Annotated in this window: 53 protein-coding genes, 1 tRNA gene and 2 pseudogenes (1 of these 56 running past the window's edge); 37 read left to right on the top strand and 19 right to left on the bottom strand. The window is 40.6% G+C overall.

From position 1 onward, the window contains the following. Both RR876_RS00280 and RR876_RS00275 read left to right on the top strand, forming a co-directional pair. Nucleotides 1–887, top strand: the end of a protein-coding gene (locus RR876_RS00280) for a type I secretion system permease/ATPase (protein WP_332477126.1). The gene continues 1249 nt to the left of window position 1, outside the view; only the last 887 of its 2136 coding nucleotides appear in the window; the start codon falls outside the window, past its left edge; the stop codon is at nt 885–887. Beyond that, the gene (locus RR876_RS00275; RefSeq protein ID WP_332477127.1) at nt 884–2071 is read left to right on the top strand and encodes an HlyD family efflux transporter periplasmic adaptor subunit; all 1188 of its coding nucleotides are present in this window, start codon (nt 884–886) and stop codon (nt 2069–2071) included. Before RR876_RS00280 ends, RR876_RS00275 begins: the two co-directional genes overlap by 4 nt. A 73-nt stretch (nt 2072–2144) precedes the next feature. On the opposite strand, the gene yddG is transcribed toward RR876_RS00275, so the two are convergent. Together yddG and RR876_RS00265 are read right to left on the bottom strand one after the other, a co-directional pair. Next, the gene (gene yddG / locus RR876_RS00270; RefSeq protein ID WP_332477128.1) at nt 2145–3029 is read right to left on the bottom strand and encodes an aromatic amino acid DMT transporter YddG; all 885 of its coding nucleotides are present in this window, start codon (nt 3027–3029) and stop codon (nt 2145–2147) included. A 172-nt stretch (nt 3030–3201) separates the two neighbouring features. Next, nucleotides 3202–4704: a PLP-dependent aminotransferase family protein gene (locus RR876_RS00265; protein ID WP_332477129.1), complete on the bottom strand. Its 1503-nt coding sequence runs from the start codon at nt 4702–4704 to the stop codon at nt 3202–3204. Nucleotides 4705–4813: 109 nt separating this feature from the next. On the opposite strand from RR876_RS00265, the gene RR876_RS00260 reads away from it, so the two are divergent. Both RR876_RS00260 and RR876_RS00255 read left to right on the top strand, forming a co-directional pair. Next, entirely contained in the window at nt 4814–5458 is a 645-nt protein-coding gene (locus RR876_RS00260; RefSeq protein WP_332477130.1) for an FMN-binding negative transcriptional regulator, read from the top strand. A gap of 45 nt (nt 5459–5503) precedes the next feature. Beyond that, nucleotides 5504–6091 (top strand): GNAT family protein, encoded by a 588-nt coding sequence (locus RR876_RS00255; RefSeq protein WP_332477131.1) that lies wholly within the window; start codon nt 5504–5506, stop codon nt 6089–6091. Between the two features lie 124 nt (nt 6092–6215). Here RR876_RS00255 and RR876_RS00250 read toward each other — a convergent pair whose 3' ends face one another. The 3 genes from RR876_RS00250 to RR876_RS00240 form a co-directional block, all read right to left on the bottom strand. Beyond that, complete coding sequence (locus RR876_RS00250) at nt 6216–8729, bottom strand: TonB-dependent siderophore receptor (protein ID WP_332477132.1); 2514 nt, start codon at nt 8727–8729, stop codon at nt 6216–6218. A gap of 66 nt (nt 8730–8795) precedes the next feature. After that, entirely contained in the window at nt 8796–9752 is a 957-nt protein-coding gene (locus RR876_RS00245; RefSeq protein ID WP_332477133.1) for a FecR family protein, read from the bottom strand. Between the two features lie 18 nt (nt 9753–9770). Continuing rightward, nucleotides 9771–10286, bottom strand: coding sequence for a sigma-70 family RNA polymerase sigma factor (locus tag RR876_RS00240; RefSeq protein ID WP_087014265.1), 516 nt, complete (start codon nt 10284–10286; stop codon nt 9771–9773). Between the two features lie 296 nt (nt 10287–10582). On the opposite strand from RR876_RS00240, the gene RR876_RS00235 reads away from it, so the two are divergent. The 4 genes from RR876_RS00235 to RR876_RS00220 are packed head-to-tail and all read left to right on the top strand — an operon-like array spanning nt 10583 to nt 19431. Continuing rightward, nucleotides 10583–11791 (top strand): efflux RND transporter periplasmic adaptor subunit, encoded by a 1209-nt coding sequence (locus RR876_RS00235; protein WP_332477134.1) that lies wholly within the window; start codon nt 10583–10585, stop codon nt 11789–11791. A 3-nt stretch (nt 11792–11794) separates the two neighbouring features. Then, entirely contained in the window at nt 11795–14908 is a 3114-nt protein-coding gene (locus tag RR876_RS00230) for a multidrug efflux RND transporter permease subunit (RefSeq protein WP_332477135.1), read from the top strand. Then, nucleotides 14905–18012 carry an efflux RND transporter permease subunit gene (locus RR876_RS00225; protein WP_332477136.1) on the top strand — a complete coding sequence of 1036 codons (3108 nt, stop codon included), beginning with the start codon at nt 14905–14907 and terminating at the stop codon, nt 18010–18012. The genes RR876_RS00230 and RR876_RS00225 overlap by 4 nt, the downstream gene beginning before the upstream one ends. A 21-nt stretch (nt 18013–18033) precedes the next feature. Beyond that, nucleotides 18034–19431 carry an efflux transporter outer membrane subunit gene (locus tag RR876_RS00220; RefSeq protein ID WP_332477137.1) on the top strand — a complete coding sequence of 466 codons (1398 nt, stop codon included), beginning with the start codon at nt 18034–18036 and terminating at the stop codon, nt 19429–19431. A 150-nt stretch (nt 19432–19581) separates the two neighbouring features. On the opposite strand, the gene RR876_RS00215 is transcribed toward RR876_RS00220, so the two are convergent. Then, nucleotides 19582–20097: a chromate transporter gene (locus RR876_RS00215; RefSeq protein WP_332477138.1), complete on the bottom strand. Its 516-nt coding sequence runs from the start codon at nt 20095–20097 to the stop codon at nt 19582–19584. Next, entirely contained in the window at nt 20094–20669 is a 576-nt protein-coding gene (locus RR876_RS00210) for a chromate transporter (protein WP_332477139.1), read from the bottom strand. Before RR876_RS00210 ends, RR876_RS00215 begins: the two co-directional genes overlap by 4 nt. A 108-nt stretch (nt 20670–20777) precedes the next feature. Between RR876_RS00210 and RR876_RS00205 the strand changes: the two genes are divergently transcribed. Continuing rightward, complete coding sequence (locus tag RR876_RS00205; RefSeq protein WP_218287558.1) at nt 20778–21662, top strand: LysR family transcriptional regulator; 885 nt, start codon at nt 20778–20780, stop codon at nt 21660–21662. Nucleotides 21663–21815: 153 nt separating this feature from the next. Next, nucleotides 21816–23567, top strand: a complete 1752-nt coding sequence (locus tag RR876_RS00200) for an amidohydrolase (RefSeq protein WP_332481835.1) — start codon at nt 21816–21818, stop codon at nt 23565–23567. Here the strand turns inward: RR876_RS00200 and RR876_RS00195 are convergent. After that, nucleotides 23558–24193, bottom strand: coding sequence for a CerR family C-terminal domain-containing protein (locus RR876_RS00195; RefSeq protein ID WP_004693547.1), 636 nt, complete (start codon nt 24191–24193; stop codon nt 23558–23560). The two genes, RR876_RS00200 and RR876_RS00195, sit on opposite strands and share 10 nt — an antisense overlap. 110 nt (nt 24194–24303) lie before the next feature. On the opposite strand from RR876_RS00195, the gene RR876_RS00190 reads away from it, so the two are divergent. The 8 genes from RR876_RS00190 to RR876_RS00155 all read left to right on the top strand — a co-directional run bounded on the left by RR876_RS00190 (nt 24304) and on the right by RR876_RS00155 (nt 34606). Further along, nucleotides 24304–25326, top strand: coding sequence for an HlyD family efflux transporter periplasmic adaptor subunit (locus RR876_RS00190; RefSeq protein WP_332477141.1), 1023 nt, complete (start codon nt 24304–24306; stop codon nt 25324–25326). A 17-nt stretch (nt 25327–25343) separates the two neighbouring features. After that, nucleotides 25344–27155 carry an ATP-binding cassette domain-containing protein gene (locus RR876_RS00185; protein WP_332477142.1) on the top strand — a complete coding sequence of 604 codons (1812 nt, stop codon included), beginning with the start codon at nt 25344–25346 and terminating at the stop codon, nt 27153–27155. Nucleotides 27156–27165: 10 nt separating this feature from the next. Next, the gene (locus tag RR876_RS00180) at nt 27166–28296 is read left to right on the top strand and encodes an ABC transporter permease (protein WP_332477143.1); all 1131 of its coding nucleotides are present in this window, start codon (nt 27166–27168) and stop codon (nt 28294–28296) included. A gap of 19 nt (nt 28297–28315) precedes the next feature. Further along, nucleotides 28316–29431 (top strand): ABC transporter permease, encoded by a 1116-nt coding sequence (locus RR876_RS00175; RefSeq protein ID WP_332477144.1) that lies wholly within the window; start codon nt 28316–28318, stop codon nt 29429–29431. A 174-nt stretch (nt 29432–29605) separates the two neighbouring features. Further along, entirely contained in the window at nt 29606–30250 is a 645-nt protein-coding gene (locus RR876_RS00170) for an RluA family pseudouridine synthase (RefSeq protein WP_062034726.1), read from the top strand. A 136-nt stretch (nt 30251–30386) separates the two neighbouring features. Then, entirely contained in the window at nt 30387–33224 is a 2838-nt protein-coding gene (gene rapA / locus RR876_RS00165) for an RNA polymerase-associated protein RapA (protein WP_126036216.1), read from the top strand. Between the two features lie 161 nt (nt 33225–33385). Continuing rightward, entirely contained in the window at nt 33386–33652 is a 267-nt protein-coding gene (locus RR876_RS00160) for a PAAR domain-containing protein (RefSeq protein ID WP_332477145.1), read from the top strand. A 138-nt stretch (nt 33653–33790) separates the two neighbouring features. After that, nucleotides 33791–34606 carry an alpha/beta hydrolase gene (locus RR876_RS00155; RefSeq protein WP_332477146.1) on the top strand — a complete coding sequence of 272 codons (816 nt, stop codon included), beginning with the start codon at nt 33791–33793 and terminating at the stop codon, nt 34604–34606. A 38-nt stretch (nt 34607–34644) separates the two neighbouring features. Here the strand turns inward: RR876_RS00155 and fabR are convergent, their stop codons facing one another. After that, entirely contained in the window at nt 34645–35340 is a 696-nt protein-coding gene (gene fabR / locus RR876_RS00150) for an HTH-type transcriptional repressor FabR (RefSeq protein WP_004693528.1), read from the bottom strand. 139 nt (nt 35341–35479) lie between these two features. On the opposite strand from fabR, the gene RR876_RS00145 reads away from it, so the two are divergent. Then, the gene (locus RR876_RS00145; protein WP_332477147.1) at nt 35480–36547 is read left to right on the top strand and encodes a ferredoxin reductase; all 1068 of its coding nucleotides are present in this window, start codon (nt 35480–35482) and stop codon (nt 36545–36547) included. Between the two features lie 14 nt (nt 36548–36561). Further along, nucleotides 36562–37656, top strand: coding sequence for an acyl-CoA desaturase (locus tag RR876_RS00140; protein ID WP_332477148.1), 1095 nt, complete (start codon nt 36562–36564; stop codon nt 37654–37656). 36 nt (nt 37657–37692) lie between these two features. Here the strand turns inward: RR876_RS00140 and RR876_RS00135 are convergent, their stop codons facing one another. The 3 genes from RR876_RS00135 to RR876_RS00125 form a co-directional block, all read right to left on the bottom strand. After that, complete coding sequence (locus RR876_RS00135; RefSeq protein ID WP_010326552.1) at nt 37693–37893, bottom strand: hypothetical protein; 201 nt, start codon at nt 37891–37893, stop codon at nt 37693–37695. A gap of 160 nt (nt 37894–38053) precedes the next feature. Beyond that, nucleotides 38054–38710, bottom strand: a complete 657-nt coding sequence (locus RR876_RS00130) for an HAD-IB family hydrolase (protein WP_332477149.1) — start codon at nt 38708–38710, stop codon at nt 38054–38056. Next, nucleotides 38677–39882: a DUF1615 family protein gene (locus RR876_RS00125; RefSeq protein WP_004980175.1), complete on the bottom strand. Its 1206-nt coding sequence runs from the start codon at nt 39880–39882 to the stop codon at nt 38677–38679. Before RR876_RS00125 ends, RR876_RS00130 begins: the two co-directional genes overlap by 34 nt. A gap of 408 nt (nt 39883–40290) precedes the next feature. Between RR876_RS00125 and RR876_RS00120 the strand changes: the two are divergent. The 9 genes and pseudogenes from RR876_RS00120 (at nt 40291) to RR876_RS00080 (ending at nt 44884) form a co-directional block, all read left to right on the top strand. Further along, nucleotides 40291–41459, top strand: a pseudogene (locus RR876_RS00120) (type I restriction endonuclease). 264 nt (nt 41460–41723) lie between these two features. Next, the gene (locus RR876_RS00115) at nt 41724–41939 is read left to right on the top strand and encodes a hypothetical protein (protein ID WP_332477150.1); all 216 of its coding nucleotides are present in this window, start codon (nt 41724–41726) and stop codon (nt 41937–41939) included. A gap of 276 nt (nt 41940–42215) precedes the next feature. Next, nucleotides 42216–42425 carry a cold-shock protein gene (locus tag RR876_RS00110; RefSeq protein ID WP_004693516.1) on the top strand — a complete coding sequence of 70 codons (210 nt, stop codon included), beginning with the start codon at nt 42216–42218 and terminating at the stop codon, nt 42423–42425. Nucleotides 42426–42567: 142 nt separating this feature from the next. Beyond that, nucleotides 42568–43056, top strand: coding sequence for a GNAT family N-acetyltransferase (locus RR876_RS00105; RefSeq protein ID WP_332477151.1), 489 nt, complete (start codon nt 42568–42570; stop codon nt 43054–43056). Nucleotides 43057–43292: 236 nt separating this feature from the next. After that, entirely contained in the window at nt 43293–43586 is a 294-nt protein-coding gene (locus RR876_RS00100; RefSeq protein WP_183174464.1) for a head-tail connector protein, read from the top strand. Between the two features lie 259 nt (nt 43587–43845). Then, complete coding sequence (locus RR876_RS00095; protein WP_332477152.1) at nt 43846–44130, top strand: hypothetical protein; 285 nt, start codon at nt 43846–43848, stop codon at nt 44128–44130. Nucleotides 44131–44219: 89 nt separating this feature from the next. Further along, nucleotides 44220–44345 (top strand): hypothetical protein, encoded by a 126-nt coding sequence (locus RR876_RS00090; protein ID WP_017397253.1) that lies wholly within the window; start codon nt 44220–44222, stop codon nt 44343–44345. A 77-nt stretch (nt 44346–44422) separates the two neighbouring features. Beyond that, nucleotides 44423–44710 (top strand): hypothetical protein, encoded by a 288-nt coding sequence (locus RR876_RS00085; protein ID WP_332477153.1) that lies wholly within the window; start codon nt 44423–44425, stop codon nt 44708–44710. 97 nt (nt 44711–44807) lie between these two features. Then, nucleotides 44808–44884: transfer RNA gene (locus RR876_RS00080), tRNA-Met, on the top strand. A gap of 191 nt (nt 44885–45075) precedes the next feature. Here RR876_RS00080 and RR876_RS00075 read toward each other — a convergent pair. Continuing rightward, nucleotides 45076–45447 carry a helix-turn-helix domain-containing protein gene (locus tag RR876_RS00075; protein WP_332478454.1) on the bottom strand — a complete coding sequence of 124 codons (372 nt, stop codon included), beginning with the start codon at nt 45445–45447 and terminating at the stop codon, nt 45076–45078. Between the two features lie 99 nt (nt 45448–45546). On the opposite strand from RR876_RS00075, the gene RR876_RS00070 reads away from it, so the two are divergent. Beyond that, nucleotides 45547–46548 carry a zinc-binding alcohol dehydrogenase family protein gene (locus RR876_RS00070; RefSeq protein WP_332478453.1) on the top strand — a complete coding sequence of 334 codons (1002 nt, stop codon included), beginning with the start codon at nt 45547–45549 and terminating at the stop codon, nt 46546–46548. Nucleotides 46549–46931: 383 nt separating this feature from the next. Here RR876_RS00070 and RR876_RS00065 read toward each other — a convergent pair whose 3' ends face one another. Then, nucleotides 46932–47513: a hypothetical protein gene (locus RR876_RS00065; RefSeq protein WP_332478452.1), complete on the bottom strand. Its 582-nt coding sequence runs from the start codon at nt 47511–47513 to the stop codon at nt 46932–46934. 432 nt (nt 47514–47945) lie between these two features. On the opposite strand from RR876_RS00065, the gene RR876_RS00060 reads away from it, so the two are divergent. The 3 genes and pseudogenes from RR876_RS00060 (at nt 47946) to RR876_RS00050 (ending at nt 48740) form a co-directional block, all read left to right on the top strand. Then, complete coding sequence (locus tag RR876_RS00060; RefSeq protein ID WP_004980161.1) at nt 47946–48155, top strand: cold-shock protein; 210 nt, start codon at nt 47946–47948, stop codon at nt 48153–48155. Nucleotides 48156–48261: 106 nt separating this feature from the next. Beyond that, nucleotides 48262–48489 carry a hypothetical protein gene (locus tag RR876_RS00055; RefSeq protein WP_004980159.1) on the top strand — a complete coding sequence of 76 codons (228 nt, stop codon included), beginning with the start codon at nt 48262–48264 and terminating at the stop codon, nt 48487–48489. 54 nt (nt 48490–48543) lie between these two features. Beyond that, a pseudogene (locus RR876_RS00050) lies at nt 48544–48740 on the top strand (hypothetical protein). 239 nt (nt 48741–48979) lie between these two features. Here RR876_RS00050 and RR876_RS00045 read toward each other — a convergent pair. Beyond that, nucleotides 48980–50242, bottom strand: coding sequence for a diguanylate cyclase (locus RR876_RS00045; RefSeq protein WP_332478451.1), 1263 nt, complete (start codon nt 50240–50242; stop codon nt 48980–48982). 522 nt (nt 50243–50764) lie between these two features. On the opposite strand from RR876_RS00045, the gene RR876_RS00040 reads away from it, so the two are divergent. Then, nucleotides 50765–51271, top strand: a complete 507-nt coding sequence (locus RR876_RS00040; RefSeq protein WP_332478450.1) for a cytochrome b/b6 domain-containing protein — start codon at nt 50765–50767, stop codon at nt 51269–51271. A 150-nt stretch (nt 51272–51421) separates the two neighbouring features. Continuing rightward, a complete protein-coding gene (dusB, locus tag RR876_RS00035) occupies nt 51422–52447 on the top strand; it encodes a tRNA dihydrouridine synthase DusB (RefSeq protein WP_332478449.1) in 1026 nt (341 codons plus the stop codon). Nucleotides 52448–52487: 40 nt separating this feature from the next. Here the strand turns inward: dusB and RR876_RS00030 are convergent, their stop codons facing one another. Beyond that, complete coding sequence (locus RR876_RS00030) at nt 52488–53540, bottom strand: nitronate monooxygenase (protein ID WP_332478448.1); 1053 nt, start codon at nt 53538–53540, stop codon at nt 52488–52490. A 206-nt stretch (nt 53541–53746) separates the two neighbouring features. Here RR876_RS00030 and RR876_RS00025 point away from each other — a divergent pair, with 206 nt between their 5' ends. Further along, the gene (locus RR876_RS00025; RefSeq protein WP_332478447.1) at nt 53747–55006 is read left to right on the top strand and encodes a putative DNA modification/repair radical SAM protein; all 1260 of its coding nucleotides are present in this window, start codon (nt 53747–53749) and stop codon (nt 55004–55006) included. Nucleotide 55007: 1 nt separating this feature from the next. Beyond that, a complete protein-coding gene (locus RR876_RS00020; protein WP_332478446.1) occupies nt 55008–55784 on the top strand; it encodes a TIGR03915 family putative DNA repair protein in 777 nt (258 codons plus the stop codon). 288 nt (nt 55785–56072) lie between these two features. On the opposite strand, the gene RR876_RS00015 is transcribed toward RR876_RS00020, so the two are convergent. The 3 genes from RR876_RS00015 to RR876_RS00005 all read right to left on the bottom strand — a co-directional run. Then, a complete protein-coding gene (locus tag RR876_RS00015; protein ID WP_259234486.1) occupies nt 56073–56771 on the bottom strand; it encodes a VIT family protein in 699 nt (232 codons plus the stop codon). A gap of 120 nt (nt 56772–56891) precedes the next feature. Further along, the gene (locus tag RR876_RS00010) at nt 56892–57233 is read right to left on the bottom strand and encodes a hypothetical protein (protein ID WP_058869489.1); all 342 of its coding nucleotides are present in this window, start codon (nt 57231–57233) and stop codon (nt 56892–56894) included. Nucleotides 57234–57413: 180 nt separating this feature from the next. Continuing rightward, a partial coding sequence (locus RR876_RS00005; RefSeq protein ID WP_332637057.1) for an FAD-dependent oxidoreductase occupies nt 57414–57671 on the bottom strand: 258 nt, incomplete at its 5' end.

The following is a 57671-nucleotide window of genomic DNA, read 5'->3' as shown; positions in this document are numbered from 1 at the left end:
CAATGTTGTCTTCTCGCATGCTTGGACCTATAGCCCAAATCACAGGTGTACTGGGACGTTTCCAACAGGCAAAAGTTGCAAAAACAGGTCTAGATGAACTGATGAAACGTACGGTTGATCAACCCGATCGGGCGCATTTAATTCATCGTCCTGTGATCAATGGTAGCTATGAGTTAACAGATGTAGGCTTTAAATATAGCGATGAAGATGCAAAACCAAACTTACACATTGCTAAATTGGTCATTAAACATAGTGAGAAAATTGCAATTCTTGGACGAAATGGTGCAGGTAAATCGACCCTTTTGCAGTTGTTATCGGGGATGCAAGAACCTACACAAGGCAAAATTAAACTTGATGGGCTTGAATTAAGACTGATTGATCCTGCAGATGTAAGACGAGATATGGGTTTGCTCAATCAAAATGCGCATCTCTTTTTTGGCACAGTGAGAGAGAATTTGACGCTGGGTGCACCCTTGGCCAGTGATCAAGAAATTTTAAATGTCTTAAAAATTACAGGCGCACTCGATTTTATCCAAGCTAAAAAGGAAGGGCTCGATTTTCAAATTTTAGAAGGCGGTACTGGGTTTTCAGGTGGACAACGTCAGGCCTTGTTAATGGCACGCTTGTTGATTTGTCAGCCGAATATTTTACTGCTCGATGAACCGACGTCATTTTTAGATGAAGTCACAGAAAAACAATTAATTGATCATTTGAAACAATGGTTAAGACCAAAAACTATGATTATTGCGACTCATCGTCGTGCGGTTTTAGAACTTGTCGATCGAATTATTGTGGTGAACGACGGAAAGATTGTAATGGATGGGCCACGAGATCAGATTTTAAATCAATCAAAACAACAAAAAACTGCTGAGGTGCTGAAGTCATGAGTCAAAGGGAGTCTGTTAAAAAAAGCGTTTCTGCTCTCAACTTTCAACCGCCTTTACCGAGTGTTAGCAAGTTCATCTGGATGATTTGCATTGGATTACTCGTTTTGCTGGCTTGGGCATGGTTTTTTGAATTAGAAGAAGTCTCTACGGGTACAGGTAAGGTCATTCCATCCTCCAAAGAACAATCGATTCAGTCTTTAGAAGGCGGCATATTAACCAAGCTGTATGTCAGTGAAGGGGAAATTGTAAAGCAAGGGCAAGTTCTAGCACAGTTGGATCCAACGCGTTTTGCTTCAAATGTAGGTGAGTCAGAGTCACTCTTAATTGCGTCAAAAGCGACTGCGGCACGACTTCGTGCGGAGGTCAACGCTACTCCCTTGGTGTTTCCAGAAGATGTGCTAAAAATACCTAAGTTAGTCAGTGAAGAAACTGCATTATATCAATCTCGCCGTTCAAATTTAAATGATTCGGTATCTGGTTTAAGTCAGGCTTTGGTTTTGGTGGAACAGGAGCTTGCGATGACAGAACCCCTTGTCGCAAAAGGGGCAGCCAGTGAAGTAGAGGTGCTTCGTTTGAAACGAGAGGCCAATGACCTTCGAAATCAGATGAATGATATTCGCAATCAATATTATGTGAAAGCACGGGAAGAATTGGCCAAAGCCAATATTGATATTGAAACTCAAGCACAGGTGATCAAAGGCAAAACGGATACCTTACAGCGCACTGTTTTTAAGTCACCTGTACGGGGCATTGTCAAAGAAATTGATGTCATGACCATTGGTGGGGTCATTCCACAAAATGGAAAGTTGATGACCATCGTTCCTTTAGATGAACAGCTTTTAATTGAGGCCCGCATATCGCCACGCGATATTGCTTTTATTCGACCAGATCAAGATGCTTTGGTGAAAGTGACTGCCTATGATTATTCAATTTATGGCGGTTTGCATGGAAAAGTGACGGTCATTTCACCAGATACAATACGAGATGAAGTCAAACAAGATCAGTTCTATTACCGTGCTTATATCCGTACAGACTCTGACAAACTCATCAATAAGCAGGGTAAACAATTTAACATTACACCAGGTATGGTGGCAGTCGTGGATATTAAAACGGGGCATAAGACTGTGTTGGACTATTTAATAAAACCGTTTAACAAAGCCAAAGAAGCACTGCGTGAACGCTAATATCCGTCCACTGGTTTTAAAAATAAGAATCAGCGCTGAAAATTTGCCTGAAATAGACTCTGTTTTGAATCATTTAAGCTTTGGTTTTGGTCGAAACCCAACATAATAAAGCGCCGAGACAGACCATCAATGCACCTTGCCAAAAACTGAAAGTTAAATGCGTACTTAAAATGAAGGCGGAAACTACAGCAGAAAGCACAGGAATAAAGTACGATGCTGCAGCCAATAGCGTGACATTGCCATGCAATATACCAATATTCCATGCGCCATAGCCCATACCCATTGCAAAGGCTGCAAGGACTAAATAAATGGTGGGTTGCAGTTCAAAACTCAAAGTGCTTTCACCTAACAACAACCATTTAACCCAAAGCACAATTGAAACTAAAATGAAAAATAGCGTTACTCCATTTTTACCATTCGCCATTTTTGCGGTGAGGGTGCAATAAGACGCCCAAAGTACAGTGCCGAGCAATGCTAAGCCGTAGCTTAAAGGGTTATTTTGCACATTGCTGAGCATGCTTTTAAAGCTTAATCCTTGATCACCGCCCAGCACCCAACAAATACCGATCAGTGAGATTAAAAAGCCAGGTACGATGAGAAAATTGGCTTTTTGTTTATTAAATACAATCGCAAAAATGATGGTAAAGGTCGGCCACAGGTAGTTCACCATACCAACCTCGATGGCTTGTCGGCTACTGGTTGAGTAACCAATGGACAGGGCAAGGCAAATTTCATAAGAAACAAACAGCAAGCTACCCCAAACTAGATAGGGAAGAGGAAATTCTTTTAACCGAGGCCAACCAAATAAGAGCAACAAAAAAACAGAGGCCAACGAGTAAATAAGGGCGGCTCCACCAATCGCTCCAAAGCTGTTACTCACTTCTTTAATCAGAGCAATAATTAAACTCCATAATACAATGGCAGCCAAACCAATCCATGTTGCTTTCGTCGAGTTCATTTTGTTTGGAGTCTTTAACATATTCATTTAATTTGTAAATTCTGTTTAGCATTTCCATTGTCTGGTTGAAAACAGATTTACAGTGCAATTTTTAAGGCTACTGAGCGCTGCCGACATTATACGGAAAAATGGTGGTCAGTCGCTTATATACCTGATCATGAATCACGTGAATTTACTCCACCTCAAGGGGCTGCTCATGCTGCTTGAGAATATTTGCCAAACTTTGTACAGCACACTCCATTTGTATCAACTCAAAATCTCCTAAACCAAGAACTAAACCAGAGCGTTTACGTTCTAAGGAAAAGGTTGGCGAAACCGCTTTAATCGCGATACCAGCATCTAGTACAGCTTGAGCGATTTTCCGATCATCCATGTAATGTGCAAGCCATAGCACCATATGCATGCCTTGATCTCCAGCTTGTAAATAGCCTAAGTGTTTTGGAATATAACGTTCAATCATGTCAATCAAATATCGACGGTTCTCTGCATAGACATTACGAATCCGTCGAATATGACGTTCTAAATAACCTTCTTGAATAAAGGCAGCCAAAACATGCTGATCAGCAGAGGGAGGATGACGGTCGATCAAAACACGCAATCCACAAAAAGGAGCGACCAACGCTTTGGGAAGTACGGCATAGCCGAGTCGCAGTGATGGGAACAGTACTTTGCTAAATGTCCCCAAATAGATGACTTGTTCAGGTGCTAACCCTTGCAAGGCTGGAAAAGGCTGGCCACTGTAGCGCAGTTCACTGTCATAATCGTCTTCAATAATCCAAGCGCTTTGCTGTTTGGCCCATGTAAGCAATGCTGTGCGTCTAGATAAACTCATCGGCATGCCAATTGGGTATTGATGAGAAGGAGTTACAAAGGCAGCACGGGCATTGGACGCGAGGTTTATACCTGTATCGACTTGAATTCCTTCTTCATCCACGGGAACACGAACAATGTGTAAGGGTTGTATTGAGTTTTCTAGTAGAGCAGTTGTACCTCGGTAGGCAGGGTCTTCGATCCAAACTTGATCTTGTGCTTTAAATAGAATCTGACTACAGATATATAGAGCCTGTTGGATGCCACTGGTAATGACTATTTGCTCAGGTTCACAGTGTACAGAGCGAGAGCGTCGTACATAGTCAGCAATTGCAACACGTAAGGAAAATACACCTTGTGGGTCATCATAACCAGAGGGTGCACCTATTCCTCGAGCACGATAGCGGTTGCCAAATTTTCTCCAAATATCATTTGGTTGGGTGCGCCCAACAGGTACAGAGACTGCAAAAGGAAGATGGGGAAGCGGTTTAAATTCTTTCAATACTTCAGTATAGGCCTGAGCTGCGGGTGTCAGCTGAATGTGAGTAGGATGAGTATTTCTCTGCTCCTGAGTTTGCTGATGCTTTGAATGCGATAAGGCATCTGAAACGAAAGTGCCTTGACGCGCATGTGCCTCTAAAACCCCTTCAGCTAAGAGTTGATCATACGCTTCAATGATGGTGCCACGCGAAACACTTAATGTCATCGCCAATTCTCGTGATGAAGGTAAGGGATCACCTGCTTGTAAATCACCATTTTGTACTGCTTGTCGCAAGGCTTGAATCAGTTGGGAGGCTATTTGTCCCTGCACTTTATTGAGTTTTGCGATAGAGGGAAGTTCTACGACTTTTGCTATTCTTGCCATAATTCTGGTCTACTCAAAGTAATACAAACTGGTACTTTTTAATAATCCAATTAAATCTGAAAATTTACAACAACAAATATAGCAACAATAAGTTCAAGGAGCTTGTGCCATGTATATTCCAGCAGATTTTGAAGTGACTCAAATAGCTGAGATGCACCAGTTGATGCGTAATGTTCCATTGGGAATCTTATTTACACATGGGATCAGTGGTTTAGACGCGAATCACTTACCCTTTGAGTTACAAGCCGATAATACTGAATTTGGAACATTGCATGCCCATGTCTCTCGAAATAATCCTGTTTGGCAAGACCTGAAGAATGGCGATGAAGTGTTGGTGGTCTTTCGAGCTGGGGATGCGTATATCTCACCGCAGTGGTATCCCAGCAAACAAGAGCATCATCAGCAAGTACCCACATGGAACTATCGAGTGGTACATGCTTATGGTCGTGTGACTATTCGGGATGATGAACGTTATGTACGCGGTGTGGTGGCGCGTTTGACACGAACCCATGAGGCGACACAACCCGAGCCGTGGAAAATGTCGGATGCTCCGAAGGACTATCTTGAACCCATGCTAAAAGCAATTGTGGGGATCGAAATCGAAATTACTCAGTTGCAAGGCAAGTTGAAACTCGGCCAAAACAAAGAGCATCGAGATGTTCTTGGTGTGGCGAATGCACTGACAAAAACGGGACAGGTTGAGATAGCAGATGCGATGCATCTGATTGCTGCATCAAAAATCAACTCGATCTAGCCGCAGATGATCCAATTTAACGAATTGAAATATAAGGAGTGAGCCATGCAGAGCTTTAAACCTGTGGTTTTACAAAGTGAGAGAATTATATTAAAACCGCTTGAGTCTGAACATGCATCAGCACTGTGTGATGCAGTGCGTGATGGCGAGTTATGGAAGTTGTGGTATACCCGCATTCCTTCACCTGAGCAGATGACTGCTGAAATTCAGCGCCGCCTAGATTTACAGCAGCTGGGCAGTATGTTGCCATTTACGGTGGAAGAACGAGACAGTGGGAGGCTGTTAGGGATGACAACTTTTATGAATATCGAAGCCGAGCACCGCCGTGTTGAAATTGGCTCAACATGGTATAGCCAGTCCGCGCAGCGTAGTTATGTCAATACAGAATGTAAAAATCTTCTGCTTTCGCATGCATTTGATACTTTGAATTGTATTGCAGTTGAGTTCCGTACATCTTCTTTTAATTTTAAAAGTCGGGCTGCGATTGAACGTTTGGGAGCCAAATTAGATGGGGTACTTAGAAGCCATCAAATTGTGCAGAACGATATTTTAAGAGATACATATGTGTACAGTATCTTGAAAAGTGAATGGCCTGCGGTGCAGCAGCATTTGAGAGTGCTCTTGAACAAGTAATTAAGTTTTGTCTATCTGATTCCTTTTAGCCTAGAAAAATAATGTATAAAAAATCGGCATTATTTTCATATGAAAATAATGCCGCAGATGTACAACTAAATGATCAGTGATATTAGCCCCATATTTACCAGTCGTATTTCAGACCCACTCTAAAGTTGGTCGGTGCACCATAATAACTGTTGGTGGTCGATAGATGATATTTCTCATTAAACAGGTTATTTAAATTGAAATTCACTAACAGATTTTCATTGATTTTATAACGTGCCATCAAGTCAACCAATGCGTAGCTATCTTGTGTGAATCGAGTCTTAGTTGGCACATTATCTTGATAAATTTCACTTTGCCAGCGTAGTCCGCCACCTACTGTTAAAGCTTCATCAAGATAAGGCAGGGTATAAGTGGTAAATAATTTAGCAATATTATTTGGAATATTGGTATTTAAATTATTACCATCTTTGTCCTGAGAAAGATTGCGTGCAAAACTCGTAGAGAGCTGCCATGTATCTGTGAGTTTACCTGTGGCTTCTAACTCAAAGCCGCGGCTTTTTGTACCAGATTCGGTACGGTAAACCGTATTTCCATCTAAGTCTGGTTTATCTAAAGCAATGGCTTTATTATCTTCTTGGGTTTGATAGAGTGCTGCACCAATGTTTAATTGGTTATCAAAGAATTCCCCCTTGATACCGAGTTCTGTACTATTTCCGACTAGCGGATCAACATAGCCGCCTGAGACTGATTTCTTGTCTTGTGGTAAGAAAATATTGGTATAACTTGCATAACCTGTCCATTGCTCTGTGAAATCATAAGTAATGCCCACATAAGGAATGACTTTACCTTTTTCTTCACGTTTTGAAGCATCCAGAGTTTGGCTTGAGTACGTGTACTCATTATCTGTACGTTGCCAATTTTCAACACGTGTTCCTAAAATCACTGCTAATGGATCTGCGAGTTTTAGACGTACTGCACCAAATACAGATAGGCTTTTCTCATCATTGCTGTACCAGCCGCCAATTGGCATTTCAGGACGTGTAGGCGTATTTCCGTCCCACTCGAAAATATTATTCAAAGTATTTACACTCCAACCTGAATAGGTTGGGCGTTTATTTTTACTTCTGGCGTAGGTCGTACCTAAAACTACATCATGGGTTTGGTTGAGTAAGTCAAATGAACCATTTAAGGTTAAGTTAAAGAGGTCTTGAGTGGGTTCGTAGTCCCAATGAGATCCATAAAGTAATGCACCGCTGCCAGTCTGTTTATTAATTCCTGAATAGGCGTAAGCATAGCCAACAATTTCATCAGAAGCGGTAATTGTTCGAGATGCAGTGCCTTTGAGTTTCCAACGTTCGTTAAATTGGTGCTCAATATCTGCAAAATAAGCTGTTGTTGTCCGATCAGACTCACTCCAACTGGCAGCATTTGAATCTGAACGTGACCAGTCGATGAGACTACCATCGGTATAAAATGAAGGTAAACCACCACGGGCAATACCTGAAATATCCATTTTTTGATAACTGAGCCCTAAACTGGCTTTGGTTTTTTCTGTGAGGTCTGCCTCAACAACACCATAGGCAATTTTACGTTCTTCACTATAGCGGTCGATATAAGAGTCGCCCGTTTGATAGGCTAAAACGGTACGTCCACGAATCGTTCCTGCTTGGTTTAATGGAGCCGAGACATCGACATCTGTACGATAGGTGTCCCATGAACCTGCGCTAGCGCTGACAGAGGCTTTGAAATCTTGTAAAGGTTTCTTACGTACCATATTAATACTGGCACTGGCAGAGCCTGCACCCGTCATTAAACCATTGGCACCACGCACCACCTCAACACGGTCAAATAAAGCAGTGTCCTGACTTTGGAAAATACTGCTATATGAACTCATCAGCTTTACGCCATCAAGCAAATAGTTATCAACCGTTTGACCACGTGCATAAATAGGCGAATTATCACTGCCAATGTTCCCGCTTTGGCTAATGGTTAATCCTGCGGCCTGTGAAACAACATCGGTCAGTTGCGTCAGGTTTTGGTCTTCCATTTGTTGGCGGGTAATGACACTCACCAACTGTGGCGTCTCTTTGAGTGAAAGTGCCAAACCCGTCGAGGCTGTGGTGGCTTTGGCTGTATAAGAACCGGAGCCTTCAGTCGTTAAGTTATTGCCTGAGTTTGCTTTTAAAGAAATAGTTGCGAGCTGAGTAGTTCCATCTGCACTAGTCACTTGACTACCGTTTGCACGCGAAGCGTTATTGGCTTGACTATGAATAGCTTCGAGTTGAACTTCTCTTGTTTGAGCTTGAACTCGTTGTTTTGCTTGAACACTATAGCCGCCATTGTTGACTTTTACTGCAAGCAAAGCATGAGGTTGTAATAATGCAGCTAACGCTTGATCGACTGCATAATTACCTTTTAGAGACTTCGCTTGAAAATTTGAGAGAGCCTTTGAGTCATAACTGATGGTTGTCCCTGTTTGGATTGCGAGTTGTTTTAGCGCCTCATCTAAAGGGAGTTTAGTAATATTCACAGGATACGTTGTGGCAGCATAAATAGCAGTAGTGGTAAGGCTTCCTGCCATCAGTGGCATGCCCAATAAAACTGCCCGAATAGCCATCGCTAATCTACTTTTTGCCTGATAATCCTTCATGCGGTGTTCTCGACTGGGAGTGTATTTCTGTATAAGTCGAGTCAGCTCAAAAAAAGGGTCATATTTTTATCTTTTTTTTATTTTTAATAGATAAGCACTGTAATAATCCAATTCAAGCTGATGGGTATAGGCCAAATTCTCTAGACTTTGCTTTGGGTTTTTTAATGAAAATACCCCTGAAACACGAACTTTTTCTAACTCAGGATCCATAAAATAAGTTCCATTTTGATAACGATACAATTCATCCAACACTTTTTTAAGTGGCCATTGTTCTACGACCAGTAAATGTTGTGTCCAATAGGGTTGGTCATTTTGAAGCGGGTTGATGACTGAAATTGAATTGGCATCAAAACTGGTACGTTGGCCTTGCTGTAAAAGTTTTCGTGTAGTTGTTTCAGCAGGGTATAAAGCTACTGCATGTTCATAAACTTTGACTTTGGTGCAATGTCGGTCTTCTTGGCGAACGGTAAATTGTGTACCCAGTGCTTCAATTTTGCCATCTTGAGTAGTGACCATAAATGGACGATGCTGCGGATCTTTGGCCGTCTGAATATAAATTTCGCCTTCCACCAATTCAATTTGTCGAGTTTGTTTTGAAAAGTCGACATTCACATAACTGTTACTGGCTAAAATCAGCTTCGTGCCATCTGCCAAAGGCACCGTTTTAATTTCACCCACTTGGGTGTGGTAGTCGGCTTGCCACTTTGCCCACGGCATACTATATGCACTTAAACCAAGGACTAAAAAGCCTGATAGCCCAAACAGCATATTGTGTTTTAAAGAAGTATTAAATTTTTGCTTAGACTCTACTAATGCATCAGGTTGGAAAGAGGAAGGTAAACCCGATAAACCTTGTGTAAAGCGTTCGATCTGCGAAATGGCTAAAGCATGTTCCTTACTTTCAGACTTCCATTGCTCAAATTGCTGTAGTTGTATTTCGGTGATTTCCCCAGAATGAATCAGCACCAGCCAATCAGTTGCTGCATCTAAGATACTTTCAGGTATGGGGGAAGGCTGTGACATAGGGGGTAAGGAAATCGATTAGTCGGTTGGATTATAAAGACTTATACAGGCTAAAAAAGCCTGCTTCATATCTCTTTTTACCGTTGCTTCAGAAATATTCAGCTTTTCACTAATCGCTCGATAGGTCAGACCGTCTAACTGAGACAATAAAAAGACTTGAGATGTACGCGTCGGTAGTTTCTCAAGCATACGATGAACCTGATACAAGGTTTCTCGAATGCACACCTCATGTTCTGCCGAAGGGTAGTAGTTTTCTGGTAGCTGTGCCAACGCATCTAAATACAACCTTTCAACATGCTGATGCCGCCAGTGATCAATGATCACATGTTTAGCAATACCCATGAGCCATGCTTGAGGCTCTTTAATTTTTTCAAAACAATATTCACTTTTCAGAGCACGATAAAATACTTCCTGACTCAGGTCTTCAGACTGATGGTGGTGTTGCAGTTTGTGTTTGAACCATGACAACAAGGTTGTTTGATGGGTGTTGTAGAGATGACTAAACCACAATTTTTTTTGGACATTTAAGTTCATATTTTTAACTCATGACCCTAGAAAAATATCCTGAATCTCAGCAGTAAAAGTGGGATAAAGAAATGAAAGGTTGAATATTAATGATAATCATTATTAAATGCAATTACAAATCACAACATTTAGCGTGAGCTGTTTTTTGTTTTCATCCGTCTTATTAATAGATATGCGTGATTTGGGATAGGAAGTTTCAATTTTTTAAATACTTAATTTGATCAAATTTTAAAAAATTGTATGGATCTTTCGATTTTGAACAGTATGTGTTGGGCGAGAATTTTTTGTAATGAATAGGAAATGTAATGAGTGAGCCATTGAACAATAACAACCCAACAAAACATTTTCTTTATCGTCGAACACTTTGGATTGGATTCATCATTGTCATTTTATTGTTAGGCATGGGAGGGTTGTATTGGAAAAAAGCTATGTCTCAACCTAGCGAAGAATATAGTCAATGGGATAAACCTGTGCCTGTGCGTGTTGTGCCTGTACAACGACAAGATTTGCAGGTGGAAATTAAAGCCATCGGTACAGTTGTTCCGACCCATACAGTGAATGTTCAAACTCAGGTTTCGGGTGTTCTCAAGCAGATTTATTTTAAAGAAGGTCAGACTGTTCAAAAAGGACAACTTCTTGCTCAAGTTGACCCTGCGCCATTTCAGGTAGCTCTGGCACAAGCAGAGGGGACACAACAGCAAAACTTAGCCCAACTACGAAATGCAGAAACTGAGTTAGCACGTTATCAACTGCTGTTTAAGCAAGACTCAATTGCTAAACAACAAGTTGAGCAACAGCTTGCTTTAGTCAATCAGTTGAAAGGGCAAATACAGGCCAATCGTGCACAGGTAGATGCAGCCAAATTACAATTGTCTTATACCAAAATTTATTCACCGATTAATGGACGAGTTGGTTTTCAGCAGAAAGATGCGGGTAATTTAATTCAGGCCAATGACACGACAGGTTTGGTCAGCATCACCCAAATTCATCCCATTTATGTACAGTTTTCAGTTGCTGAACATGATTTGGCTCATTTGCGTAACAACATGAAACAGGGACATCAAGTACCCGTTAAGACATGGGATAAAGCAGAACAAAAGCAACTTGCGGTTGGGCATGTACAGGCTTTGGATAACCAGATTGACGCCAATACAGGTACATTAAAGATCAAGGCCATTTTTGATAATCGTGATGATGCTTTATTTCCCAATCAGTTTGTTAATGTTTGTTTAAATGCACATACCGTTCAAGATGCCATCAGTATTCCGAGTGATGCCGTGCAACATGGGGCTAAAGGCACCTATGTGTATATCGTCAATCCGCAGAAAAAAGCAGAAATTCGTATGCTCACTTTGGGTTTAAGTTCTAATGGTCAGATTCAAGTTTTAACAGGCTTAAACGGAAAGGAGCAGGTGGTTTTAGAAGGGATTGACCGACTTGCAGAAGGCAAAGAAGTTCAAATTGTCTCGGATCAACCTCAAGCCATGGCCACATCAAAACCTGCTGTTGGATAAGACATGAATATTTCAAAATTCTTTATTGTCCGTCCAGTCGCAACTACGTTGTTGATGCTGGCATTGCTGTTTAGTGGACTATTGGTTTGGCGGCTTTTACCAGTGTCGGCTTTACCACAGGTCGACTATCCCATTATTCAGGTCTATACCTTTCAGCCTGGGGCAAACCCCGACACTGTACAACGGACTATCACCGCACCGCTTGAACGGGAAATGGGTAAAATTTCGGGCTTAAAGCAAATGTCTTCGCAGAGTTCTGTCGGAGCATCTGTCATTACTTTACAGTTTGAGTTAAGTGCTGAACTAGGTGTAGTGGAGCAAGAAGTACAATCGGCACTAAGTACTGCCAGCAGTAAATTACCGAGTGATTTGCCAACACCACCTGTATATCGAAAGGTCAATCCAGCCGATGTGCCTGTCATTACATTAGCGATTAGTTCAGAAACTTTAGCTCTCACCACGGTCTATGACATGGTGGATACTCGGGTGGCACAAAAGCTGTCTCAACTCACGGGTGTGGGTATGGTGAGTCTTGCTGGTGGGCAACGACCAGCAATACGGGTGCAAATGAATCCTGCTGCGCTTGCCGCTTATAAAATGAGTGCCGAAGATGTCCGCACCGCAATCAATGCGGCCAATGCCAGTCAACCCAAAGGCAGTTTTGATGGGCCATATCGCAGTACTATGCTGGATGCCAATGATCAAATTCGTTCAATTGGCGACTATGAAAGCCTCATTTTACGCTGGAATAACGGTGCTCCGATTCGATTAAAAGATGTGGCACAAGTGATTGAAGGCAGTGAAGACCGCTATATGGCGGCATGGGCAGACAGTCAAGCTGCCATTTTAGTGAATGTACAGCGTCAACCGAATGCCAACGTGATTCAAGTGGCCGATCAGATTAAGCAGTTGTTGCCTGAGCTGCAAAAGAACCTACCCGAAAACGTCAAAATTCGAGTGCTGACTGACCGTACTGAGAGTATCCGTAGTTCGATCCACGATGTGCAAAAGGAATTGGTTTTTGCGGTCTGTTTGGTGGTGATGGTAACTTTTCTCTTTTTAAGAAATTTATCTGCCACCATTATTCCGAGTATTGCAGTTCCGCTGTCAATCATTGGTACGTTTGTACTGATGTATTTTTTAGGTTTTTCAGTCAATAACCTGACCTTAATGGCGCTGACCATTGCCACAGGTTTTGTGGTGGATGATGCGATTGTGATGTTGGAAAATATTGCACGACATCGTGAAGCTGGTGAAAGCCTGATGCAAGCGGCACTCAAAGGGTCGAAAGAAATAGGTTTTACGCTCATTTCTTTAACCATTTCATTGATTGCTGTTCTCATTCCACTGTTGTTTATGGGCGATGTAGTCGGCCGATTGTTCCATGAGTTTGCAGTGACTTTGGCGGCTGCAATAGCAATTTCTCTAGTGGTCTCTTTAACCTTAACGCCGATGATGTGTGCTTATTTACTCAAAGGCAAAGCGTCATTAAAAGAAGCAGAGCATCAAACTTCAGCGAATAGATGGAGTCTGGATGGCATCATTCAGCAGTATGGAAAAGCTTTGCAATGGGTATTTCAGCATCAAACCCTGACACTGGCCGTTATGCTCAGTACAGTGTTATTCGCAGGTTTTTTGTATTGGATGATTCCGAAAGGCTTTTTCCCTGTGCAGGACAGTGGCGTTATCCAAGTAGTGACCGAAGCTCCAGACGATATTTCATTTCAAGCCATGAGTGAGCGTCAACAAGCACTAGCGGCTGAAATTTTAAAAGATCCAGCAGTTGAAAGCCTATCATCGTTTATTGGTATTGATGCCAATAACCCGAAACTTAGTAATGGCCGAATACTTATTAATTTAAAGTCACATGCAGGACGAGAAGGTGCAGATCAAGTGATGGCACGTCTGCGTGAAGAGTTGGGCCATGTTCAGGGTATTCGTGCTTGGATGCAACCTGTGCAGGAGTTAAGTATTGAAGACAAAATTAGTCGAACTCAATATCAACTCAGTTTAACGGCAACAAACAACTCAGACTTAGCGTTATGGACACCTGTCTTGGTAGAAGCTTTACGCCAACAACCTGAGTTTGCAGAAGTGAGCAGTGAAAACGGTGGGCACGGTTTACAGGCGTATATTGATGTCAATCGAGATGCAGCAGCGAGATTCGGCTTAACGGTAGAAGACATTAGTTTGGCTTTGCAAAATCTATTTGCACAGCGGCAAATTGCGACTCTATATACCCAGTCAAATCAATACCGCATTGTCTTAGAACTTGCGCCAGAGTTAACTCAAGGTATTCGAGCTTTAGAGCAAACCTATATCCATAATGCCAGCGGAGAACCGATTTTACTTAGTTCTGTGGCAAGCATTGTGCAAAAGCGTGTCCCGATTATTTTACAACAGCAAGCTCAGTTTCCTGCCAATGGTATCTCTTTTAACCTTGCAACAGGCGTGGCTTTGGGTGATGCCATCCAAGCCATTCAACGTGTAGAACAGCAGCTCAATTTACCTGCTGAAGTTAAGCTCCAGTTACAAGGAGCTGCTGCTGCATTTGAAAACTCGCAACAGCATACCTTTTGGTTGGTGATTGCCGCGATTGTGACCATGTATATCGTGCTTGGAATGCTGTATGAGAGTTTTATTCATCCGATCACCATTCTTTCAACTTTACCGTCTGCGGCAATCGGGTCTTTATTGGCGTTGTTTATGGTCGGTCGACCACTCGATATGATTGCTTTAATCGGCATTATTTTATTGATTGGTTTGGTGAAAAAAAACGGCATCATGATGGTGGACTTTGCCTTGGCAGCACAGCGCCAAGATGGTCTTTCACCTCAGCAAGCGATTTATCAGGCGGCGTTGATGCGATTTCGCCCCATTTTAATGACGACACTGGCGGCATTGGTCGGTGCTATTCCACTCATGTTGGCATCTGGTTCAGGGGCTGAATTACGCCAGCCTCTGGGAATTGTCATGGTTGGTGGTTTGATTTTAAGTCAGGTGCTGACCTTATTTACCACGCCTGTGGTTTATTTGTTTTTTGATCGTTTACAGCATGCTTTTCAAAAGCCGGAGTTGCCTTTAGTTGAACTTGATGAGTCAAGGAGCGAGTTTTGAAAGTGCTCTCTGCTTTGGTTCATCGTCCTGTTGCCAGTATGTTACTGGGCATCGCAATTGTGTTGCTTGGTGTATTGGCGTATTTCCGCTTACCCGTGGCATCCTTACCTCAGGCAGATATTCCGACCATCGTGGTGCGGGCCAGTTTACCTGGGGCAAGTCCTGAGAGTATGTCGGCGACCGTTGCAACACCTTTAGAACGGGCCATGATGGGCGTTTCTGGGGTAAAAGCGATTAATTCATCTAGTAGTCAAAATGCAACGCAAGTGACTTTGCACTTTGACTTAGAGACCGATATCAATGAAGCAGCGAGAGAAGTACAGGCCGCTATTAATGTTGCAATGTCACAACTTCCATCAGGAATGCCTAGCCCTCCTGAATATTTCAAGGTTAATCCCAGCCAAAGCCCAATTTTTTATTTGGCATTGAGTTCAGAGCATTTATCTGCGGGTAAATTATATGAAATTGCCAGCAATCAACTCCAGCCCAATCTTGCGCAGATGAGTGGAGTTGGTGAGGTTGAAATTGATGGCGCGTCTATGCCTGCGGTGCGGATCACCTTAAATCCGAATGCACTCATTGCACAGGGTGTTTCATTGGAACAAGTCCGTACTGCAATTGAAAAAAGCAATACAGTACAAGCGTTGGGCGTGGTTGAAACCGATCAACTTCGTTGGCAAGTCGCTTTGTCGAACGATTTAAAACAAGCGCAAGATTTTTCAAACTTGGTAATTCATCGTAATGCTCAAGCAATCGTACGTTTAAAAGATGTGGCTGAGGTGCAAGATTCTGTTGAAAACCGCTATGTCAGTGGTTTTCATAATGGTCAACCTGCGGTGATTATCAAAATTAGCCGTCAACCCAATGCCAATACCGTGGCGACCATTGATCAGATCAAAGAAAAACTGCCTGAATTAAAATCACTCATGCCCGCAGACGCTCAACTGACTACGGTGATGGATGGTTCTGAAATCATTCGCGCAGGCTTAGCGGAAGCCCGCGATACGCTGTTGTTTTCCATGCTGTTGGTCATTATTGTCGTTGTTTTAATGTTAGGGCGTATGCAAAGTGCTCTTGTGCCGAGTATTGCCATGTTGGTGACCTTAGTGGGGGCTTGTGGTTTGGTGTATTTGGCAGGCTTTTCGCTCAATAACCTCTCCATTATGGCGGTGATTGTCGCTATAGGATTGGTGGTGGATGATGCGATTGTGGTGCTGGAAAACATTGAGCGTCATATTGAGCAGGGAGACTCTCCTGTACAGGCTGCCATTAAAGGGACTCAGGAGGTGGGGCTGACTTTAGTGGCCATGAATTTGGCTTTGGTGGTGATTTTCATTTCAGTGCTGTTTATGGGCGGTGTGATTGAACGGCTTTTCCGCGAGTTTTCACTGACCTTAGTTTTTATTGTGGTGTTATCGGTTTTTGTTTCCTTGGTACTGACACCAAGCTTATCTGCACGTTGTCTAAAACCGCTAGAGAGCGACCAACATCAGCCTTTATATCAATTTAGCCATCGTTGCATGCAGCAGTTCAATCATGCTTATTTAACATCTTTAAAATGGATGCTAGCACATGGCTATGTCGTAATTTTATTTTGGCTAGGTGCGATTGGGGCTTCATTCTATGTTTATCAGCACCTTCCTAAACGAGTATTGCCTGAGCAAGATACAGGACGGGTTGAGGCTTTCATTCGTGGTGATGACGGGTTTTCCTTTCAAATTATGCAACCCAAAATTGCAGCCTTTAGTGAAAGCTTGTTGAATGACCCTGCTGTAAAAGATGTGGTTGGAACATCAGGCGGAGCAGGTGGAACCACCAATTCGTTTTTCATGGTGAGTTTAAAACCCAAAGCAGAGCGTGAGGGGCAAAGCTCACATGCCATTGTCGAGCGTATGAAACAAAATGCGCCGTGGCAGGCTGGGGCAATTTTCTCAGCACTTGTAGAACAAGAATTAGAACTGGATGATCCTTTTTCAAGTGGTAGTGGGCAAGACTATATGCTGTTGCTACAGTCAGATGATGTTGCACAGCTACGCCAATGGGTGCCGAAAGTCGCGCAGGCCATGCAAAAACTGCCTGAACTTGAGGAAGTGGAAACCATGGGGGATGAAGGTGCGCAGCATGTCACCCTAGATGTAGACCGTGAAGCGGCACGTCGTTTGGGCGTTGATATTGAAAGCATTTCGAGTGTACTGAACAACTCATTTTCACAGCGCCAGATTTCAACCATTTATGATCAAACCCAACAGTTTCATGTGGTCATGGAAGTAGATAAGCACTTCACGGAACATCCTGAATCTTTAGCTAATGTACAGGTTCCTAATAAAGATGGACAAGCTGTGCCGCTGCGTAACTTTGCGACATGGTCTTATGGAATTACCAATGATCGAGTGTATAGACGTAATCAATATGCCGCGATGGGTATTGGTTATGTGGTGAAACAGGGCTATAGCTATGAACAGGCCGATGCCGCGATCCGATCTGTCTTAACTGAAGTGATGTTGCCAAACAACGTTTTTATGACCACAGATAAAGATGTCGAGGCAGAAAGTTTACAAGCGGGCTTAAGTACTCCCTTACTGATTCTTGCAGTGATTTTGTTGATTTATATCGTGCTTGGGGTGACCTATGAAAGTGTGGTTCATCCGTTAACGATTTTATCGACCATACCCGCTGTAGCTTTGGGCGCACTGTTGACCTTATGGATATTTAATTTTGAGTTTACCCTGATTGCATTATTGGGCATGTTTTTACTTATTGGTATCGTTGTGAAAAATGCCATTTTATTGATTGATTTTACCTTATATGAACGGCGGGCAGGAAAGTCAGCATATCAAGCTGTATTGTCTGCGGCGGCTCTGCGTTTTCGCCCGATTTTAATGACCAATACCGCAGCATTATTGGGTGCAATTCCGCTGGCTTGTAGTTGGGGTGAGGGGGCTGAGCTACGTCAGCCTTTGGGTGTGGTCATTGTGGGCGGCTTAGCGCTTGGGCAGCTCTTAACTTTGTACACCACGCCTGTTTTGTATTTGCTCTTTGAAAAATGGGCCGAATCTTGTTCGAGATTTAAACGTAAATTTGTGCTGCAAAGCTTAGGCAAATAGATAAAGAAATAGGAAAATAGAATGTCTGGTTTGGTTTATAAAAATGCCTTCAGCCTAAGTTGTGTATTGTTGTTGACTGCATGTAGTTCTACGGTGGTTGTACGTCCTCCCGAATATAAAACACCATTGATTCAAGCGGATGAGCAATATAAATATGCTGCGCTCAATTGGACAGAAACAGCAGGCTTAAAAAGAGCGACAGTCGCATGGTGGAATATTTATCAAGACCCCGTTTTAAGCCAACTGCTGCAACAGTTAAATGCAGAAAACTTAAATTTGAAACAGGCCGAGGCACGTTATAGACAAGCAAATGCTTTACTTGAACAGCAAAAAGCCAGTCGTTCTGTCAGCCTAAGCTTAGAAGGTGCTGCTAAACGTAATGGAGTAAAGCATACTTCTCCAAATAGTCAGTTTAGTACTGGAGTTCAGGCCAGCTGGATTCCTGATGTGTGGGGACGTGTGGCGAAAGCGATAGAGGGACAACAGGCAAATTTAGAAGCGGTGCAGGCGGACTTAGCCGCAGTGAAACTGAATCAACAGTTATTGGCGACTGAGGCTTATTGGAACATTCGTGTTTTGGATGCGCAACTTGATGTATTGCAGCAAACCCAAAAAAGTTACCTACGTTCAGTGCAAATTTTAAAAAACCAATATACAGCAGGGATGATTGCGCGGGCAGATGTGATACAGGCAGAAACGCAGTTGAAACAAGTGCAAATACAGCAGATCGAAACGCAGCGTGAACGCAATTTACAGGAAAATGTCCTGGCGGTCTTGCAGGGTAAAAGTGTGGCCCAGTTTCAATTGGTAAAACGACAGCAAGGTCTAAGTATTCCTACTGTACCTGCACAGCTACCCAGTCGTTTACTCATGCAACGTCCCGACGTGATTCGTGCAGAGCGGGAGCTTGCGAGTACACATGCACAGTTGGGTTTAGCGCAAACAGCTTGGTTGCCAGATATGAGTATTGGTCTTAATGCGAGTTTAAATAGTCAAGTGTTGGGTCAGTTGTTCCAAGCCCCTGCATATTTATGGTCTACGGGACTAGAAGTGGCTTCGGTTATTTTTGATGGTGGAAAACGGCAAGCTGAAATTGCCCAAGCGCAGGCAAGTTATGATGAAAAGTTAGCAGCCTATAAGCAAGCTGTACTTACGGGCTGGAAGGAAGTTGATGATGCTTTAATGCAAACTTCAAGTTTGAAACAACAACAACTGGAGCAAGCTCAGTTACTGCAACTGGCTAAAGAAAATGAACAAGTGGTGATGCGACGTTATAACGCAGGTTTAGTCAGTTATTTGGAAGTGGTCACGGCGCAGAATTTAAGGCTGCAAGCTGAACAGAGCACATTAGAGTTACAACAAATGCAATTAAAAAATACAGCGCAATTAATGACTGCTTTGGGTGGGAATATTTCCTAAACACTTGCTTTCTTTTCACATGGTTATTGGCCCAAACGAAATTAAGCCTTACATCTTGGGCATCAGATGTAAGGCTTATGCTATTTATTTGAAAGTAACAATAAAAGAGAAAGTATGTGCTATTGAACACGAACTTTTATGACACACCGTTTATAAAAACAGTGCGCCTGACATTGCTCCAAAGAGCATGACCCACAGTGGATGAATTTTTTTAACTAAACTTAAACTAGTAGCGACGATAACGATTGCAATGAGTAACCAGTTCTGAGCAGATGCAGCGGCAATAATATAGGCACTGACCAAAACCAAGCCGACAGTAATTGGTTTCAGTGCTTTTTCAAACATGCTACGTAGCGGGTGATCCTTAAACTGATTCCAAAACTTGAGTGCAAATATAGTCAGTACAGAAGAGGGCCCAAACTTCGCCAATGAAGTCACGAACAGTCCAGCAGGTCCAGCCACATGCCAGCCGACCAAAGGTACAATCATCATATTGGGGCCCGGTGCCGCTTGAGCCATGGCAAACATGGTACTGAACTCTGTGGCAGTAAGCCAACGATGCACTTCGACTACTTGATGTTGCATTTCAGGCAAAATTGCATTGCCGCCACCAAAGGCCAATATAGAAAGCTGGGTAAAAACGATGGCTAAGGTGAGTAAAATCATGCGTTTTTTCCTCTTTTTTTCAAGCTTAAGACTGCGACATTGATGCTGACTAAGATCAGTAACGTTAATGCCAAGGGAATCTTAACAATCAGCATAAAGACAATGGTCAGCGCGATAGTAAAGATCGTGAGGTAACTTTTCAGAATGGGTTTCAACATTTTTAACCCCATCGCAAATAGTAAACCTGCTGCCGCTGCTGCTAGTCCCTGTATCATGTGCTGAATCATGGGGATACTTTGAAATTGGGTATAGAGCTGATACAGCAAAATCACAATCACCGTCGGTGCAAAAATCAACCCGAGAACAGCACTAATAGAACCTTTAACCCCCTGAAACTCATAACCAATCGCAACGGCCATATTAATGATGTTTCCACCGGGGAGGATTTGACAGACACCCAATAAGTGCGTGAACTCTTCCGTGTTGAGCCATTTTTGGTCTTCTACAACCATTTGGTGTGCAAGTGGCAATACGCCACCAAAGCCCATGAGTCCCAGCTTCATAAAGCCTGCAAATAGTTCCCTAGAAGTCGGGTGGGTTATTTGTTCAGCAGGGAGCACTTCAGTGTTCATGTCTTTCGCCTTTTGTGGAATGTGCTCAGTATGAACCTGTAGAGATATGTTGAAAAATGCTATTTTTGACGTTATATATACTGAAAAAGTATGTTTAATGGGGCAGACATGATTGATATCCATAAACTCAGAGCATTTGTTGCAGTTGTAGAAGAAAGTAATATTTCGCATGCTGCGGTACGTTTGAATATGCAACAACCACCGTTGACACGGATTATCAAAAGCTTGGAAGAAGAGTTGAATACACAACTGCTAAAGCGTTTGCCGCGTGGTGTTGAGGTAACAGAAGCAGGCAAGGTTTTGTACAAAGAAGCCCTTGCGATATTGGCGCATGCACAGTTAATTCCTAAACGTGTGCAGGATATTTCTTTGGGGGTCGAAGGTCAGATTAATATTGGCTTCACCAACTCGGTTGGCTTACATCCTTTTTTACCGGCTTTGCTGCGTAACTTTCGGGAAACTTTTCCACGTGTCTCAATTCATTTGGAAGAAGATGGCAGTAGCTCGCTGATAGACTCCATTAGTAATGAAAAAAATGACATTGTGTTCTTACGCAAACCTGCACCCATTGGCCTTGGTTTAACCAGTCTACATGTATTAGATGAACCGCTCATTGTGGCTTTACCCAACAATCATCCTTTGGCTGAACAAGCTGAACCGATTCATTTGCTGGATCTTGAACCGCATGATTTTGTGTTGTACCGACGTTTAGCTGGACAAGATTTATTCGATAATATTTTGGCCAGTTGCTACCAAGCTGGGTTTAGTCCCAAAATTGTACAAGAAGCGCCACGTTTAACCTCGAGTTTAAACTTGATTGCCGCGGGGATTGGTTTATCCATCGTGCCTGAGGCCATCCGTGACTTTTGGAATAAGCAGATTGTTTATAAAGCGCTCAAGGCCAATAACCCGTGTATTGCGCCGATTTATGCAGTGTATAAAGAAAATATAGACAATGTCCGTTTGCAACACATCTTAAAGTTATTGCAATAATCCGTTGAATATTGAGCACCTTATTCTGCCTGACAAGAGCCGGCTTAAAGTGCTAAGGTAGAGCGATGATGTGTTGTATTGAAAGTTCTATAGATATAACGAATGCTCGTACGGAGCAAAATATAATATTTAGCAATATGAGGTGTTTAACCCATGCTTTTTAATAAAGTTTCTTTTGTACTTACGGCTCTGATTTCTTCCTCTGTGGTACTGATAAGCGGTTGTACATCCAGCCCGTCTAGCACCTTTTCAAATACACAACAGGCGCAAAATGCCTTATTGGTCTATGGTGGCCCCATTTTAACCATGCAAGGCATGCAGCCCAGCTATGTCGATGCCATGTTAATTCAAGATGGAAAGATCCGTTATACAGGCACAATGTCTGAGGCTGAAAAGCTTGCGCCACAGGCGAAACGCTTGAACTTGAATAACAAGACCGTCATCCCAGGCATCATTGATGCACATAGTCATTTAAACTCTGTCGGTATGCAGCAAACTGTGGCAAATTTATATCCACCACCAGATGGCAAGGTGGTGAGTATTGCCACACTTATCCAAGAAATGAAGGCGTGGGCGAAGCAAAATCCAACTTTTGTCCATGCGACTTCTGGCTGGATTATTGGCAATGGTTATGATGATGCCCAGCTACAAGAGAAAACCCATCCGACAGCCACAGATTTAGATCAGATTTCAACGACTCAACCTGTACTGATTTTGCATCAGTCTGGACATTTGGCCTCTGTAAATCACAAAGCGCTAGAGTTGTTAGGCATTAATGAAAAAAGTAGCAACCCCAGTGGTGGTGTGATTCGACGCGTAGTAGGGACAAATATTCCAAATGGTGTACTGGAAGAAAGTGTTGTGATTGAAGCCATGTTACAGGCTTTTAAAACGGTCCCATCTGAAATGATGCAGCAGATGGCGTTGACAGCGGTACAGACCTATATGAAAAATGGTTACACCACGGTACAAGAAGGACGAGCTGATCGTGGTACTTCAGAACTTTGGCGCAGTTTGGCTAATCAAAACAAATTAGCCATCGATGTCGTCTCTTATCCTGATATTAGTTCTGAACAGGCGTATATGCTCGAAAAAGGTGTAAGCAAAAACTATGTCAATCACTTTAGAATTGGTGGCGTGAAAATTAGCTTAGATGGTTCACCTCAAGGTAAAACAGCGTGGTTAACCGTACCTTATGTGGTTCCGCCTGAAGGGAAAGATAAGAACTATCGTGGCTATCCTGCATTTCCAGAGCAAAAAACAGTCCAGCACATGATTGATTTGGCTTTTCAACAACAATGGCCCATTTTAGCACATGCCAATGGTGATGCTGCAATTGATCAATACCTCAATGTGATTGCCAATGCGCAAAAAAAATATGATGCCTCACAGCGACGAGACGTGATTATTCATGCGCAAACCATGCGAGAGGATCAACTGGATCGGGCGAAACAGCTTCACTTGATTCCCTCATTTTTTTCTCTACATACCTACTACTGGGGCGACTGGCATGTGGCACAAACCTTAGGTGAAAAGCGTGCTGAACACATCTCACCAACAGGTTCGGCCTTAAGAAAAGGCATGATTTTCACCGAGCATCATGATGCTCCTGTTATCCCACCGAAAAGCATGATGGTATTGGATGCAACGGTTAATCGCACCACGCGAACAGGCAAAGTTTTGGGTGAGGCACAAAAAGTCAGCCCGTATATCGCACTTAAAACGATGACGGACTGGGCTGCATATCAGTATTTTGAAGAAGACATCAAAGGCACATTAAGTACTGGGAAATACGGTGACTTTGTTGTTTTAAGTGACAATCCAATCACAATTGAACCGTCTAAAATCAAAGATATCAAAGTCCTTGCAACCTATAAGCAAGGACAGTTGGTTTATCAAAGATAAAGTTGTTTAGCGGCTTGTAAACCTGCGACTGAAAAGGTCATGAGATGTTTAACCAAAAGTGCAGGTTCAAGCTTGGAGACATTTTTAAGTGGGCTTGGACCATTTGCATCTGCCAAAATCAGCATCATACAGGGTGCGACTGTGCTGAGTACACAAGGCAAAAGTGCAGGGTGATTTTCATCAATGCCTGAAACTTGGCTAATAATTTTTTTGACCAAAAGAAACTTTCGCGCACCATCATTTTGCATAAACGTGTATAGGTGGGTAGTCGGTGAAAAAAGTTCTCGAACAAACACTTTGCTATGCCAGACATCGGTTTCAACCAGCTTACCGATCAGGCTTTCAAAAAAAGCTTCCAGTTTTTCAGTAGGCGTTTTAGAGCTGTTAAGTAAGGTCAAGAGTTCTTGTTCATCAATATAATGCGTATGTGCTTCGGCAAGTACGGCACGATATAACCCATCACGACCATCGAAGTGATAATTAATAGCAGCTAAATCGACTTCTGCCAGCTTGGCAATGGCTTTACTCGTGGTTTTTGCAAAACCATCCTGAGCAATCAGGCGGCCAGCAGCATCCAAAATTTTCGATTTGGTTAAATCACCATCGCTACGTCCAGCTCTAGACATTATTTACTCTGCATCAAAATTTAGACTTGAAGTATATCTTTCTTAACTGAATTGTTATAGTTTAAATTAAATTTAAACTTGTATTAAAACTAAGCGAAGGTTTGGTGTGCATGAACAAAAGTAAGTTCATACTGTTGGTTGGGGTGTTGCTCATTGCTGTAGCGGCTGCATTTTTGTGGTTCAGTCGAGACAAAGCCGATCCCGATCATCTGGTGCTATATGGCAATGTTGATATTCGACAAGTCTCGCTTGCATTTGAAACGGCTGGACGCATTCAAAGCTTGGCTGTTCAAGAAGGCGATCGCGTTAAAAAAGGTCAAATTCTTGCTGAATTGAATACCGACTCGCTTAGCATACAAGCACAGCAAGCCCAAGCGCAGTTACAAGTTCAACAGCAAATCTTAAATGAGCAAGCTGCGGGCAATCGACCTGAAGAGATTACCCAAGCGAAAGCGAAAGTACAGTCTGCCCAAGCCCAATTTGAAAATACCGATAAACAATATCAACGTTTAAACGTCTTAAATCGGAGTACTGCGGGTCAAGCGGTGAGTAAGCAAGAGGTTGATGCTGCAAAAAGCAATATGAAAATGGCGGAAGCGGCCGTCGGTGAAACCAAAGCCAACTTAGAGCTACTTTTGAAAGGTGCACGCACAGAAGATCGTGAAGCGGCTAAAGCACAATATGAATCGACCAAGGCCAATCTTGATTTGATTGATTATCAAATTACACAAAGTAAGCTGCGAGCACCTGTGAATGGTGTAATTCGTGCACGTTTACAAGAAGTTGGCGACATGACGACTTCAAACAAGTCCGTCTATACCATTGCCCTGATCCATCCTAAATGGGTGCGTGTTTATGCCAGTGAAACGGATCTTGGACATATCAACATGGGCGCAGCAGCCCAAGTCCTTCGTGACTCACAGCCGCAGCAGCCCATTACTGGAAAAATTGGTTATATCTCATCTGTCGCGGAATTTACCCCGAAAACGGTACAGACCGAAGATATTCGCACGACGTTGGTCTATGAAGTCCGCATTTATGTTGATGACCCGAATGACCAGTTGAAAATGGGACAACCTGTGACGGTGAACATAGCCAAATCATCGCGTCCAACTGCCACGAACAATCTTTAAGGCAGGGGAGTATGTCGATGTCAGTAGAGAGCATTGTGATTGCCACAGATTTAAACAAAATCTTTAAAGCAGAACAAAAAGGTTTGGATGATGTTCAGGCTTTGCAAGGCATAAATATGCAGATCAAGGCAGGACAACTAACGGCTTTGGTTGGGCCTGATGGTGCAGGTAAAACTACATTTTTAAGATTGATCGCAGGTTTATATAAGCCAACTGCTGGAATCTTAGAGGTTTTAGGAATGGATGTCGCCAAAGATCCACAATCTGTGCAAGATCGTATCAGTTACATGCCGCAAAAGTTTGGTTTGTATGAAGACCTCAGCATTCAAGAAAATTTAGACTTGTATGCGGACTTGCATGGCGTGCCAATGGACGTTCGCAAGGAGCGTTTTGCACGTTTACTCAAGATTACCGATTTAGCGCGCTTTACTGAGCGTCTCGCAGGAAAACTCTCTGGTGGTATGAAGCAGAAGTTAGGTTTGGCCTGCACTTTAGTACGTTCACCTGAACTATTGCTGTTGGATGAGCCGAGTGTTGGTGTCGATCCACTCTCACGCCGTGATTTGTGGATCATCATTGAACAGTTGGTGAGAGAGGATAACTTGAGTGTCATCCTCAGTACGGCGTATATGGATGAAGCTGAGCGCTGTCATCAGGTTTATGTCATGTTGGATGGGCAAGTCTTAAAGCAAGGTACACCCGACGAGCTGACAGCTCAGGTACATAGACAAACATGGCAAGTAAAACCCAGTCCCAACATGAAGGCGCGGGTGTTACAAGCACACTTACTCGATAATCAACATTATATTGCCGATGCAGTTCCCAAAGGAGATGTAGTGCGTTTTATTACGCGGACTGAAAGCCCATCACTTCCAGCAGATCTCTTGCCCAAAGGCGTTGTTGCAGAACCGAGAGCAGCAGAGCTAGAAGATGCATTTATGTTGCTTTTACATGAGGCGAAGCATACTCAAAAAACGGTATTGGCGCAGGAAAATTCACCTTTAAACTCTTCAAAATCATGGATAGAAAACTCTGATACACCACAAGTGAAAACAGAGCAGGATGTAAAACACCAGCTCGAAAAACCTGTGATTGTGGTGAAGGATTTGGTACGCAGCTTTGGTGATTTTACCGCCGTGGCCAGTACCTCGTTTGATGTATCCCGAGGCGAAATTTTTGGTTTACTTGGCCCCAATGGTGCAGGTAAGACCACGACGTTTCGTATGCTCTGTGGCTTACTGCCCGCCAGCAGTGGTGTGTTGGAAGTGGCAGGCATGAATTTGCGTACAGCTCGTGCGCAGGCAAGGGCAAAAATTGGTTATGTATCGCAGAAGTTTGCCCTGTATGGCAATTTGAGTGTGCTGGATAATTTAAAGTTTTTTGGTGGCGCGTATGGCTTATCGGGCAAACAGTTAAAGCAGCAAATTGATAAAGCATTGCTCCAATTTGAACTTAAGCCACATGCTAAAAGCGGTGATCTACCAAATGGTTTTAAACAGCGTTTGTCGATGGCAGCAGCACTGTTACATCAGCCTGAAATTGTATTTTTGGATGAACCGACCAGTGGTATTGATCCATTAGCAAGGCGCTCTTTTTGGTACACCATTGGAGAGTTAGCGAACCAAGGCATGACCATTATTGTGACCACGCACTTTATGGAAGAAGCTGAATACTGTGATCGGATTGCGATTCAAGATGCAGGGAAGTTGCTGGCGATTGGCACACCTCAACAGATTCGTGGGATGGCACAGTTAGAGGGTGTAAACGATATGAATAGCGCTTTTATTACCATCGTTGAACAGTCCCGTGCGGACATGCAGGCTCACTGAGGAGCGTCAGATGAATCATTTCTCTGCATTTTGGACCCGACTGTTTGCCTTAACACGTAAAGAATCCAAACAGCTGCTTCGTGATAAAAGCAGTATTGCGATCGGTTTCATACTACCGATTATTTTAATTTTACTGTTTGGTTATGGACTGTCTTTCGATTTAACCAATGGACGCGTCGGGGTGGTGGAGCAACAGCTCACGCCACAGAGTCAGCAACTGATGAGTGGCTTAAACGGTTCTAAATACATTACCGTCAAGCACTATCCAAGCTTTAGCCAAGCTGAAGCCGCTATGGGCAAGGCTGAAATTGATGCCATCGTCAATATACCCAGTAACTTTGCGGAGCAATATGCAAAGGGATCGGGTGCTGTTCAGGTCATTACCAATGGCCGTTCGACCAGTATTGCTTCGGCTTTGCAGGGTTATATTACCAGTGCGCTCAATACCGCCAGTTTGATACAAGCAGACCGAACAAATGCAGCTTCGGTGGGTGGCATTATCACGGTTGAACAACGTATGTGGTTTAACGAGTCTGCAAATAGCACATGGTTTTTAGTGCCGGGTTTAATTGTCCTGATTTTGACCTTGGTTGGCGCATTTTTAACAGGCTTGCTGATTGCACGTGAGCGCGAGCGCGGTACTTTAGAAGCATTATATGTTACGCCCGTACGTCCTCTAGAAATTGTACTTTCAAAACTAGCGCCCTATATCGTGATTGGGATGATCGATATTGTGATGTGTTTAGTTGCAGCACATGTTCTGTTTGATGTACCCATTCGCGCATCACTGCTCTCTGTCATGAGCGCCTCTTTTTTATATTTAATGGTGTCGTTACTGCTGGGTCTGATGATTTCAGGCCTATCCAAAAGTCAGTTTCAAGCCAGTCAAATGGCACTGCTTGCCAGCTTCATGCCTGCTTTAATGCTTTCAGGTTTTGTGTTTGATACACGAAACTTACCGCTAATTGTGCAAGTTATCAGCAATGTTTTACCTGCAACGCACTATATGACTTTGATTAAAACTCTATTACTCGGTGGCGATGATTGGTCTTTGTGGTTCAAAGAATGTGGCATTTTACTGATCTATATCGTGCTATTCACGGTAATGACCACGCGTACGCTGAAAAAGCGCTTGGGCTAACGAAAGGAAGAATGGTGTTATGACAACGTTAATGCGCTGGTTTCGTTATCTGTGGGTGCTGATTCGAAAGGAGTTTTTAGCCATTTTAGTCGATCCTGCCAATCGAGTGACCTTAATCGCGCCTGTATTTATCCAAGCGGTCTTGTTTGGTTATGCCGCAAGTTATGATGTCAATCATGTTGATTATGCTGTGCTGGATCAAAGCCGAAGCCAAAGCTCACAACAAGTTTTAGCACATTTAGATGGTTCAGGAATTTTTAAACGAATGGCAGATTTGAAAAATAATCAGCAAATCCAACAGGTGATTAATGATCGAACAGCCTTGGCGGTCATCACCATTCCTGCTGATTTTGAGGATAAGCTCAATAATCAAGAGTCTTCCCCGATTCAAGTGATTTTAGATGGGAGAAACTCATCGACCGCAAGTATGGTGGGCTCCTACATCAGCAGTGTGGTGGGGCAGGTCAATCAAGAACGTTTGGGAACCAACTCCGCGATCACGGTACAAGCGCGAACATGGTATAACCCGAATGTCGAGTCGAGATGGGGCATCATGCCATCTCTGATTGCAACTTTAAGTATGATGCAGACACTGTTACTTTCGGCACTTTCAGTAGCACGCGAGCGTGAACAAGGGACTTTTGATCAGCTCTTAGTGACACCCTATACCCCGACGCAGATTATGATTGGGAAGGCCATTCCGCCGATTATTATTGGAGTTATTCAATCTTCCATCATTTTGGCGATTATTCTGTTCTGGTTTCAGATCCCGATGAATGGCTCCTTGACCTTACTTTATTTTGGATTATTTGCCTTTAACATTGCGGTTGTGGGGGTGGGACTGTCGATTTCAGCGATTGCACTCAATATGCAACAAGCTATGCTGTATACTTTCTTTTTGATCATGCCTTTAACGCTTTTATCAGGCTTACTAACTCCTGTGCAAAATATGCCAGAAGTGTTGAATTGGCTGACTTATGCCAACCCGCTACGCTTTGGCATAGACTTGGTACAACGGGTGTATTTGGAAGGTGCGAGTTTTGCGCAAGTGAAATGGGACTTTGTACCGATGTTGATATTAGCCTTAATTACCTTGCCTTTGGCTGCATGGTTATTTAGAAATCGTTTGTCATAAGAGAGTGATATCTCTATGTCTCACTTATCGATACAGACTGTGATTCGGCATTTGACGTTAAATAATGCAATCAATATCGGTTCATGATTAAAAAAAACGATTTTTGCATTGTATTTCTGGCTTAAGCTTTTTATTATTGCCCGCTTGTTTTCGCGATCAGCTTGGAATGGAACCTTGAGTAATTTTCTAACCGAACACCTGATTCATCGAGATGAAGACTTTATGGTCATCCATAAGCCTGCAGGTATACTCACCGTTCCGGGGAAGACAGAAGACTTACAAGATTGTATGATCAATCGTTTAGTCAAACTAGAACCTAAAACGCTACTGATCCACCGTCTTGATCGTGATACCTCGGGTATCTTGGTTTTTGGTCTCAGCCGTTGGGGACAAAAATCCATTTCTCGTCAGTTTCAAGAACGCCAAACTGATAAAACCTATCAAGCGATTGTGGCTGGTCATTTAGATGGTCAGGGCACTGTCGATGTGCCTGTCATTTATGATCCATCCCGTCCACCGTTACATATTGCAGAGCCCAGTCATAACAAGCCTGCTGTGACTGAGTGGAAAGCCATTGAACACTTTGAAATACAGGGTCAGCCCGTGACTCGTGTAGCGCTCACGCCTATTACAGGACGCTCACATCAACTTCGTGTACATATGCAATTTTTAGGTCATCCTATCGTGGGAGATACGCTTTATGCTGCGCCTGACCAGCAAGATTTGATGCCGCGTTTGTGTTTACACGCAGAGCGTTTGAGTTTTCATCACCCCCAAACCGATGAACGTATCGAATTTATTTGTCCAGTACCATTTTAAGTACGTGGAATCATCAAATTTGCTCACTTTTTTAGTGAGCTTTATGTCAAAATATATTGCTTAAAGGTGTATAATTTTGCTCAAATATCAAACAATGTTTGAGCATTAAATTTGCAGTCCTAACTTGTAGATAAAGGTGGAAAAATTGCAGCAGTTTGCTATTGGTCAACGTTGGTTATCAGATACAGAAACGGAACTAGGTCTAGGAGTTCTTATTGATGTAGATGAGCGATCTGTCAGCATCTTATTCCCTAAAAGTGATGAAACACGTGTATATGCACGGAATAATGCACCTTTATCACGTATCATTTTTAATGTGAACGATGAATTACAAGATCAAGAAGGCACCAAGTGGACGGTTGAATCACATGAAGACCGTCATGGTGTGGTGCGTTATAACGTTGTTCGTCGCTTAGAAGATGGCACGGAAGAACGTAAATCACTGAATGAGACTCGCATTGGTGCTCAAATTCAGCTGTCTAAACCGCTTGATCGCTTATTGGCAAGTCAAATTGACTATAAAGAATGGTATGACCTGCGCATCGAAGCGATGTTAATGCAAGCCAATATGAAGTCGAGCCCTTTACGTGGCATGGTCGGTTCACGCGTCGGTCTGATTCCTCATCAGTTGTATATTGCACACGAAGTAGGTCAGCGTTTTGCTCCCCGTGTCCTTTTAGCCGATGAAGTCGGCTTAGGTAAAACCATTGAAGCTGGATTGATCATCCATCAACAGCTTAAAACGGGCCGTTCAGAACGCATCCTAATTTTGGTACCCGATTCACTGCAATATCAGTGGATGATTGAAATGCGTCGTCGTTTCAATTTGAACTTCTCATTATTTGATTTAACCCGCACGGCTTCAATCAAAGAACATGACCCTGAACTGAATCCATTCCTGACTGAACAATGCATTATTGCGTCAATCGATTTGATGATTGACCATGATGACTTACGTGAACAAGCTTTAGAAGCTGGTTTTGATCTGTTGGTGGTTGATGAAGCGCATCACTTGATGTGGAATGAAGAAGACGGTGGTAATGACCGCTATGACTTGATCGAAGAGTTAGCAGAAAAAACACCGGGTGTTTTACTGTTAACGGCAACCCCAGAACAGCTGGGTGTGGAAAGTCACTTTGCGCGTTTACGTTTACTTGACCCACAGCGTTTTAGTTCGCTGGATCGTTTCTTGGATGAAGAAACCCAGTATCAACAAACTGCAAAAATTGCTGAAGTACTGATGTCAGATATGCCACTTGAAGAAGGGCATTTGGCTGCATTGGAAGGTTTGCTAGGGCATCGCATTGAAGATGCACCAGAACAACGTTTCCGTGCCATTCATGAGCTTTTAGACCGTCATGGTACAGGGCGTATTTTGTTCCGTAACACCCGTGAGGCCATTCAAGGTTTCCCAGGTCGTGACTGTCAACCTGCGCCTTTGCCTGCACCAGAAAACTGGTCTAAAGATGGTAAATTACGTGAACAAATGTGGCCAGAAGAAGCACAGCTTGACGGTGCGTGGATGGAAGCTGACCCGCGTGTCATGTGGCTCATGGAAAAACTACGTACAGACTTAAAACACAAAAAAGTGTTGCTTATTGCACGTACTGGTCCCGTAGTTGAAGCACTTGAAAACGTACTCCGTTTACATGCGGGTATTCGTACTGCAATGTTCCATGAAGGCATGAGTTTACTTGAGCGTGACCAAGCGTCGGCTTACTTTGCTGAAGAATCTTATGGTGCACAAATTTTACTGTGCTCTGAAATTGGTTCTGAAGGTCGTAACTTCCAGTTTGCATCAGATTTGATTTTATTTGACTTGCCTGCGAACCCAGATGTACTTGAACAACGTATTGGTCGTTTAGACCGTATTGGTCAAGAAAACCGGATTCAAATTCATGTGCCGTATTTGATTGGTACAGCGCAAGAACGTATGTTCCGTTGGTATAACGAAGCATTAAATATTTTCAGTAATATCTCGCCAACTGCTCAAACTTTACAAGAAAACTTTATTGTTGAATTGAAAGATTGTTTACTGACAGATAAAGGTCAGCAGTTTGATGACTTACTCGAAGCAGTTAGCGTGCAACGCGAAGCGTTAGAAGCAGAGTTACAATCAGGTCGCGACCGCTTGCTTGAATACAACTCTTGTCGTCCAATTGTGGCGCAAGAAATTGTACAAGCGCTAGAGTCTTATGATGACAACACCACTTTGCCAATGTTTATGAAGCGCTTTATGGCATCGACAAATATTGATTTTGACGAACAAAGCAACGGTACAGTCATCATTAAACCAACCGATCAAATGCAAGTTCAAGGTTTAACCTTGGACGAAGAAGGCATGACTGCGACCTTCTACCGCGATCAAGCTCAGATACGTGAAGATGCTCAGTATTTAACCCTTGAGCATCCATTTACTGAAAGCGTAATGGAAATGATCAACACTCAAGGTTTTGGTAGTACCAACGTTGCAGTGTTGAAGTCAGCTGCTTTACCACAAGGTTCGGTGTTGTTAGAAGTGTGGTTTAAGGTCGATGTGGTTGCACCGAAAGCATTGAATTTGCCTTCAAGCTTACCGCAGCAGCTGGTTCGCGTTTTGTTGAGTGAAAAGGGTCAAGACCTGTCGCAGAAAATTGCGCCTGAAATCTTAAAACCGTATTTGCATCATTTGGATGGTAATAGCTGTCGCCAAGTCGTGAAAGCACGCCGTGAAGTGATTGAACAGCGTTATGTACAAGCATTGGAGCTTGCGCGTGCGGCTTTACCGAGCTTTGTGCAACAAGCGAAAGAAGTCTACGGCAGTAAGTGGCAATACGAAATTGACCGTCTGACTTATTTAAAACAGTTTAATCCGAGTATTCGTGAAGATGAAATTTCGCGTCTACAAAAACTGCAAAAAGAAGGGCTTGGTTTGCTAGATGGTCTATCGGTTACACCAGAAGCAATTCAAGTGATGGTTGTGGTTAAACCATAATTCGAATCGCTGTATGAAAAGCACCTTCGGGTGCTTTTTTAATGAGTCCTTAAAAAAAGGGATGTCTAAGTTGTATTTGAAAAGTAATCCATTGAAATTTTAAGCGCTTGCTTATGCTAGAATTTTCGCCATTAAAACTCTAATGTATCGAACAATAAATTATGTCTAAAGCTCTAGTAACAATGGGTTCAAAAACATCACATGGTGGCATAGTCACTGAGTGCGAAAACAGTTTTGTGATCAATAGCATTGCTGTGCATTTAAATGGAATGAAGCATTTTTGTCCAAAGTGTCGAATGGTGGTTTCTGCGATTGCAGCAGATCAGAGTACAACGGTCTTGGGGCGTGCTGTGGTGATTGCCGGAGACAAAACCAACTGTGGCGCTACTTTTTTAGGTAATCAGAACTTAACTGTTTCTGCAAAGTGATCTTAGATCTATCCCAGAATATTTTTAAAAATTGGCCGAAGTGATCAAAGTCCATGACTTAGCATTCATCCTGCGCCATTTCGTTTAGATTGAAAAACGATTATGGTAAATAGGCTATAAAACATAGATCTGAATGACATGAGCAAACCAGCCTTACACTTTACCCATGCAAACGGTATTCCCTCGGGCAGCTATCAAAAATTCTTCCAGTTTTTAAATAAAGATTTTGATGTTAAAGCGATCCCGATGATTGGTTTAGATCCGCGCTATCCTGTGGAATACCGTTGGGAAGCATTGGTAGATCAAGTTATTTCAGATATTGAACAGCAGTTTCCACGGCAACACGTGATTGGTTTAGGGCATTCTTTTGGCTCTTTACTCACACTTATGGCGGCCTATAAAAAACCACAGTTGTTTTCGCAAGTGATTATCATGGACCCACCGTTTGTGATTGGTTCCAAGGCCTTTTTATTTGAAGCTTTACAAAAGCTGGGATCAAAGTCCATTGAAAAACTTACCCCAGCTGCGGTGACCGTCAAACGTCGTGATCATTGGGAAAGTATTGAGCAGGCCAGTCAGGCGCTCAGACCGAATCGTATTTTTAAAGACTTTGATGAACAGTGTTTTGCGGACTTTATAGAGTGTGGTTTAAAAAGTGATCCGACTCGAAATGGGGTGACGCTAACCATTCCCAAACATACTGAAGCAGAGATCTTCAGGACAGTGCCTGCATGGTGGTGGCGTACCCCACGCAAAGCACCGAGTATGCCGATTCATGTACTGACTGCAAAAGATAGCCATTTCTACAAGCAAGGGTTACCCCAAGGGATGAAAAAAACCTATGCGATCGACTATAGTGTGCTTGAAGGCGGGCATATGTTTCCGCTGGAACAACCGAAACAGACCGCTGAATTTGTGCACCAGCTCATTGAAAAACAACGACGAAACAAATAATAAGATATTTCAGCGAATCTGTTGGGTGTAATAAAAGATTAGCGAATCATCGCTTCATCCAGATGACGTGAACCTTCCAAAATCATGCGAATCATGATCATGGTTTGTTCAGCCATTTTTTTACGCTCTACACTTGGCATATCAATCACTTTGGCACCCATATTGAAAACCAATTGGGTGATTGCCATGGACACCAATTCAGGGTGGAAGAGTTTGCTATTATTTAAACGTTCTAAACGAATTAAATCATCTTTGAGTTCTTGCTGGAAATAATTCAACTGTCTTTCGACCGCATTTTTATAAGATGCGGAACCGGTATATGCTTCGCGTAATAGCAGGCTTAAGTTGCCATCATCCGCATCTAGTTGTTCAATGAAAACTTCGACTGAGCTACGAATAATACTTTCTTGGCGAATGGCCTTAATCCGTGCTTCATGCAAAATTTGGCGTAGCACAACACCTGCACGTTCAATCAACTCGATTGCCAGTTCATCGGTATCTTTAAAATGACGATAAAAACTATTCGGCGCAATGCCTGCTTCACGTGCGACTTCACGCAAGCTTAAGGATGCAATACTTTTTTCAGGACCAATCAAATTTAAAGCAGCTTGAAACAGTTCATCTTTTGTAATCGTTGCTTTTCGACCAACACTACGTGCAAGCACTGGTGCATGTTTTTTTGAAGCTTCATGCTCTGTGTTGGTTGTATGGGTTTGAATGGTGGTCGGTGTCATATTTATCAAGCAATTAAATCAATCGGTTCATTATAGCCCACTGGTCGACATTGTGAAACAAAACGAAACAATCAGAATATATATACAAATATATATACATGTGTATAATAATTCAAAATCTATGGCGTGGTCCTTTACTATGCAGATCCTTGAAAAAACTAAATCTCCTTTAACTGAGTATGCTGAGAGTGTTATAGACCGACACACAGCTAACTTTTGGCTTCAAAAAATTAACCCACTTTGGTCGATACACCAAGCTTTGGGTAAAGTGGTAAAAAAAGAGCAAGTTGCACACGATATGGTGAGTTTGACGCTGCAAACCAACCGTCACTTTCAAATGGGGCAAGCGGGACAACACCATCCTGTATATGTCGTGGTTCAAGGCGTACGTTATGAACGTACCTATAGTTTGACTCAGATTGATGCACAACATGTCTTGCTAAATGTGAAAAAAGTAGACCAAGGCAAGGCAAGTCATTGGCTATGTGAACAGGCTCAAATCGGCGACGTTTTAGAGTTCGGCCAGCCTTATGGCGATATGCAATTGACTGTAAATGATCAACAGTTAATTTTACTTGCTGCGGGCAGTGGTATTACCCCCATGCTGAGTTTACTGAAACGTTTAGAGAAGACCACCAAGCTTAAAAAGCAGCCTGTACATTTGATGTATTGGGTGAAAAAGCATACTGATGCAGCTTTCAAAGCATATTTTGAGCAGTTGGCGGCACAATATTCAAACTTCACATTCAGTATGTTATATACCCAAGAGTCAGATGAAGGTGAGCGTTTAAATCAAAATCATGTGTCTGGACTGGATCAGATTGAAAATGCAACGGTATATGCATGCGGCCCTTCAGGTTTTGTGGCTACGGTTGAGCAGCTTTTCGCTCATGCTAACACCTTAAAAACTGAAGCGTTTAGCATGAGTCCATTTGCAAATGATGATGTTGGTTTTGTGAATATTACCTTAACAAAGTCGAAGAAAATTTTAAGCATTCCAAAAGGCCAATCCATTCTTGCAAGTTTGGAACAGCAAAATGTGAAGCCTCAACATGGCTGCCGTATGGGAATCTGTAACAAATGTGCCTGCAACAAAGTTGAAGGTTCGACCAAAAACTTGGTCAATGGTGCACAAAATTCTGAGCCTGGAAATTTTCTAAAAATCTGTGTCAACACGGCACAAACCGATCTTATTGTTGATTTATAAGGGGAATAAATACAATGAATATGCCTGTTAAAGTTGAATATTTTAAAAACCCGAAGAATCGTGAGTTAACGACATTTGAGTTAGATGAACTTGCACGTGAGCTAGATGCCATTAAGCAAGAAGTACTGGATGATATTGGCGAGAAAGATGCGCAATATATTCGTCGTGTCTATGCAGCGGTGCGTTATGCATCTATTGCAGGTCGTGCATGTTTATTTGCAGGTTGGTTCCCACCTGCATGGGTGTTGGGCACGGGCTTGCTGAGTTTTGCCAAGATTATGGAAAACATGGAGTTGGGTCACAACGTAATGCACGGTCAATATGACTGGATGAATGACCCTAAGTTTAATGGTCAAAACTATGAGTGGGACATCGTAGGTACAGCAGACAATTGGCGTCAGACCCATAACTACAAGCATCATACCTATACCAACATTAAAGGTATGGATGATGACATTGGCTATGGTCTGCTTCGATTATTCCCTGAACAACGTTGGAAACCAGGCTTTTTATTGCAACCGATTTATAGCATTCCATTTTGTTTGTTGTTCCAATGGGGCGTTGCTATCCAAAACTTGGAATTAGGCAAATACTTCAAGGGGCGTAAAAGCAAAGCGCAGACTTTAGCCGAATGGAAACCTATGCAGCGCAAAATTGGTAAACAATTGTTTAAAGATTATGTGTTTTTCCCACTCATTTCAGGACCTGCGGCGTTGCCTGTATTTACGGGAAATTTGGTTGCAAATGGTATCCGTAATATGTGGACATTTAGTGTAATTTTTTGTGGACACTTCACCAAAGACGTGGAAGTTTTCCCGAAAAAAGTACTGGAAAATGAAAGCCGTGGTCACTGGTACATGCGCCAAATTCGTGGTTCGTCGAATTTAACCGGTTCAGAAGCATTCCATATTTTGACAGGGCACTTAAGTCATCAAATTGAGCATCACTTATATCCAGATGTACCCGCGCGTCGTTACCGTAAAATGGCACCGAAAGTACAAGCGGTGTGTGAAAAGTATGGCATTAACTATAACAATGCCAGCCTAGTAAAACAGTATGGTAGCGTCATCAAACGTATTGTGAAATATGCGTTTCCCTTTAAAAAGTAAGTAAAAAAGCCACTTCATTTGAAGTGGCTTTTTTTGTTATTTACTAAATTGACGTAATGTCTTTACCAGATGATTGTAATCACCTTGTTTGGCGATATTGAGCACATGTTCAATTTCGTGTTTTAACCATTTTTGTTTTGAAGCATTAAAAGCGAACTGCGCCAATAATACAAAGGGACTTTCACCGAATTTGATCGAAAGACCTTTGACATACTTGGGTGGAGATAACTGTTCCATACTGATGCCTTTTTATAATTTAAGTAGAATGGTTCTCAAAATATTTTTATTAGGCAAAATTTATCATAAATATATTTTTTGGTAAATAAAACATACTGAATTTTAATAATAAATATTTTCAAAAAATTAATATGCTTAATTATTAATCTATGCTTAATAGTTAGCTTATTTGACGATGAATTGATGTTTTTGACAAGTCGGGAAGACTTAAATCTGTCCCTACCAAATAGCTAAAATCAGCCAAAGACAACATTTGTCTGTCTTCAATACTATTTCCATAAGCATAAACGGCATGATAATTATCTAGCTCATATTTTTCTTGGATACGTTGAGCTTTGTAGTCACAGCTACAGTCTGCAGTCAGATAACGCCCTGTATAGCGTTGTTGGTCTTGTTCAACTTGGGTGCAGATCAGATCGATTGAGAGTATTTCACACACATATTTTAAATAGATATCAATTGAGGCGGAGACTAAAACCACATCATCACCCAAACTTTGGTGTTGCTTCAGTTGGCTATAGAGTGCTGGGTTGAGTCCTTTGATTAAGAGCTCAGCATAGCGTTTTGCATAAGCGTCAATTTCGCTTACTTCAGCTTGCTTAAACATCGCATGGAAAAGCTTAGAGCGCATATGATGGGCAGGATAAAAACCCAAATAATAACTTTGAATATAAGGCAGAACTTTTAAGCCTTGTAGGGCAATATGCCGTTTTGAATGTACATAGAAGATGAACCCCGTAAAACTGTCTTTGTCATACAGGGTGCCATCAAAGTCAAATAAGGCTAGATTTTTATGCGCTTTGCACGTTGCATGCATGTTTGATAACGTCCATTGACACGAGTGGCAAACCAGTTGGTATTATAGTCACGGCTGAGCTTTGGACCAGAAATGACAACTTCTGGCATCATGGCATAGAAAGGTTCTTTTTTAGTGACCTCTTGATAAAGCTTAGCCACAGCGCGATAGGTTGCTGTATCTTCAAATTTTTTCTCTTTCTCTTTTTTCAGATCAGAGCGAATTTGACGCGGAGTAACCAAAATATTGTGCTGAGCAAAAACACTGATGAGTTCACGCTCTGATTGACTCTTTGCAGATTTAGGTGAGCCATCTTTGCCATAAAGTAACAAGTCACCGTCTAAATCAAGTTCTGCTTCAGTTAAGTCATTTAACATACTTTGGAAGGCTGCATTTCGACTTGAGTACATGCCCGAGTTATAGTCGGCAAAACGGTAGAGCGGTTTGTCATAGTCAGCAGGGTACATCATCAGTCGGTGAATGCCGTAGTACAGACCACCATATTGGCTATAAAGGTCGGTACGTAAGTCAGCCATACTGCCACCTTCACGTTTATTGTCTTTGGCATAGCCGATATGCACTTGCATTGAACCCAACGTGGTAATCGGATTCATTTTTTCGCCCACGTCCTGACCAACAAGTTTCGCTGCACCTGTGAGTGCACTGACGTGATAGTGCTTTGACATATAGTCAAAAATTTCACGGTACAGTTCATCCAGTTCACGTTCTGTTTTAACGCGGCGCATTTGACTTAAATAGTTATCTTCAGGGCTTGGCTGCTCTTTTAAGACCTGTTGGAAATAACCCGCAATCGTGCCACCAATGGCATCACCTAATTTATCTTTAAATTTCTCATCTAAACGATCTTGGACTTCTTTAACCGCTTTTTCACCCAAACCATAAACTTGTGGATCTGCAACAAAGTTAGACTCTTGATCAACCACGGCAATGATCGAACACATATTCTCTTTATTTTGAGGAATACCAAACTGTTCTGAAATATCATAAATATCTTCAGCCCATGAACGGCGGTCATTTACGCGTCCGGGAATGATGCGTGCGATTTGTTCAGCATTGAGCTTAGGCTCATCATCTGTCCACCATGAACGATCACCGCAGGCGGTTAAGCCTATAGATATGGCCAAGACACTTAGTGTTTTTAAACCAGAAGAAAGAAACAGCTTTTTATTCATAAACAGAGAACACATGACAAAAGGTGAGCCGAAACAGCAGGTGAAGTATACTATGTCGGTCGAAAAAGTGATGAATTTATATGTATATTGGTCAGTATCAACTGTCAAATCATTTGATTGTTGTTCCGATGGCAGGTGGGTTCGATTATTAAGAATAATGAATATTATTCAGCCTGTTATTGGTTTTATTGTGGTGCAAAATTTGCTAAATAGATTGAGAAGAGCTTAACTTATGGCGCATCCATTTTTTTAAATTCTTTTTTAATAAATCAAGCACAAAATAGTTCAACGAATAGACTGTAATGACATTATAAAAACAAATTTAAATTAATATTTGAAAAATAAAGTAAAAGGGTTAAGATCTAAAATTAGATCAAAAAATATACTTGTAATAATAATGAGGGGAATATGGAAAATTTTATTAATAGACTAAGAAGCCATATTGAACATGTGAAAAAAGTAGGGGCCACTGTACTACAGAAGAAACAACTAAACAGGCTTTAATCCTTCCTTTATTAGATATTTTAGGTTTTAGCCCTTATGATCCGACCAAGGTACTTGCAGAATTTGCAGCTGATTTTCCAGGTGTGAAATCTACAGAAAGAGTTGATTATGCACTTTACTGTAATGGGCAACCTGTAATGTTTATTGAAGCAAAACCTTATGTTGCTAACTTAACGAATCATGCTCCGCAGCTATCTAGGTATTTTAACAGTTGTTTAGGGGTGACCATTGGCGCGATCACAAATGGTAAAGAATGGAGATTTTTTACTGATTTAATTAATCCAAATGTAATGGATGATAAGCCATTTTTAACAGTTGATTTTACGAAGAACAAAGCCGAGGATTTAACACAGCTAGCTGAGTTTAAACATGATAATTTTCATGTAGAAAAGCTACGCTTTTTTGCTGAAGAAAATCAATATATCCAGCAGTTTAAAACTGTAATAAAAAGAAGTATTAATGAAGTTGATATTGATTTTGTTCGCTATGTGGCTCAGCAAGCAAGTATTCCTCGTCAATTAAACACTAAATTCTTAGAGTCAATTCAGCCTTTTGTAAAACAAGCTGTCGAGCAGTCAATTAGTGACACCGTTGTTAAAGGACTATCTTCGCCTACAATTATTACTGCCCAGCCAGTTGAACAAAAAGTAGAGGAGACTATTGAGATTGTACCCGAAAGCTCAGTGCTAGCTGACATTGTTAACTCTGAAAATGAAAGAATTGTGACTACTGTTGATGAACAGGAATTAAGTCGTATTGTGACAGAGCTCTTTCCTGAAGTTGAATTGGTTGCTAAGGATACAGAAAGCTATTTTAGCGTGCTGTTTCAGAATAAAAATAATCGTTGGTTATTTAGATATGATGTAAATCGTAAGAGACCAACCATTCAGTTTGCAGTAGCAATTGATGACTATCGAAAAAAAGAGTTAGAGCGAGCAGGATTGGAAGTGCAAAATAATGGTCAAGTTTTTTTAGATAAACCTGAACACATATATAGAGCCGTAGGCATTTTAAAAGATTGCTTGGATTACTGTAGTAATGATGACAACTTTAAAAGGGCATCTAATTCCTAATAGAAAAGCCACTTTATAAGTGGCTTTTTCATAGCACAATAAAACTCCACGCTTAAGAGATAGGATAGACCTTACTTTGTCATTACAAGTCACCTTTGGGCGTGGACCGTCGTGCAAAGATATCAAAATGATGTTTCTAATTTTCGATCAACTAAGGGTTTGTTGTATACAGCCAGAGGCTCGATAACAAGCCTCAAAAGCTTATCAAAAAGTAGGCTTTTTATTTGTGTTATAGTTCAATTGTTACTCAGTAGGCAGAACAATATGAATATCTGTATTGGTGGCGACTTGGATGGTCAAATAGTTGTTTTAAATAAAATGCGATTTAATGCAAAAGAAATAGATCCAAATAAATCATCAAGCTATATCAAGCAAAAGTATGTTAAGGGTGATCAAGTCTTTAATTTTTGGCGACATGCAGAAATGAAAATATGGGATGTTACTCATCAAGTTGAGTTGATTTTAGGAAAGAAAAACTAGCTAGAAGTGGGTAAATAAGCTTTATTCGCCTTTAGTGAAGATTTTCTTATCAATATGGATAAAAAAGCATTTCATGTGGTGTTAGGGGAGCAATAAAATAATATGCTAAGGTCTATCTATTGCACGCCAAAAAGCTTATAGTGATAGTGTATCTGAATTATTTATTTTATTGTATTTACTGAAGTTATTTCGCAATTGTTTCAACTCTGCGGTTTATCCGATGTATATGATTTAAAAGATTAATTCTTATATTTTTCAAAATTTAAGAGAATATTTATGTCAAACATTACAACTGGTACCGTTAAGTGGTTTAATGAAACTAAAGGCTTTGGTTTTATTTCTAGCGATACTGGAGAAGACGTTTTTGCACACTTTAGCGAAATCCAATCAAACGGTTTCAAAGTGTTGAATGAAGGTCAACGTGTTCAGTTTACGATTGTAGCTGGCAAGAAAGGCCCTCAAGCAAGCTCTATCACAGTAATCTAAGAATATTGTGAATTAAAAAACCCGCTTCAGTTAGCGGGTTTTTTAATGGCAGCTTGTTTACTATTTGTTGTTAAGACCCTGTAATTCCGCTGCCTTTAGGGATTGATAGAATCTTCAGTTAAACAGATAACGATATGAGTTCATGGAAAAATTAGTTAGAAAAGCACATCAAAATGATTTAACAGACATCTCAGAAATTCATCACAAATCATTTATACGTCAAGCAGATTCTAAGCAATGGATAGCATCAACACTTGCGGCTTATCCTCGGTTTTTTTGTCACGTAATCGTGTCTGATAAAACGGTTGGCTATATTTTTTGGGCTCAAAAGTCTGGCTTTCGAGAGGAAGTGATACTGGAACTAGATCAAATAGCGATCCATCCAGATTTTCAAGGTTTGGGATTAAGCAAAAAACTAATTATAGAGTCGCTTAAGGATGTTGAGAATGAATTATTGCAAAGAAGTCAGAAGATAAAAAGCGTACTGGTGACGACAGGCGTGAATAACTTCGCAAGAAAAATTTATGAAGATTTGTTAGGTGCTCAAGAAGTTGCAATTATCTCTGATTTATATAGTGCACCTGAAGTTTATTTAAAAACAGATCGAAAAGATTTAGCTTTTTTAGCCTGAATGGCTAATTTAAAAATCGTATCAACAAATTCAATTTTTTTGTAAGAAATGTTTTAAGTGATTCATTAAGAATAGCAGAAAAATCCCTAGATAAAGGGATTTCAATGGGGATGTAATTGAGATGAAAATAGGACTGAGGGTGACATAGTGATATTCGTTATGACACGGTAAAAAGACTCTAGAAACGAGTTTAGTGATGAAAACTTTTAAGCTAACTCGGAAAAATGGAGTGATCTATGAGTATTGTTGAATTAAATGAAGTGAAGCGTCACTTACACTATGCCGATGATAGCAATGATGTTTCATTAAAAAGCTTTATTGTTGCTGCTGACGCTATAATTAAAAATTACATAACAGATAATTTTGGATCGGAATACCCATCTGCCATTAAACAAGCTGCTTTATTATTAATCGAATACTGGGAACAGCACAGAAAAGATGGGGGAGAGGTTTCTGTGAATGGTAACTACTTGCCGATACCTGTACTCTCTTTGTTAAACCTATATCGCAAGCCCACTGTTGATAGATGATGTAGATAATAATATGTATCAATGTTTACCTTTAAGGATGCTATATTTGAAATTAATATAATTATAATTGAGAATCATTTGCATTAAATGGTTTTGTACGTTAAAATCGATTTCAAGAATAAAATAAAATTTAACAATGATGTTTCATTAACCCAGCTCTATTGATTCTCCAGAGGCTGGGTTTTTTATCTACTTTAACAAAGAAAAAAATTAGGTTAGATTATACCGATTGTTAAAATAAATATGAGAAGAATAGACCATGAATAAAAAATTTGAATTACATGTACTTAGTCAAATCTATGACTTTCTAATTGAAAGAGAAGGATTCACTGCTCTGAATCTTCATTTTAAGGTTATGGAATTTTTTAGGGAGTTACATGTGGGGGATAAGAGGGATTTTCTTGTTTTGGCACCAAATAAAATCTCAGGTAATTTTGGTGAGATTACTCATATTCATTTATTAAATATTCCACATTTCCATGAAAAGGAAAAATTTATTCATTGGGCACATAAAGTTTTAAATGCCCAAGTGCCTAATCTGTGAAGAAAGAAAATAATATTGTTTCATAAATTAAACATTGAAATCTCTAGATTTTGATAAATTATATTTTTAAATTGTGCTAGGCAAAAATGATGAAAATATTTGCAATAGTAAGTTTAGTTTTAATGCTGGGATTAACGGCATGCCAAAAAAGAGATACAGATACGAAAGAGCAGGATAAAACTACAACGCCACATTCCATGGATAAAGATCAGTAAGAAAAAGCTCGCCAAATGGTGGGCTTTTTCAAGAGTTAAAATGGTATAGTAGTGCTGTCATTTAAGTACTTTTTTCTATGTCTGAAACCTATAAATACATTTACACCCAAATTAGTACATTTGGTTCATTGCCTACACATAAAGTTTTTATAAGTAGTGTAGGAAGGAAGACAAAATTAGTTTTTGCTGATAATACTTTTGCATATAGTACAGTTTCTGATTGGGCTTTAAGTCATTCGGGTCTTGATTCAAGGAAATCAATATGGTCTGAAGAGCCTAAGTCATTTTTAGAAAGTGAAAAAAGAAGATTAAGCATTTATAGAGCCTCACATCCAGCTTTTATCACTGAAGCAAGCATTGGTTAAACACTAGTATTTTGTATGCTGCTTATGTAATAACTGCTTATATTGCAAATAAAGTTTGCTTTGTGGGTGTTAAGGGCGTATAAAGCTAACTCGTTGATGCGGGATGGAGCAGTCTGGTAGCTCGTCGGGCTCATAACCCGAAGGTCGTTGGTTCAAATCCAGCTCCCGCTACCAACGAAAAAAGATTTAAAGTTTATAGCCTAGTCTCCACAGATTAGGCTTTTTTTATGGCTGGTTAATTTCATTCGTATCGGTTTATAAGAACGTAATTTTTATACAAGTCACTGGAATGGTGTGTAAGCAATGAAACTACAGTATTTATAGAAAATGTTAGAGCTGTAAGTAACGTAAAAAAGGATAAAGCTTTATTCTGATTCTAAAGGCATAATGGGTTTCCCAAATAAATCAATATTTTTATCACCCCATTGTTTTAATGCAACCAAAATAGGTGCTAATGAAGTGCCTAGTGTAGATAATCGATATTCTACTTTAGGTGGAACAACGGCATAAACCTTTCGTAGAATCAGTTGATCCTCCTCAAGTTCACGTAATTGTCTAGTGAGCATTTTTTGAGTGACATTTGGAATTTTCTTCCTCAGTTCATTGAACCTTAAAACATCATCTTCTAATAAATGCCATAAGATAATACTCTTCCATTTACCATCAAGTAAGCCTATGGCAGCTTCAACAGAACATCCTGGTGTGCAATCAAAACGCGAATGTTTTAGCTTACCCATTTCAATAGTATCCTTTTGGTAACTATAAGACGAATTTGTCTGTATAACTTAAAAAAGAATATTAAGTAAACTCAAATAACAAAACAAGAGGACAAGTAAATGAAGGCTATTTCTTATATTGACGGTATGGATCATGGATTTCAAAATCCACTGGTCGATATTGAAAAAGCGATGCCGAGCTTAAAAGACCAGGATTTGTTGGTTAGAATCAAAGCGATCTCGGTTAACCCTGTCGATACTAAGGTTAGACGAAACCCAGTAGCAGTAGGCAACACGCGTATCTTAGGATGGGATGCAGTGGGTGAGGTTGTTGAAGTCGGTTCTGGCGTGCAACATTTTAAAGTCGGAGATCAGGTCTGGTATGCAGGTGATTTAACTCGGGATGGGAGTAATGCTGAATATCAAGCAGTCGATGAGCGTATTGTTAGCTTAAAACCTCAAAGTCTGAGTGATGCTGAAGCTGCTGCACTGCCATTAACTGCTATTACGGCGTGGGAAATGTTATTTGATCGTTTCAATGTTGATTTAGACAAATCTGATAATATTTTAGTGATTGGAGGCGCTGGAGGTGTAGGGTCTATTGCAATTCAATTACTCAAAGCGAAGACAAATTTAAAAGTTATTGCTACAGCATCTAGGGAAGAGACTAAAGCATGGGTTAAGTCTTTAGGGGCTGACTATGTCATCGATCATACAGAAGATTTAAACACGCAAATCAAAGCATTGGGTTTAGATGCACCTCGATATATTTTTTCAACCAATCAAACAGAAACGTATCTTCATCAAATTTCTAAGCTTATTGCTCCACAAGGTAAGTTTGGCTTAATTGATGATCCGAAATCACTAGATATCGGTGAGTTTAAGTCTAAGTCGGTTTCTGTACATTGGGAGTTCATGTTTACACGTTCAATGTTCAATACAACAGATATTGAACAACAATCTCAGCTATTACATCAGGTTGCAGAACTGGTGGATAACCATAAAATTAAAACCACACTGAATCAGACTTTAGGCAAAATTAATGCACAAAATTTAAAACTAGCTCATGAGCTGATTGAATCTGGTCGAGCGAAAGGAAAAATTGTTTTGGAAGGCTTTTAATTATTTTTAAGCTCAGCTTAAATAAGTGGGTTAATTTTTAAGTTAAACACTTGAAATTATACATTTAGGATCAATATTCTGAGCAAGGCCATTCTAGGGTTCAGCGCACTAGGATGGCTTTCCTCTTTTTGAAATCTGTTTCACTCTCTTACACATATAACAAAGAACCTTTAGAATAATTTTTTCAATCCATTCTTTTTTGATGGGGTGAAAAATGAAACACACAACGCTGATTTAATATATTATCCTCACCATAAGTCTAGATAGAGCGCCATGTAGCGCTTTATTTTTATTTGAGTTAAATCAAAACAGTATTTTGCGAGTATTAAAAATCTTAGGTGCGTGGGATTTCGTATAATTGTGATTATTTGAATACCCAAGTGCTAATTCACTGTTCCTGCTTTTTGCATTTCTTGGTAAAGCTGATCAAGATAATTTTGTTGTTGAATGTTATCTTTAAAGTATCGTTGATAATTCACACTACAACTGTCTACATCCGCGATATTATTGAGATTGAATGTCCAATCATCCGTATTTTTAACACGGATGCCTAAGTCATCACTACATTTCTGCCAAAGTTGAGAAAAGCGTGTCTGCTTATTGCTTGGGAGTTGGTTGAAACGTGCATAAACGCTGAAGCCTTTCATTTCTGAGTTAAAATATTTGTGAATAAAACCAATGGGTACACCAGCCCAATTCATTGATTTATCTTCTGGGAAGGAAATGCTGATGAGTTTTTTTTCGTTCAGTAATGAATCTTGTTGGCCTGATTTAAAATGTTGTTCTTCATATTCTAGTTTTGTGCCTATAGGTACATTGATTTTTTTCACGATCATTGGTTGTGTCGTGATGTAATAGGGATAATCAGGCCTACCATTGCCGCCTGTAGGGTTCATATTGCCAACACATGCTCCTAAATTTGAGAGCAGGGCGATGCAAAAGATTACTTTAACTTTCTTATTCATTATTGATCCTAAAAAAACTTTATTTAAAGGCTATTTTATTTATCCAGAATAAACATAGTACACCTTATGCGAAACGTTTGAAATTTCACCTCTAGCCTCAATTTTTTGGTTCAAGCTATTCTAAGGCTCAGCGCGTGACTAGGGCTTTTTTAGATGCTACAACTTCTATTTTTAAGGACGTCTCAATTCATTGCAGGAAACACATAATATAATTAAAATTTATGACAGCTATAAAAAACTTGAATATTTATTTATTTCATGTATAATTGGCCTAACTAGAAAAAAGTAATGTTTAGTAAATCTTCTTTAAGTATCGCAGTTTTAGTCATAATCCTCCGTTGTTTCAGATCTTAAGCTCCACTTTTATTATTTTCAAAGTTACACTAGTCATTTCTTTTTGACTAAAATTATTGAAATTCAGCAGGATATATTATGTCTACTACAGTTACCGGTACAGTTAAATGGTTTAATGAAACTAAAGGCTTTGGTTTCATTCAACAAGAATCTGGCCCAGATGTTTTTGCTCACTTTCGCGAAATCGCTAGTTCAGGTTTTAAAACATTGCATGAAGGCCAAAAAGTGTCATTCAGCATAGAGCAAGGTCAAAAAGGCCCAAATGCTGTAAATATTGTTGCTTTATAAGAAGCATTAAATATAAAAAAGCACTGAATAGTGCTTTTTTAATGACCAAAAATTATTAATTAAATATTTATTCCTTGGTGGAATATATGAAAAAAACTGGTGAAATTTGAAAAAACTTAATACATTAATTGCTAAATCTTCAAATGGTACTGAAATTATAGTCTCGCTAATTCCTCTAAATAAAATGCAAAATACCCGTGATGGATTGAAATCTATTGAAGTGGGTAAGCGAGTGTTGCTTCAGTCTGGAATCGAAGTAGACTTAAATTTAGATGGTAGAACATTTTATACCGCTTTAAATCAATTATTTAAATTTAACTATAAAGTTGCCTAACTAAATATTTGATTATATTTTTTTAAATGAATTAATATTATAGGTATAGAAAAAATGTTAAAGAAAAATGTTACTGTCAAAGATCAATTCGATACTGAATACTCTATTCAGGCGACTGTAGATAAAAATCCTACAGCACAAAGTTACATTCAAATTTAAGATATATCACCGTTGAGGGCGAAGATATTCGTCCTGGTTTTGAAATGTTCTTCCAAAGTCTAAATAGCGGTAAAATTTTCAAGCTAATCTGAACGTTATTTTTTATTTGCTCATGATGACTAATACTACAATATCTTAACCAACCCAATCATTCCTCCTCAAATCTATTTGAATTATAAAACAGTTATTTAGATAATTTGAAGAGGGCTATGTCATACAGAACAAGTTGGTTAATGAGTAGTTTAATGACATAGCTAAAATGCATTCTTAGCAAAAAATATTTTGTAAATGTACAGGTTGAAGCCTTTTGTCCCTATAAATGGATTTTAGCTTAAGGTACTGAGTTTGGAAATATACAGTTACGACCATTTGCTTTAGCAAGATATAATTGCTCGTCTGCTCTTCGTAGAACAGTTGTTTTAAGCTCTTTCCTTTTCCAAGTCACTACTCCAAAGGACATAGTCACTTCTTCAATCCTCGGAAACTTACAAGATTCAATGACTGTGCGTAGTCGATCAGCCATTTTCAAAGCTGAATCTAGTTTGATACTTGGTAATACGATTAATATTTCGTCTCCTCCCCAACGAATGAGAGTGTCCTTACTACGCAAATTTTTGGAGAGCTCATGTATGACTTGTTGTAAGACCGCATCTCCTAATGCATGACCATGAGTATCATTAATGGTTTTAAAGTAATCGATATCAGCCAATAACACGCAGCAAGCGTTATCTTCATTGCACATGTCTTTTTGAATGGTATCTAGAAGATGTTCACCATAGCGACGATTAAAAATGCTCGTCAAACTGTCGTAATTGGCCCACTCTTCAAGTTGACTCTTAATCTCGATATGATGATTAATATTTCTACCGATACTCACATTGTGTGTAATTGTGCCATTACGGTCTTTTAGAGGGGATGAAACGAGCTCTAAGAAATGCTTTTCATATACGTGGTCTTTATTTTCAATATCCTGATTTTTTATTCTTTGTAGTTCTATCAGCTTTTGATCATGTGGATATAATTTTGTGATAGGTTCATCTTTTAAATCTGCTAGGGTGTAGCCCGAGAGTTCCTCTGCGGCATGATTCATAAATTTAATTTTAGCTTGATCATCCGTGATCACTATCGTATCGGGTGTTGTATTGATCGCTGCAACCAGCATCGCTTGATATTTAAGACTTTCGTTTTTTTCCGTGATATCTCGTTGAACGGATACAAAATGGGTGATTTCACCTGTTTCAGTTTTAATCGGGGAGATGTTCCACTCTACAGCGTACGGTGTTTTATCTTTGCGATAATTAATCGTATTGTTATGGAAAAATAGTCCATTAGATATGCAATCTTTTAATTCCTGAATCACGGTTAGATCTGTCTCAGGCCCTTGCAAAATATGAGGCGATTGTCCAATTAACTCTTCTTCGCTATAACCTGTCATTTCACAAAATGCTGGATTGCAGAAAAGTATGTGTGGGCCATTATTCTTAAAACATGCATCTGTAATGACGATCGCATTAAATGATTGCTGAATAGCCATAGCCATTAAACTATTTAATTCAGTCGCTGTTAATTTTTTGTGTTCAGAATATTGAGGCATATTGGAGTGAATCACTATGTTTCTTTATTGTTGTACCTATTCTTATTAATATCATAAATTAGGCTTTAAATTAATGAATAATGCTGATTTATAATTTATACAATATAATCAATAGTCTATAAAATTATTTATATGGTTACCTTTGTCAGGTACTTGAAGATGCAATTATCGATGAATTTATGGAATCTTTTAAAGGGTATTACGTCTATTGTTATGGACGATATAATAAAGTCAAGATAGCAGAGCATTGTGATTAGAAAAAATGCTGTAGTACAAATGTTCAACCAGAAGTTTTACAAAGAATGTAAGTAATATCTGAAGAGATGAAGGATATTGTGCTTTAAAAATACTTAAATCTACAAGAAATTGGAAATAGAGGATAGGCAGGCAATTGATTTTTAAGGTTTAAGTCAAGCCTAGCCTGAATAAAAAAGCAGAGCATTCTATTTTTCTTTACATTTTTCGTTTAAGCTTTTTTTAACAGCTCCGTTTTATAAAAATATTTAAAAATTAGGAAAATCGATGAAGAATAACTATCCAAAACCTATAATAATCATGCATTGGATTACCTTTGCTTTAGTTGCAATGGTGTATCTGACCGCAGGTGATCCCACAATAACAGACTGGAAAGGCCAGATTCATGTTGCAGGTGGAATTTTAATATTTATTCTATTTTTCTTGAGATTGAGTTTTGTTTTTCTGTATAGAAAAAGTATTCCTAAAACTGAAATAATTAATTCTTACCAAATAGTGTTATTTAAAATGGTCAGATTTTTCCTTTACTTAAGCCTATGTATTGTTCCAATTGCGGGTTGGATGACATTATCCAGTTTTACTGATAATTTCAAAGTTTTATCGTTAAATTTACCGCTTTTGAGCACTGTTTGGGGGAGTGACTCTATTGCAGATGCGCATCAATTTTTAGGGAATCTCTTTATTGCACTAGTGGGTTTACATGCTTGCGCGGCATTGATTCACCACTTCATTTTCAAAGATAATGTCTTAAAAAATATGCTTTTTAAAAAATGATGTGATTTAGAGGCTACCTGATGGTTACCTCTTAGATTCGTCTGGATTTTTTATATTATGAGTATTTCATAGTCACAGAACACATGATAAAAGATGAGCCGAAAGTGTAGATGCAGTATACTGTGCCAGTCGAAAAAGTGATGAATTCATATGTATATTGGTCCGTATCAACTGTCAAATAATTTGATTGTGGCTCCTATGGCAGGCGTAACTGACCGTCCATTTAGGTCTCTGTGCAAATACTTTGGTGCAGGGCATGCTGTCAGTGAAATGATGACATCAGACCAAACGTTACGGATGAGTAAAAAAAGCTTATATCGTGCTAATTTTGATGGTGAGTTGGCGCCTATTTCAGCACAAATTGCAGGATCAGATCCCAAAGAGTTAGCGGAAGCTGCACGATATCAGGTTTCAAATGGTGCTCAAATAGTGGACATCAATATGGGGTGTCCTGCCAAGAAAGTCTGTAATAAGCTGGCGGGTTCTGCACTTTTAAAAGACGAAGACTTGGTGGCTCGAATTTTGGATGAAGTTGTGGCTGCAGTTGATGTACCTGTAACACTTAAAACTCGTTTGGGTTTTTTGAATGGTCATGAAAATATCTTACGTGTAGCGAAACGTGCGGAAGAGGCGGGTATTGCTGCGTTAGCATTGCATGGGCGGACCCGTGAAGACATGTATTTGAACACGGCTCGTTATGATTTGATTAAAGAAGTAAAACAGCTCATTCATATACCAGTAGTTGCCAATGGGGATATTGATAGTCCAGAAAAAGCCAAATATGTACTCGATTATACCGGTGCAGATGCAATTATGATTGGTCGCGCTGCGCAAGGGCGTCCATGGATTTTTCGTGAGATCGCACATTATTTGGAGACGGGTGAACATTTGGCTGCACCAAGTATTCAAGAAGTAAAAGAAGTTCTACTTGGACATCTTGCCGAACTGTACACATTTTACGGGGAATACTCTGGCTGCCGAATTGCACGTAAACATATTGCTTGGTACACCAAAGGTTTACGTTCAAGTAATGAGTTTCGTCAGAACATGTACAAAGTGGAAAGTACAACTGAACAATTTAAAGTGGTCGCTGACTACTTTGACCAATTACTCATTCATGGTGAAACCATGAATGACGTACAAGTTGAACAGGTCAATTTGCTGGAAATCAAATAAATAAAGCTCCATTTATGGAGCTTTGAGTGAATAATATGACTTAATAACTGACTTGTTGCATTTCAACCAACAGTTGGTTAATTAAGTCAGGGGCCTCCATGGCACGAATTTGAGAAACATTCGTGCCTGCCCAAAATGCACCAAAGCCTTGTTCGCCTTGTTTGGTCGCTGCGGCATGTAATTGTTTTCCAAGATCATAACAGTACGGATAAGCAGCAACAGCAGGGCGGTTCGGCAGATCAATATGGGTATGCCAGTGACCGAGTAAACCGCGAGCAGGGCGACCTGAAATACTGGCACTTATTTGTGTGATGTGCTCATGGAAAAGTGCATGACGGTAGGCCTCATTGGCATTCGATGTTTTACATTGTACGAAAGCTGTCCCCAACTGTACCGCACACGCACCTAGACTTAACATCTGCTGAGCCTGTGTACCATTCATAATGCCACCTGCAGCAATAATCGGGCATCGACAGTGCTGCGTCAGAAGTTGTACGAGGTCGATCGTACGTATTGCACTATCAAAATGTTCATTAAAAATCCCGCGGTGTCCACCTGCTTCTATGCCTTGAGCAATAATAAAATCAATTCCTGCTGCTTCAATGGCCCGTGCTTCCGCTAGGTTGGTTGCAGAAACCATGGTTAAAATGCCAGCGTCTTTTAGCGCCTGTATTTGATGCGGATGGGGAATGCCAAAGTGGAAACTGACGGCTTTAGGGCAAGTGTCAAGTACAACATTTAAAAAGTCATCATTGTCCAAAAAGCTAGGATAAATACAGTGCAGTTGAGTAGGTGGTTCTGCATCGTATTGTTCAAAATGAGGTCTTACAAAATCAATCCATGTTTGTGCGATAGTTGGATCAAGTTCGACACTTTGATGACAGAAGAAATTAACTTGAAAAGGTTGTTCGGTCAGTGCTTGGGTTTTTAAAATTTGGCTACGTGCGGCTTCCGCGGTGTTTGCGCCTAATCCAAGTGAGCCTAGCCCGCCTTGATTCGAAATTTCCGCCGCAAGCTCTGGTGTAGAAACACCAGCCATCGGTGCAAGGAAGATAGGATGTTTAATTTCAAGACGTTCTAATAATAAAGACATGTACTTGCTCCTTTTACATATAGACACTTTGCCCAAGCACTGCAAAATTGGCAAATAATATTCAGTATTTTCTCGAAAAATATCTAAAGCAATCACGTTTATTTTTCGGTTTTTAGCGACAAGCCATGTCGTTGGGTATGTGTATTGGCAATGCTTTTAGTCTGAAATTTTTTATACTTTTATTTTAGATTTTACCGAGGATCGTCATGACCGATCGTATCCGTGAAAAGCTACAGATTCTAGCTGATGCAGCTAAATATGACGTGTCCTGTTCGTCCAGTGGTAGCAATCGTAAGAACAAAGGCAAAGGTTTGGGGAATACTGGAAACGGTATTTGTCATAGTTATACAGAAGATGGTCGCTGTGTTTCATTGCTTAAAATTCTATTTTCAAATGTCTGTATTTTTGATTGTTCCTACTGTGTTTCTAGACGCTCTAACGATGTCAAACGAGCCGCTTTTACTGTACAAGAAGTGGTGGATTTAACCATTAACTTTTATCGCCGCAATTATATTGAAGGGTTGTTTCTCAGTTCAGGTATTTTTAAATCAGCTGATTTCACGATGGAACGAATGCTACAAGTGGTGAAAAAGTTACGTCTTGAAGAAAACTTTAATGGTTATATTCACCTAAAAACGATACCTGGTGCTTCCCAAGAGATTATTACCGAGGCGGGCTTATATGTAGACCGCATGAGTATTAACTTGGAAATGCCGACAGAAGTTGGTTTAAAACAGTTTGCACCAGAAAAATCGCATGCAGAAGTACAAAAGGATTTAGGTATTGTACGTGATCGCTTAATTCAGTTGACGGATGAGCGGCGTGTGATTCAGCATGTGCCGAAGTTTGTACCAGCGGGACAAACCACTCAGATGGTGGTGGGCGCATATCAAGAAACAGACAAAGATATTATTTTAATGGCAGATCACCATTACAAAGTGTATCAGCTCAAACGGGTGTATTTTTCAGGCTATATCCCAATCAATAAACAGGAAAAAATGCTTCCTGTTGTGGGTTCTGCACCGCCATTATTAAGAGAAAATCGGCTGTACCAGTCGGATTGGCTTATGCGTTTCTATGGTTTTGATGCGCAGGAAATCGTGAATGATCAGCATCCGAATTTAGATTTGGACATCGACCCGAAGCTAAGTTGGGCATTACGTAACCCTGAGCATTTCCCTGTTGATATTCAACATGCAGACTATCGTATGATTTTACGTGTTCCGGGTATAGGTGTTCAATCGGCTAAAAAAATTGTGCAAGCTCGTCGTTTTGGGCAGATTCATATCGATCAACTAAAGCGTATGGGCATTGCTTACAATCGGGCACAGCATTTTATTCGCTGTGCAGATACGCCAAAGTTTAAAAAAGAACAACAAGCGAACCAGATTCGGCAGCACATTTTGCAATCGGGGCAATCCAAATACCAAAAACAGCTTTCGCCTCAACTGGGCTTCGGTTTTTAGTATGTCCATATATCGCTTTGATCAAAGCATGACTGGACTACTGAGTTGTGTATATAGAAGCTTTCAGTTTAAAGATTTTGATGTCAAGCTTGCATCTAATAATTCCCAAGCCAGCTTGTTTGATGAGTGTATTGAGGTTGCTTCAAATGATGAACACGCAGAGCGAGTTTGGCGAGGGTTAAAGCAAAAAATTACGGTTGAGAGTCTACGATTTTTTTATTATTGCTTTCTGTCTGAGCAGGAACAGGCACATCAACATCTTTTTAATTTCTGTATCTATGTATTTAAAAATACACATGCAGTAGATCGTAATTATGCGCATATGGATGTATTGGCTGTTTCGCAGTGGGCCAAACAAGTAGGTAGAGAAAAGCACCGTATGGAAGCTTTTGTTCGCTTTAAAAAATGTCAGGATGGATTGTTTTTAAGCCTGATACAGCCGGATTTTAATGTTTTACCGCTGATAGAACGGCATTTTAGAAACCGATATCAAGATCAAAGATGGTTGATTTATGATGAAAAAAGAAATTTTGGAATTTATTATGATCTGATAGCAGTCCATCAGGTGAAGATGGATGTGGATCAAATTGATCATGCACACAAAGTCGGACACAGTCAGTCCTTTAGTGTTGAATTAGATGATGATGAGCTGCTGTATGACCAGTTATGGAAAGATTATTTTAAAAGTATCAACATCGAGGCAAGAACAAATATCAAACTACATGTGCAATATGTTCCTAAACGCTATTGGCGTTATATGAATGAAAAAACAATCTAGCGAGATGTAAGCAGGGAGTTGGTTCATCATTTCTATGACGTTTTGGGCGCTATGATGAAGAAGAGCAGACGTTAAGCAATTCATGCTACTTAAAAAATAAGCGGTTGCACCTGTAGAATGGTACTTCGGTCATCAGTAATAGTGCATCTGAGTAGTGGCTCAGAGAAAAATGTGCAAGCTTAAAGTTGATGATGAATGATGCTTTCAATAGTAAAAAAGCCCATTCAATCCATGGGCTTTTTTACATTTTTAATAGGTAGCCTGCTATCGCGTATCGTGTTGTTGACGTTAAACATGCACATTAAATAGTGAACCAATCCAACTGGCAAACAGCATCGCAAAAATTCCCCATAGCGTCACACGAAATGCGCCTGTCCACATAGAAGTCCCAGAAAAGTAACTTGCTAAAGCGCCTAAACCGAACAACGATAGTACCCCTGTAAGAGCAACTGACTGAGTCAGATAACCTTGAGGGCTTAAGAGAATGGCCAGCATGGGAAACAGAGCACCTAGTGAAAAGGCGAGGGCAGAAGAACCCGCGGCTTCAAGTGGCTTGGCACTGGTATTTTCATGGATGCCTATTTCATCACGGGCATGTGCAGACAGTGCATCATGTGCGCTGAGTTGTACTGCGACTTCATGTGCTAGTTCGGGTTCTAGTCCACGTTGTATATAAATTTGAGTCAGTTCTTTAAGTTCTAAGTGCGGGTTTTTATCTAATTCTCGGGCTTCATGTTTTAAGTCGGCTTCTTCAATATCTGATTGTGACTTCACCGAAATATACTCACCCGCAGCCATAGAGCTCGCACCTGAAATGAGCCCTGCAATACACGTGATGAGTAAGGTATGGCTGGTTGCGCCACTGGCTGCCATCCCCATAATCAAACTGGTCACTGAAATGATGCCGTCATTGGCACCCAAAACCGCTGCACGTAGCCAACCAGTACGATGAATTAAATGAGGTTCAATATGGTGAGAATAGGACATGACGATAGATCATCCTCAAAGTTTTAAAGTTATGATTTATTTAATAATGCAAGTTTCATCTACTATAGCACAGCCCATAAAAAAGCCTCCGAGTGGGAGGCTTTTTTGAGCTTAGAAATATTATTGCGCTTTTTCTTTTACATCAGCAGCGCCTTGTTCTACAGCACCAGCAACATGAGCTGTTGCTTCTTTAGAGGCATTTTTAACATCTTCAGCAGCAGCTTCAGTTTTCGCAGCAGCTTCGTCAGCGGCAGCACCAATTTTAGCCGATGCTTCATCTGCAGCTTTTTGAGTGTCAGATACGGCTTCACTTGCAGCTTTGTTAATATCATGACCTGCTTGTTCAGCAGCATTTTCAAGGTGTTCACCTGTCGTTGCACCTGTTTCAGGTGCTTTTTCTTTTGAACAACCCACTAAAACAACAGCAGCAGCAAGACCTAAAGCAATAAGTAATTTATTCATTTTCATATCCTTTTCGTTTTATACCCAAAAGTAGGGGTTGGGCAAAATATAATCTAATTTGAATGTAAAGCAGACTGCATTATTGTTAAAAAAATGTAATTTTTTATAAAAAACAGCGTGATAAAAAGGCTTATAAGCTGAGTTGCCTATAAGCCTTTAGCAGAGAAGCGTCTGAGAGGATTACACGCCAGAACGAATAATATAATCAAAAGCAGACAATGATGCTTTCGCGCCTTCACCGGTGGCAATAATGATTTGCTTGTAAGGCACAGTCGTACAGTCACCTGCGGCAAATACACCTTTGACATTGGTTTCGTTGCGATCGTTAATCACAATCTCACCACGGTTTGAAAGCTCAACTGCTGTTTCTTTGAGGAAATCGGTGTTTGGTAATAAACCAATTTGCACAAAGATTCCTGCAAGCTCTACCGTATGTTC

The sequence above is a fragment of the Acinetobacter sp. genome (genome assembly GCF_036666595.1).
Classification (GTDB): Bacteria; Pseudomonadota; Gammaproteobacteria; order Pseudomonadales; family Moraxellaceae; genus Acinetobacter.
Note: the sequence above shows the minus strand (reverse complement) of the source record. Positions and strands in the feature narration are given on the sequence as shown.

Excerpts from the sequence above, each read along its gene's own strand:
- RR876_RS00275 (WP_332477127.1), top strand. The coding sequence starts at position 884 with ATGAGTCAAAGGGAGTCTGTTAAAAAAAGCGTTTCTGCTCTCAACTTT.
- yddG (WP_332477128.1), bottom strand. The coding sequence starts at position 3,029 with ATGAACTCGACGAAAGCAACATGGATTGGTTTGGCTGCCATTGTATTA.
- RR876_RS00265 (WP_332477129.1), bottom strand. The coding sequence starts at position 4,704 with ATGGCAAGAATAGCAAAAGTCGTAGAACTTCCCTCTATCGCAAAACTC.
- RR876_RS00260 (WP_332477130.1), top strand. The coding sequence starts at position 4,814 with ATGTATATTCCAGCAGATTTTGAAGTGACTCAAATAGCTGAGATGCAC.
- RR876_RS00255 (WP_332477131.1), top strand. The coding sequence starts at position 5,504 with ATGCAGAGCTTTAAACCTGTGGTTTTACAAAGTGAGAGAATTATATTA.
- RR876_RS00250 (WP_332477132.1), bottom strand. The coding sequence starts at position 8,729 with ATGAAGGATTATCAGGCAAAAAGTAGATTAGCGATGGCTATTCGGGCA.
- RR876_RS00245 (WP_332477133.1), bottom strand. The coding sequence starts at position 9,752 with ATGTCACAGCCTTCCCCCATACCTGAAAGTATCTTAGATGCAGCAACT.
- RR876_RS00240 (WP_087014265.1), bottom strand. The coding sequence starts at position 10,286 with ATGAACTTAAATGTCCAAAAAAAATTGTGGTTTAGTCATCTCTACAAC.
- RR876_RS00235 (WP_332477134.1), top strand. The coding sequence starts at position 10,583 with ATGAGTGAGCCATTGAACAATAACAACCCAACAAAACATTTTCTTTAT.
- RR876_RS00230 (WP_332477135.1), top strand. The coding sequence starts at position 11,795 with ATGAATATTTCAAAATTCTTTATTGTCCGTCCAGTCGCAACTACGTTG.
- RR876_RS00220 (WP_332477137.1), top strand. The coding sequence starts at position 18,034 with ATGTCTGGTTTGGTTTATAAAAATGCCTTCAGCCTAAGTTGTGTATTG.
- RR876_RS00215 (WP_332477138.1), bottom strand. The coding sequence starts at position 20,097 with ATGATTTTACTCACCTTAGCCATCGTTTTTACCCAGCTTTCTATATTG.
- RR876_RS00210 (WP_332477139.1), bottom strand. The coding sequence starts at position 20,669 with ATGAACACTGAAGTGCTCCCTGCTGAACAAATAACCCACCCGACTTCT.
- RR876_RS00205 (WP_218287558.1), top strand. The coding sequence starts at position 20,778 with ATGATTGATATCCATAAACTCAGAGCATTTGTTGCAGTTGTAGAAGAA.
- RR876_RS00200 (WP_332481835.1), top strand. The coding sequence starts at position 21,816 with ATGCTTTTTAATAAAGTTTCTTTTGTACTTACGGCTCTGATTTCTTCC.
- RR876_RS00195 (WP_004693547.1), bottom strand. The coding sequence starts at position 24,193 with ATGTCTAGAGCTGGACGTAGCGATGGTGATTTAACCAAATCGAAAATT.
- RR876_RS00190 (WP_332477141.1), top strand. The coding sequence starts at position 24,304 with ATGAACAAAAGTAAGTTCATACTGTTGGTTGGGGTGTTGCTCATTGCT.
- RR876_RS00185 (WP_332477142.1), top strand. The coding sequence starts at position 25,344 with ATGTCAGTAGAGAGCATTGTGATTGCCACAGATTTAAACAAAATCTTT.
- RR876_RS00180 (WP_332477143.1), top strand. The coding sequence starts at position 27,166 with ATGAATCATTTCTCTGCATTTTGGACCCGACTGTTTGCCTTAACACGT.
- RR876_RS00175 (WP_332477144.1), top strand. The coding sequence starts at position 28,316 with ATGACAACGTTAATGCGCTGGTTTCGTTATCTGTGGGTGCTGATTCGA.
- RR876_RS00160 (WP_332477145.1), top strand. The coding sequence starts at position 33,386 with ATGTCTAAAGCTCTAGTAACAATGGGTTCAAAAACATCACATGGTGGC.
- RR876_RS00155 (WP_332477146.1), top strand. The coding sequence starts at position 33,791 with ATGAGCAAACCAGCCTTACACTTTACCCATGCAAACGGTATTCCCTCG.
- fabR (WP_004693528.1), bottom strand. The coding sequence starts at position 35,340 with ATGACACCGACCACCATTCAAACCCATACAACCAACACAGAGCATGAA.
- RR876_RS00145 (WP_332477147.1), top strand. The coding sequence starts at position 35,480 with ATGCAGATCCTTGAAAAAACTAAATCTCCTTTAACTGAGTATGCTGAG.
- RR876_RS00140 (WP_332477148.1), top strand. The coding sequence starts at position 36,562 with ATGAATATGCCTGTTAAAGTTGAATATTTTAAAAACCCGAAGAATCGT.
- RR876_RS00135 (WP_010326552.1), bottom strand. The coding sequence starts at position 37,893 with ATGGAACAGTTATCTCCACCCAAGTATGTCAAAGGTCTTTCGATCAAA.
- RR876_RS00130 (WP_332477149.1), bottom strand. The coding sequence starts at position 38,710 with ATGCATGCAACGTGCAAAGCGCATAAAAATCTAGCCTTATTTGACTTT.
- RR876_RS00125 (WP_004980175.1), bottom strand. The coding sequence starts at position 39,882 with ATGAATAAAAAGCTGTTTCTTTCTTCTGGTTTAAAAACACTAAGTGTC.
- RR876_RS00115 (WP_332477150.1), top strand. The coding sequence starts at position 41,724 with ATGAATATCTGTATTGGTGGCGACTTGGATGGTCAAATAGTTGTTTTA.
- RR876_RS00110 (WP_004693516.1), top strand. The coding sequence starts at position 42,216 with ATGTCAAACATTACAACTGGTACCGTTAAGTGGTTTAATGAAACTAAA.
- RR876_RS00105 (WP_332477151.1), top strand. The coding sequence starts at position 42,568 with ATGGAAAAATTAGTTAGAAAAGCACATCAAAATGATTTAACAGACATC.
- RR876_RS00100 (WP_183174464.1), top strand. The coding sequence starts at position 43,293 with ATGAGTATTGTTGAATTAAATGAAGTGAAGCGTCACTTACACTATGCC.
- RR876_RS00095 (WP_332477152.1), top strand. The coding sequence starts at position 43,846 with ATGAATAAAAAATTTGAATTACATGTACTTAGTCAAATCTATGACTTT.
- RR876_RS00090 (WP_017397253.1), top strand. The coding sequence starts at position 44,220 with ATGAAAATATTTGCAATAGTAAGTTTAGTTTTAATGCTGGGATTAACG.
- RR876_RS00085 (WP_332477153.1), top strand. The coding sequence starts at position 44,423 with ATGTCTGAAACCTATAAATACATTTACACCCAAATTAGTACATTTGGT.
- RR876_RS00075 (WP_332478454.1), bottom strand. The coding sequence starts at position 45,447 with ATGGGTAAGCTAAAACATTCGCGTTTTGATTGCACACCAGGATGTTCT.
- RR876_RS00070 (WP_332478453.1), top strand. The coding sequence starts at position 45,547 with ATGAAGGCTATTTCTTATATTGACGGTATGGATCATGGATTTCAAAAT.
- RR876_RS00065 (WP_332478452.1), bottom strand. The coding sequence starts at position 47,513 with ATGAATAAGAAAGTTAAAGTAATCTTTTGCATCGCCCTGCTCTCAAAT.
- RR876_RS00060 (WP_004980161.1), top strand. The coding sequence starts at position 47,946 with ATGTCTACTACAGTTACCGGTACAGTTAAATGGTTTAATGAAACTAAA.
- RR876_RS00045 (WP_332478451.1), bottom strand. The coding sequence starts at position 50,242 with ATGCCTCAATATTCTGAACACAAAAAATTAACAGCGACTGAATTAAAT.
- RR876_RS00040 (WP_332478450.1), top strand. The coding sequence starts at position 50,765 with ATGAAGAATAACTATCCAAAACCTATAATAATCATGCATTGGATTACC.
- dusB (WP_332478449.1), top strand. The coding sequence starts at position 51,422 with ATGTATATTGGTCCGTATCAACTGTCAAATAATTTGATTGTGGCTCCT.
- RR876_RS00030 (WP_332478448.1), bottom strand. The coding sequence starts at position 53,540 with ATGTCTTTATTATTAGAACGTCTTGAAATTAAACATCCTATCTTCCTT.
- RR876_RS00025 (WP_332478447.1), top strand. The coding sequence starts at position 53,747 with ATGACCGATCGTATCCGTGAAAAGCTACAGATTCTAGCTGATGCAGCT.
- RR876_RS00020 (WP_332478446.1), top strand. The coding sequence starts at position 55,008 with ATGTCCATATATCGCTTTGATCAAAGCATGACTGGACTACTGAGTTGT.
- RR876_RS00015 (WP_259234486.1), bottom strand. The coding sequence starts at position 56,771 with ATGTCCTATTCTCACCATATTGAACCTCATTTAATTCATCGTACTGGT.
- RR876_RS00010 (WP_058869489.1), bottom strand. The coding sequence starts at position 57,233 with ATGAATAAATTACTTATTGCTTTAGGTCTTGCTGCTGCTGTTGTTTTA.